This window comes from Dyella thiooxydans, assembly GCF_001641285.1.
Lineage (GTDB): Bacteria > Pseudomonadota > Gammaproteobacteria > Xanthomonadales > Rhodanobacteraceae > Dyella_A > Dyella_A thiooxydans.
This window is the reverse complement of the sequence record NZ_CP014841.1, coordinates 2877891-2932536: the sequence shown is the minus strand read 5'-3', so window position 1 is coordinate 2932536 and position 54646 is coordinate 2877891. Positions and strand designations below refer to the sequence as shown.

Here is a 54646-nt window from a genome sequence, read left to right as displayed (position 1 = left end):
CGCAGGCCGATGCCGATGCCGAGCACGAACAGGGCGAACAGGCCGGACCAGAGCAGTTCGCGACGGGCGTTGCCCAGCCACAGCGGGTGGGCGCGATTGAGTGGCACGGGCGGCTTCACAGCGGGGACGCTTCCATCGAACGGCAGGCAACCGGGCAAGCATAGCCGCCCGCCCGGGGATCGTGGCTGGCCATCAGGGTCGGGGGCGTTTGCGCAGGACGGCGTAGTACATGCCGTCAAGATCGCCGTCGCCGGGCAGGATCTGCCAGCCCACGGCGGCGCGCTGGCCCACGGGCAGCTCGAACGGCACCGCCTCGGCATCGGCCTGTGCGGCGAGCAGCTCGGCGACTACCGTCTCGTTTTCCGCGCGAAGCAGCGAACAGGTGGCGTAGACCAGCCGTCCGCCCGGTGTCAGCAGTGGCCACAGCGCGTGCAGGATGCGTCGCTGCTGCACGCCGAGTTCGGCGATGTCGCTCTCGCGCCGATGCAGGCGCACGTCCGGCCGCCGGCGCAGCACGCCCGAGGCGGAACACGGCGCGTCGATGAGGATGCGGTCGAACGGCCGGCCGTCCCACCATGCGGCGGGATCGCCGGCGTCGCCCACGATCAGCTTCGCCGACAGCTGCAGCCGCTCCAGGTTCTGCCGGATGCGGGTGGCGCGGTGCTCGTCCCTCTCCAGTGCCGTGAGCTCCACGTCCGCACGCTCGAGCAGGTGGCAGGCCTTGCCGCCCGGCGCGGCGCAGGCGTCGAGCACGCGCTGGCCGTCGCGGGCATCGACGAGGTCGGTGGCGACCTGGGCGGCGCCGTCCTGCACCGCGAACGCGCCTTCGGCAAAGCCCGGCAGGCGGGTCACGTCGGTGCTGTGCGGCAGCACGACGCCGTCGGCCAGCCAGGGGTGGGTCTCGGCCGCCTGCCCGACGCCGCGCAGCGCGGCGATCAATGCGTCGCGCTCGCCGTAGCGGCGGTTCGCGCGCAGCATCAGCGGCGGCTCGCGGTTGTCGGCGACCATCACCGCCTCGGCCTGCGCCGGCCAGTCGGTCGCCAGCGCGGCGGCGAGCCAGTCCGGATGGGCGTGACGGGTCGCCGGCTGCGCGTCCAGCCGGGCCAGGCGCGCGTCGCGCTCGCGCTGCCAGCGGCGAAGCACCGCGTTGACCAGTCCGGCCAGCGCCGGGCGTTTCAGAGCACGGGTTGCCTCGACCGTGGCGGCGACGGCGGCGTAGTCCTCCAGCTCCAGTACCTCCAGTTGCACCAGGCCCAGCACCAGCAGGGCGTGGATCGCCGGCTCCTTGCGCTTGAGCGGTTTGGCCAGCAACTCGCCCAGCGCCGCGTCGTAGCGAAGCCACCAGCGCGCACCTTCACTGAGCAGGGCCATCAGCAGCGCGCGGTCGCGCGGGTCGGGCAGGCGCGGTGCGCTGCGTTCCATCACCTCGCGCAGCGAGGCGCCGCGCAGGGCGATCTCGGCGAGGCCGCCGGCGGCCAGCGCGCGGGTGTCCGGCTTCATCGCGGCGTGCGCAGCTCGGCGCGGGCGTTGAGGTAGTCCGACGCGCTGATGCGCTTGCCGCCGGCGCGCTGGATCGCGGTAACCCGCAGGGCGCCACCGCCGCAGGCGATGTCGATGCCGTCGCGGCCGGCGGCGAGCACGGTGCCCGCCGCGGCGCTGGGCGCGGTGTCAATCGCGCGGGCGCCCCACACCCGCACCCGCTCGCCGGCGATCTCGCCCTCGGCGACCGGCCAGGGATCGAAGGCACGGACCTGCCGCTCCAGCTCGATCGCGGGCCGGGTGAAGTCCAGCAGTGCCTCGGCCTTGTCCAGCTTGTGCGCGTAGGTGACGCCGGCTTCCGGTTGCGGCGTGGCAGTCAGGGTTTCGCCGGCCATGACCCGGCGCAGTCCTTCGGCCAGTATGCCGGCGCCCAGGGCGGCAAGCCGGTCGTGCAGGCTGCCGCCGGTGTCGTCGCCACTGATCGGCGTGCGCCGCTCCAGCAGCACCGGGCCGGTATCCAGCCCGGCTTCCATCTGCATCAGGTCGACGCCGCTCTCGGCATCACCGGCGAGGATCGCGCGCTGGATCGGTGCCGCCCCGCGCCAGCGCGGCAGCAGGCTGGCGTGGACGTTCCAGCAGCCCAGGCGGGGGATCGCCAGCACCTTGCGCGGCAGGATCAGGCCGTAGGCGACCACCACCATCAGGTCCGGGGCGTAGGCGGCCAGCCGCTCGCGCGCGGAGGTGTCCCTCAACGACTCGGGCTGTTCGACGGGTATGCCGGCCTCCAGCGCGGCCTGTTTCACCGGGCTGGGAGTGAGCTTGCGCCCGCGACCAGCCGGTCGGTCCGGCTGGGTGTACGCGGCCACCACCTCGGCGCCGCTGGTGCGGCAGGCGGCGAGACAGGGAACGGAGAATTCGGGGGTGCCGGCGAAGACGATGCGCAGCGGGGCCGGTGCACTCAAGCGCTGGCCGCCTGCTTGCGCTGCTTCTCCATCCGCTTGAGCAGCATCGAGCGCTTCAGCGGCGAGAGGTAGTCGACGAAGACCTTGCCGGCCAGATGGTCCATCTCGTGCTGGATGCATACGGCCAGCGGACCCTCGATGTCCATCACCACTTCCTTGCCATCCGCGTCGTGCGCCTTGACCTTGACCTTCAGCGCACGGGTGACGTCGGCGAAGATGCCGGGGAACGACAGGCAGCCTTCCTGGTAGACCTGGGTGCCGGTCTTCTCCAGGATTTCCGGGTTGATCAGCGCCAGCGGCTGGTTGCGTTCCTCGCTCATGTCGGCGACCAGCACCTGCTGGCTCACCGCGACCTGGGTCGCGGCCAGGCCGACGCCGTTGGCGGCATACATGGTTTCGAACATGTCGGCGACGAACTGCTTCAGCTCGGCGTCGAAACGGGTTACCGGCTCGGCGCGCACGCGCAGGCGGGGATCGGGGAATTCAATGATGTTGAGAACGGACATAAGCTCACCTCGACGCCGGAAATGCGGGCAAAGTGGCGAAAACCCATGCCGGCCGCGATCTAGAATACGGTTTATTGTACGTCGGCAAGCCCGCGTAAGGCAGACAGTTTTGCCAACTGGCTCCAGTTGCGTGGCTTAACCGTTCGGTTACACTCGCGACTGCACCGGGGGAGGGGGATTCCCGCATATGATCAAGAAGTCCATCGGACTGCTGGCAGGCATGCTGGTGACGGTTGCCGTTTATGCCGCCGGAGCCCAGCTCCGGGCCAGTCATCCTGACACCTACACCGTGCACCGGGGCGACACCCTTTGGGGCATTTCCGCCAAGTTCCTGTCCAAGCCCTGGCTGTGGCCGGAGATCTGGCAGGCCAACCCGCAGGTGCACAACCCGCACCTGATCTATCCGGGTGATGTCCTCAACCTGTCCTTCATCAACGGCCCCTCGCTGAAGCTGGAGCCGGGCGTGCATGCGGGCGAGGAGCCGGTTCCGGCCATTCCGCTGTCCGACCTGAGCATGTTCCTCAAGGACATGCGGGTGGTGAATTCGGACGAGCTGAATTCCACCCCCTACGTGGTGGGCCTGGAAGAAGCGCGGCTGGCCGGTGCGCCGGGGCAGAACGTCTACGTGCGCAACCTGAATTCCCAGCCTGGGCAGCGCTGGGCCATCGTTCGACCGACGCATGTCTTCCGCGGCTACGGCAAGGGCGATGACCGTGATCTGGTCGCGCATCCGCTCGACGCGAATGTGGCCACGGTGCGTGGTCCCTGGTCCGAGGACTTCCGCAATGACGGCCACTATGGCCGCGGTGACGATCTGGGTATCGAAGTCACCGTGATCGGTACGGCCGAGACGCTGCGTACGGGCGACGTCTCCACCCTGCTGCTGCTCGACTCCACGCGGGAGGTCCGCAAGGGCGACCGCGTGATGCCGATCGACGATCAGCCTTACGACGCCTACTACTACCCGCATGCGCCCAAGAGCGTGCCGCAGAACGCCCGGGTGATCGACATCGCCGACGCGCTGGAAGCGGACGGCAAGCTGCAGGTGGTCGCGCTGTCGATCGGCAAGCAGGACGGTGTCGAGAACGGCCAGACCTACGCCGTTTGGCAACCCGGCGAGACCATCGCCGACGACGTCGCCGGCGACAGCTGGGATCGCGGCACCTCGCCGAAGGTGACCCTGCCGGAGGAGTTCGCCGGCCATGTCATGGTGTTCCGCACCTTCGACAAGGTCAGCTACGCGCTGATCATGGACAGCCTCAAGCCAGTCAAGAACCGCGACACGCTGCGCATGCCCGAGTAAGTCATCGACTGAACGGTCGGTGCAGGACCACACGACGGCGCGGCTTTGCCGCGCCGTCTGCTTTTGGTCTGCCGCTTAGACTTGCCGGATGGACGAGGATCAATTGCGCGCCTGGCTGTTGGCACTCAGGTGCCCGGGGCTGGGGCCCGGTGGATTGCGCACACGTCTGGCCGATGCCGGCGGAGATATCGCGAACGCGCTCGATCGGATCGTCCGGGGCTCCGTTCCGGCCGAGGCCGGGGCGCGGGACTGGCTGCGCCGTCCGGACCAGGCGCGACTGGATGAGGATCTGCTCTGGCTGGCGCATCCCGGTCGCCGGCTGCTCTGCTGTACCGATGCGGATTTCCCGCCGCCACTGGAGACCATCCCGCAGCCACCCGCGGCGCTGTTCGTGGCGGGCGACGCTTCCCTGCTGCTGTTGCCGCAGATCGCCATCGTCGGAGCGCGCCAGGCCAGCCCTGGTGGTCTGGCCAACGCGCGCGCCTTCGCTCGCGCGCTGGGGCAGGCCGGGTTGCTGGTGACCAGCGGCATGGCCGATGGCATCGACGGGGCTGCCCATGCCGCCGCGCTGGATGCCGGCCTGCCGACCGTGGCGGTGGTCGGCACCGGGGCCGACCGGGTCTATCCGCGCAAACACCATGCCCTCGCCCGCCGCATCGTCGAGCAGGGCGCGCTGGTCAGCGAATTTCCGCCCGGCACGCCGGCCCGGGCCGATCATTTTCCCCGCCGCAATCGCCTGATCGCAGGGTTGGCTCTGGGTACCCTGGTGGTCGAGGCGGGTCTGCGCTCGGGTTCGTTGATCACCGCGCGTCTGGCAGCCGAACAGGGGCGCGAGGTGTTCGCCCTGCCCGGATCGATCCACCACCCGCTGGCGCGTGGCAGCCACCAGCTGATCCGCGACGGTGCCCGCCTGGTGGAGGAGCCGGGCGAGGTGATCGAGGCACTGGGGCCGGCCGCACGGGCGCTTGGTGCCGATCTGGCTGCCCGGCTGGGCGGGGAGTCACCCGATGCGCCGATCGGCGAGACCCCGACCGAGGCGGTGGACGATACCCTGATGGCAGCCCTGGGTCACGACCCGGTCGCGCTGGACCAGCTGGTGGCGCGTCTGGGCACACCGGCCTCCGAGCTGTCGGCGCGTCTGCTGCTGCTGGAGCTGGAGGGGCGGATCGGCGCCCTGCCCGGCAATCGCTACCAGCGTCTGGCCCCCTGAATCCGGCGTCCTGCCTCACTTTCCGACAGTTCGGCTTGACAGTCGTCGCAGCCGCATGGCTCAACTAGATATATGTGTCCGTCGCACGGCGACGGTAATTCCCCTTTGGATATCCCTGCCACATGGCAAAAAACCTGCTTATCGTCGAGTCCCCTGCAAAGGCCAAGACGATCAACAAATACCTCGGCAAGGACTTCCAGGTCCTCGCCTCCTACGGCCATGTGCGCGATCTGAAGCCGAAGGAGGGGGCGGTCGATACCGAACACGACTTCGCGATGAAGTACGAGGTGATCGAGCGCAACGAAAAGCACGTCGACGCGATCGCCAAGGCGGCCAAGGCGGCCGATGACATCTACCTCGCGACCGACTTGGATCGCGAGGGCGAGGCGATCAGCTGGCACATCAGCGAGATCCTGAAGGAGCGTGGCCTGGTCGAGGGCAAGCGCATGCACCGGGTGGTGTTCTCCGAGATCACGCCGAAGGCGATCAAGGCCGCGGTGGCCGAGCCGCGGCAGCTGTCGCACGATATGGTCGACGCCCAGCAGGCGCGCCGCGCGCTGGACTACCTGGTCGGTTTCAACCTGTCGCCGGTGCTTTGGCGCAAGGTGCAGCGCGGCTTGTCCGCCGGCCGCGTGCAGAGCCCGGCACTGCGCATGATCGTCGAGCGGGAGGAGGAGATCGAAGCCTTCGTCGCCCGTGAGTACTGGACGGTCGAGGCCCAGCTGAAGCATCCCGACGCCGACTTCAGCGCCCGCCTGACCCAGCTCAACGGCAAGAAGTTCGAGCAGTTCGACCTCACCAACGAAGCCGACGCGATGGCCGCCCGCGCCGCGCTGAAGGAGGCCGCCCATGGCCGCCTGACGGTGAGCGAGGTCGGTTCGAAGGAGCGCAAGCGTCGCCCCGCTCCCCCGTTCACCACCTCCACGCTGCAGCAGGAGGCCGCGCGCAAGCTGGGCTTCTCCACCAGCCGCACGATGAAGGTGGCGCAGGGCCTGTACGAGGGCGTGTCGCTCGGCAGCGAGGGCAACGTCGGCCTGATCAGCTACATGCGTACCGACTCGGTCGCGCTGGCCGAGGACGCGGTGGTCGAGCTGCGCCAGCTGATCGCCCGCGATTTCGGGGCCAAGGCGCTGCCGGACCATCCCCAGGCGTACAAGTCCAAGGCCAAGAACGCGCAGGAGGCCCACGAGGCGATCCGCCCGACCTCGGCGATGCGCACGCCGCGCGAGGTGGCCTCGTTCCTCAACGACGAGCAGCGCAAGCTGTACGAGCTGATCTGGAAGCGTACCGTCGCCTGCCAGATGATCCACGCCACCCTCAACACGGTCTCGGTGGACTTCGCCCTGCCGGATGCTTCCGGCGGTCCGGCGGCGTTCCGCGCCACCGGTACCACGGTGATCGATCCGGGCTTCCTGGCCGTGTACGAGGAAGGTCGCGACCAGAAGAATGCCGAGGACGACGACGAAGGCCGCCGCCTGCCGCGGCTGGCCAAGGGCGAGCAGGTGGCCCTGGCCGACATCCTCGCCGACCAGCATTTCACCGAGCCGCCGCCGCGCTATTCGGAAGCGAGCCTGGTGAAGGCGCTGGAGGAATACGGCATCGGCCGCCCCTCGACTTATGCCAGCATCATCCAGGTGCTGCTCAACCGCGAGTACGTGCTGCTGGACAGCCGTCGCTTCAAGCCGACCGACGTCGGTCGCGCGGTGGGCAAGTTCCTGGTGCAGCATTTCACCCGCTACGTCGACTACGACTTCACCGCCAAGCTCGAGGACGAGCTCGATGCGGTGAGTCGCGGCGAGGAAGCCTGGGTGCCGCTGATGGAGCGGTTCTGGCAGCCGTTCAAGCAGCAGGTGGACGAAAAGACCGAGTCGGTCGACCGCAGCGAGGCGACCGGCGCGCGCGAGCTGGGTACCGACCCGAAGTCCGGCAAGCCGGTCTCGGTGCGGCTGGGTCGCTATGGGCCGTACGCGCAGATCGGCGACAAGGACACCGACGAGAAGCTGCAGTTCGCCAGCCTGCGTCCCGGCCAGAGCATGCACACCATCACCCTGGAGCAGGCGCTGGAGCTGTTCAAGCTGCCGCGCAAGCTGGGTCAGGCGGAGAACGGCGACGAGGTCAGCGTGGGCATCGGCCGCTTCGGGCCGTTCGTGAAGCAGGGCTCGACCTACGCCTCACTCAAGCCCGAGGACGACCCGTACACCATCGAGCTGCCGCGTGCGCTGCAGATCGTCGCCGAGAAGCTGGAGATGCTCGCCAACCGGGTCATCCAGGATTTCGGCAACGGCGTGCAGGTGCTCAACGGCCGCTACGGCGCCTACATCACCGATGGCGAGAAGAACGCCCGCATCCCCAAGGACACCGAGCCGAAGGACCTGACCGAGGCACAGTGCCTGGAGCTGCTGGCGGCTGCGCCGGTGAAGAAGGGTCGCTTCGCCAAGAAGACGGCGGCGAAGAAGACCGCCGAGAAGAAGGCGCCGGCCGCGAAGAAGGCCACGACCAAGAAAGCTCCCGCGAAGAAAGCCGCCGCCAAGAAGACCGCGGCGAAAAAGACCGCCACCAGGAAAGCGGCCGCGAAGAAGACCGCCGCCAAGTCGAGCGGGGACTGAGCGGCTTGCTGCACCGTTACGGAGCGAGCGAGATCGAGGGCGCCGCCGCGCTGCTGAAGGCCGGTGGCGTGCTGGCGTACCCCACCGAGGCGGTGTTCGGCCTCGGCTGCGATCCGCAGAACCTGGCGGCGTGCGAGCGCGTGTTTGCGCTCAAGCAGCGGCCGCCCGGGCAGGGCGTGTTGTTGATTGGCGCGGACCTCGCCCAGCTCGAGCCCTACCTTGCGCTCGACCAAGTGCCGGATGAGCGCCTGCAGGTCGCCCGGGCAAGTTGGCCGGGGCCGCATACCTGGGTGTTTCCGCGTTCAGCCGCCGTGCCGCCGTGGATATGCGGCGACCACGAAGGCATCGCCGTACGGGTCACGGCATACGAGCCTGCCGCGGCGCTGTGCCGGGCGTTCGGCGGGGCGCTGGTTTCCACCAGCGCCAACCCGCACGATCAGCCGCCCGCGCGGACGGCGCAGGAGGTCGTAGCCTATTTCGGGGACGGCCCGGACGGCCTGCTGCTGGCGCCCGTGGGCGGCGACGCAGCGCCCAGCAGCATCCGCGACGTGCTCAGCGGCGCTATCATCCGGGCCTAGGTTGCTCGCCGGGGCGCCCGCGGACCCGCTGTGCGGAGACCGGGGCGAGCGGGCAGCCAACGCGACGCATGGCATTCACGTCCGCTTCGGGCGTGGCCGGCATGCTGCGCCTTTTCGGGCCATAGGGGCCTTCATCGCTGGAGCTACCGGTTTTGTCCACCGTTTTCGATCTCAATCCGGAGGCATCGCCGCTGCGGCTTCCCCTGCTGGGCGGGAGCGGACCATGGCGTACGGTGGCCTGGCGGGACGGCGCGCCGGTGAACGCACGCCAGTTCCTGGCTGACGTCCGTCACGTCGCCAGCCAGCTGCCCGACGCGGCGGCCGCCGTGAACCTGTGCGAGGAGCGCTACGCTTTCCTGGTTGCGTTCTGCGCCGTCGTCCTGCGTGGTCAGGCCAACCTGCTGCCCTCCTCGCGCGCACCGCGGGCCATCGACGAGGTGATGGCCGATCATCCCGGTTGCTACGCACTGGGCGAACTGCCGCTCGAGCCGACACCGCCGAATTACCACCGCCTGCCCTTGCTCCCGGCACCGGTCGGCGCTGGGGAGGATGAGTGGCCGATGATCGACGCCGAGCAGGTGGTGGCGATCGGCTACACGTCCGGGTCCACCGGCCGCCCGGCCGCGCACGTGAAGACCTGGCGCAGCTTCCACGCCAGCAATGCAGGCAACCTGCGCATGCTGCGCGACCGCGTCGGCGAGCGGTTCAACGTAGTGGCGACCGTGCCGCCGCAACACATGTACGGCATGGAGACGACCGTACTGCTGCCCTTGCACGGCGATGTGGCGGTGTGCGGCAGCCGTCCCTTCTTTCCCGCTGACGTGGCCGTCGCGCTCGCCGCCGTGCCGGCGCCGCGGGTGCTGGTGATCACCCCCGTGCACCTGCGCGCACTGGTCGAGTCCGGCGTGGCGCTGCCGCCGCTGGCGGCGATGTTGTCGGCGACCGCGCCGATGCCGCCGGAGCTGGCTGCGCGGGCCGAGCAGCTCTACGGGGCGCCATTGCTGGAGGTATTCGGCTCGACCGAGACCTGTGTCTTCGCCACGCGTCAGCCCACTGCATCGGAGCTGTGGCGACTCTACGACGGCGTTTCCCTGCACCCGCAGCCCGATGGCACCCAGATCCAGGCGCCGCAGCTGGCCGCACCGGTGGTGTTGGCCGACCTGGTCACCCTGCACGAGGAGGGGCGGGCATTCCGGCTGTGCGGACGACATGCCGACCTGCTGGAGATCGCCGGCAAACGGGCTTCGCTGGGCGACCTCACCCGGCGCCTGCTGGCCATCCCCGGCGTGCGCGACGGCGTGGTGCTGCAGCTGGACGAGCCCGACGCCGGCGGCGTGCGCCGGATCGCCGCGCTTGCGGTCGCACCGGGACTGACCGAGGCGCGGATCCTCGATGCCCTGCGTGGGGCGATCGATCCGCTGTTCCTGCCGCGACCGCTGCGCCTGGTCGACGCCCTGCCCCGCAACGAGACCGGCAAGCTGCCGCGCGCAGCGCTGCTGGCTCTGCTCGCCGGCCGCGGCTGACCCCGCCGATCGGGCGGCAGCCAGACGCTACAATGTGCGTTCGCGCTGGCGGCGCCCCCAAGCATCTCGGAGTTCGGCATGAAGGTCCTGGTCATCGGCAACGGCGGTCGCGAGCACGCGCTGGCGTGGAAGCTCAAGCAGTCGCCGCGCGTCGACGAGGTGATCGTGGCGCCGGGCAACGCCGGTACCGCCCGCGAGCGCGGCGTGCGCAATGCCGATGTGGCGGTGACCGACATCGCCGGCCTGCTGGCGCTGGCCAAGGCGGAGAAGGTCGGGTTGACCGTGGTCGGTCCCGAGGTGCCGCTGGTCGCCGGCGTGGTCGACAAGTTCCGCGCCGCCGGCCTGCGCATCTTCGGGCCGCGTGCGATCGCCGCGCAGCTGGAGGGTTCCAAGGCCTTCGCCAAGGACTTCCTGCTCCGCCACAACATCCCGACCGCGCGCTACGCAGTGTTCACCGAGCTCAACCGCGCCCTGGCCTACGTGCGCGAGCACGGCGCGCCGATCGTGATCAAGGCCGATGGCCTGGCCGCCGGCAAGGGCGTGGTGGTCGCGCTGACCCTAGCCGACGCCGAACTGGCGCTGCACGACATGCTCGGCGCGCACGCCTTCGGCGATGCCTCGGCGCGGGTGGTGATCGAGGAATTCCTGGATGGCGAGGAAGCCAGCTACATCGTGATGAGCGATGGCAGCCACGCGCTGCCGATGGCCTCCAGCCAGGACCACAAGCGCCGCGACGACAACGACCTCGGCCCCAACACCGGCGGCATGGGCGCCTACTCGCCGGCACCGGTGGTCACCCCCGAAGTGGAGAAGCGCATCCTCGAGCAGGTGATCCAGCCGACCCTGCGCGGCATGGCCGCCGAGGGCGCGCCGTTCATCGGCTTCCTCTACGCCGGCCTGATGATCGACAAGGCGGGCAACCCCAAGGTGATCGAGTTCAACGTGCGATTCGGCGACCCCGAGACCCAGCCGATCATGATGCGGCTGAAGTCGGATCTGGTCGACCTGATCGACGCCGCGCTGGACGGCGAGCTGCACCACACCCGGGCGCAGTGGGACCCGCGGCCGTCGATCGGCGTGGTGATGGCGGCCGGCGGCTACCCGGGAAAGGTGCGCAGCGGCGATGCCATCGAGGGGCTGGATGCACCGCCGGTGGCCGACACCAAGGTGTTCCACGCCGGCACCCGGCTCGATGCCGACGGCCGCGTGGTCACCGCCGGTGGCCGTGTGCTGACCGTGTGCGCGCTGGGCAAGGACATCGCCGACGCCCGTGAGCGCGCCTATGCCGCCGTGGCCGGCATCCGCTGGGACGGCGCGTTCTGCCGCCGTGACATCGCCCATCGCGCCCTGCACCGGCACTGAGCGGCCGCCGGGAGTCCCGGCGCCTTTCACGCTAGGCTAGGCGCCGGCATTTCCCGGATGGAACCTGCATGAGCCAATTCGCCCTGCTCGGCCGCCGGCGCTTCGCGCCGTTCTTCTGGACCCAGGCGCTGGGTGCGTTCAACGACAACGCGTTCCGCAATGCGCTGCTGATGCTGGTGGCGTTCCAGATGGGGCTGGACGAGCACAAGGCCGCGATCTACACCAACTTCGCGCCGGCCCTGTTCATCCTGCCTTTCTTCCTGTTCTCCGCCTCGGCCGGCCAGCTGGCGGAGAAGTTCGAGAAGACCCGCATCATCCGCTGGGTCAAGCTGTTCGAGGTGGCGGCGATGACGGTGGCGGCGATCGGCTTCGTCACCCACCATGTCGCGCTGCTGCTGGTCGTGCTGTTCATGATGGGCATGCACTCGACCGTGTTCGGGCCGATCAAGTACGCGATCCTGCCGCAGGCGCTCAAGCCCGCCGAACTGGTCGGTGGCAACGGTCTGGTCGAGATGGGTACGCAGCTGGCGATGCTGATCGGCATGATCGCCGGCAACACGCTGATGCGTGTCGCCGGCATCGGGCCGTGGCTGGCCTCCGGTGCGACGATCGCGATCGCCCTGGTCGGTTACCTGGCGAGCCGCGCGATTCCGCCGGCACCGGCCACGGCGCCGGACCTGAAGTTCCAGTGGAATCCCTACGTGGAGACCGCGCGCGTACTGCGCATCACCCATGCCGATCGCGCCGTGTGGAACGCGGTGCTCGGCATCTCCTGGTTCTGGTTCTTCGGCACCGTGCTGATCGCGCAGCTGCCGATCTACACGCGCGAGACGCTGGGTGGCGACGAGACGGTCTACACCCTCGTGCTCACGCTCTTTTCGGTCGGCAGCGGTATCGGTGCGCTGCTGTGTGAGCGGATGTCCGGCAAGCGGGTGGAGATCGGCCTGGTACCGCTGGGCGCGTTTGGACTGACCGTGTTCGGCGTCGACCTGTACCTGGCGCGGCATGGCATCGCCACCGTGCAGGGGCAGAACTGGCTGGCCTTCCTGCGCAGTGCCGGCAGCGTGCGGCTGATACTCGACCTGACTCTGATCGGTGTGTTCGCCGGCCTCTACGTGGTGCCGCTGTTCGCCTTCGTGCAGGCGCGTGCGCCGCGCGAGAAGCTGTCGCGGATCATCTCCGGCAACAACATCATGAACGCGCTGCTGATCGTCTCGGCGGCGGGCTTCGGGCTGGGCCTCGGGGCATTGGGGCTCGACGCGGCGCAGATCTTCCTGGCCGCCGCGCTGCTCAACATCGCCGTGGCCGCCTACATCTTCACCCTGGTGCCCGAGTTCATCATGCGCTTCGTCACCTGGGTGCTGGTTAACACGCTGTACCGGGTGCGGGTGGACGGCATGCAGCACGTGCCGGAAGAAGGGCCGGCGCTGCTGGTGTGCAACCACGTCAGCTTCATGGACCCGCTGCTGCTGATGGCGAACGTGCGCCGGCCGGTGCGTTTCGTCATGTACTACCGGATCTTCCATGTGCCGCTGCTGCACTGGCTGTTCCGCACCGCCAAGGCGATCCCGATCGCCGGCCAGAAGGAGGATCCGGCGGTGCTGGAAGCGGCCTACGACGCGATCGATGCCGCCCTGGCGGATGGCGAAGTGGTATGCATCTTCCCCGAGGGCGGATTGACCCGCGACGGTGCGATCGCACCGTTCCGTCCCGGAGTGGAGAAGATCCTGGCGCGTCGCCCGGTGCCGGTGGTGCCGATGGCGCTGCGCGGCCTGTGGGGCAGTGTCTGGAGCCGGCGCGATTCGATGATGGGGCGTTCCCGCCTGCCACGCCGGTTCCGGGCGCGGGTCGAGCTGGTGGTCGATGTGTCCCGGGCCCCGGAGCATGTCGATGCCGCGGTGCTGGAGGAGCGTGTGCGGGAGCTGCGCGGGGAGATGGCCTGAGCGCGACGTCCGCTCAGGTGAGCCAGCCGCCCATCACCACCAGCGCAACCACACTCATCCAGGCGACCAGCGCCCGCAGGAACGCGCTGCGCATGCGCACCAGCTCGAGCAGCGGATCGCTGCGCTCTTCGGCGTAACCGTCGCCCGCCTCGATCTCCACGGCGATGTCGGCGCAGGCCGCGTCGGCCAGGAAGCGCGGCTCCTCGCGATACCAGTGGCCGGCTCCGGCCTGGGTCCGCCAGCGCTGCCAGGCGGCCATCACGGCGTCCCAGTGACCGACCACCGCCAGGGTGAACACCAGCAGCTGCGCCGGGATCCAGTCCAGCGCGTTGCCCAGGCGACGAGCGGACTCACGGCTGGTCTCGTCCAGCGGCATGGACTCGTCGCGGCCCAGGCGGCGGGCGAGGTAGTACAGCAGCGCGCCGGCCGGACCGAGCAGGAAGAACCACAGCAGCACGCCGAAGCGGCGCCGGAGTGCTGCGAAGGCGATGGCCTCGCCCAGGGCGTGTGCGGTCCAGGCAACGTGTTCTCCGTCTTCCGACAGCGCCTGGGCGGCGATCTCCCGGCCCGGCCGGTCCGGCGCTCCGAGGATCGCTTCCAGGTCACTCTCGAATGCGCGCGGCCCGAAACACAACAGCAGTACCGCCACCTCGAACGCCAACCGCGCCAGGTCGCCGAGCCAGGCATGCCGCAGCGCCACCGTCACGGCCAGCACGACGACCACCGGGACGCCGACCAGTACGGCGACCCGGCCGGGGCCGGTCAGATCGCGCAGCGCGAGGCTCCAGCGGCGCAGCACTCCGTCGGTATGCCAGCGCGCAAGGCTCGGCAGCAGATGCAGAAGGCCGAGGGCAAGCAGGGCGGCGAGCAGGCGGATGGCCATGCGATAACTCCAACAAGCGCAGGAGCCGCATTGTAAGCGAGCCGATCAGCGCCGGCGGGCGATCAGCGCGTCCAGGTCGAGACCGCCCCGTTCGCTCAGCCAGTGCGCGAGCAGGCGGTAGGACACCGAGAGCTTCGGCGGCGTGGCGAAGCTGCCGTCGGCCAGTCCCGCCGTGATCTGGGCGGGGGTGAACCAGCGGGCCTCCTCCAGCTCCCCGTCACGCAGCTGGATCGCGCGGCCTTGCGCGGTAGCGGTGAAGCCGACCATCAGCGACGCCGGCAGTGGCCACGGCTGCGAAGAGTGGTACTGGACCTGGTCGACGCGCACGCCGGCTTCCTCGGCGACTTCGCGCCGCACCGCGTCTTCCAGCGATTCGCCGGGCTCCACGAAGCCGGCCAGCGTCGAGTAGCGTCCTGGTGGCCAGTTCGCCTGGCGGCCCAGCAGACAGGCCCCGTCGTGTTCGACGATCACGATGACCGCGGCATCGGTGCGCGGGAAATGCAGCTTGCCGCAGCCCATGCACTGCGCGCGGTGACCGGAGGCCACCAGCTGCAGCGCGCCGCCGCAGGCGTGGCAATGACGCATTTCCCGCTGCCAGTGGGCCAGGCCCTTGGCGTACGCGAACAGGCCGGCCTCGTGGGCCGGAAGCCGCAGCCCCGCTTCGCGCAGCGGCAGCCTACGTGCGCCGAGTGCGCCGGCAACCGCGTCGCCTTGGTCACCCGCGTTGAGCAGGAAGAAGGCGTTCTGTTCGGTGACACCCAACAGGGTTACCGGGAGCTCCGGCAGCAGCGACTCGCGCTCGGCGGCATCCAGCCAGCGCAAGGCGTCTCCATCGGGGATCGCGAGGGCTTGTTGCTCGGCGTCCAGCACCAGGAACCGGGCCTGCTCGCTGTTCGCCCGCGCGGTCACCCATTCGACTTCGTCGCGGCGCTCCGCCGCGCGGTCAAGCACCAGGCTGAGTCCGCTGAAGGTGTTCATGCTTGCCAGGACGTGAAGATGCCCGGCCTCAGACCGAGAACGACGATCCGCATCCGCAGGTGGTCTTGGCATTGGGGTTGCGGATCACGAACTGCGAGCCGGAGAAACTCTCGGAGTAGTCGATCTCGGCGCCGGTGAGGTACTGCAGCGACAGCGGATCGACCAGCAGTATGACGCCCTCGCGTTCCAGTGCGAGATCGTCTTCGGCCTGCGCTTCGTCGAAGGTGAAGCCGTACTGGAAGCCCGAGCAGCCGCCGCCGCTGATGTAGACACGCAGTTTCAGGTCGGGATTGCCCTCTTCCCGGATCAGCTCCTGCACCTTGTGCGCGGCTGCTTCGGTGAAAACGAGCGGCGCCTGGGCGCTGCGATAGTCGGGGAAGGCGGCGATGGTTTCCATGACAGCTGCATATGAGGCGGCCGGAGCCAGACCTCAAGCATACCGCGTTCAGGCCTGCGCGGATTCCGCGTCGGCAGGTTCATCGGTGGCCGGGGCATCGCGTGGCGCCGCCAGCACCCGCGGCACGTCGGCGCCGACATGGACCATGCGCCCATTGACCTGCGCACCCGCCGCCATTTCCAGCAGCCGATAGTGCACGTCGCCTGTGATGCAGGTCTGCGCGGCCAGCTCGAGGCGCGCGTCGCTGAGCACATTGCCGTCGATACGGCCGTTGATCACGGCGTGCGGCACGCGAACCTCGCCGATCACCTGGCCGTGCTCGCTCACCGTCAGCACCGCGTCGTCGGTTTCGGCGACGATCGCTCCTTCGATGCAGCCGTCCAGATGCAGGGCGCCGGTAAAGTACAGATCACCACGAATAGTGGTTCCTCGCGCGACCAGGCTGGTCTCATGGCTGGGCGATTCGCGCCCGGCGCGTTTACGGTTGAGCATCGCTGTCCCCTCGGGTGCTGGTAATGGTGCCGTTCAGTGCGTCGCCCCATGCCACGGCCCGGTCAGCGGTCGCGCCCTGATCGGGAGCGGCATGGATACGCAGGCGAGTCGGCCGGAAGCCTGCCGGAAGTACGAACGTGGCGTGCAGTTGCTGGAAGTACCGGAACTTGAAGGGTAACCCGTCCTTCTGCGCGTTATCGCCAAGTGCATCCCAGCTCAACTGCTGGACCTGGTTGTCGCTCAACCCTTCCACGGTGATGGTGACCTTGCCGCCGATCTCGTCGCCGCGGCGCACGTTCTGGGTCAGGCTCAGCGTGACGTTCCACGCGTTCGACTGCGCCACCGGCTGCACCCGCACTTCCTGGATGCGCAGGCCCTGTCGCTGGCTGTCACCGCCGACCAGGCGGGAGTAGAACCCGAGGTCGGCGCGCAGTCCGCTGATCTGCTCCTCGCGCTCGGTCATCGAGCGCTGCAATGAGCGCATCGCCACATCAGCCACCTGCTGCGATCGCCGGAGGTCGGCCACCTGCTGCTTGAGCTTCTCGTTCTCCGCCTGCAGTTGCTTGACCACTGCGCGGTTGCCGTGCGGCAGCGGAAGCTGCACGGGCGACTGTCCAAGCCAGAATGCGAGAGCGCCCGCGAGCACGAGGCTGACCGGCCAGGCCACGAGCAGCCAGCGCCGGCGCGCCCGCTGCCGGGCGGCGTCGTGCGTCTGCACGACCAGTCGCGGTGGGGGTCGAGGCGGCATGCAGTCCCTCCCAGGCAAAGGGGAGGGTATAGCCGTCAGGCGCTCGAAGCGTCAAGGAAGCCGCGTCGAAGCTGCTTGCGCCGCCGCATCTGCAGGGCGCGCCGAGGTGGATGCTTCAGGCGGCGGCGCACCCTTTGCCCGGGCCGTGCGAGTCGCGAACCGGCGGTGCACCGATCTGCATGCTGAGCAGGCTCTCGACCAGCGGCGCGAACTGGCGCAGAGCGCGCTCGTATACGCCCCGCTTGAAGTTGACCACGTGGGCGGCGGGGTACCAGAAATCGACCCAGCGCCAGAGGTCGAACTCGGGTTTGTCGCAGGCATCGAGCTTGAGCGCATCTTCGCCGCCGACCAGTCGCAGCAGGAACCAGACCTGCTTCTGGCCGATACAGGTCGGTCGCTGGTGATGCCTCACGTAACGATGGGGGAGGCGGTAGCGCAGCCAGCCGCGGGTGGAGCCCACCACTTCGACGTGCTCGGGCGCCAGGCCGGTCTCCTCCTGCAACTCGCGGTACATCGCCTCGAGCGGGGTTTCGTCGCTGCGCATGCCGCCCTGTGGAAACTGCCAGCCGTCGCGGTTGACGCGGCGCGCCCAGAACAGCCGGCCATCGCCGTTCAACAGCACGATGCCCACGTTCGGACGATAGCCATCCACATCGATCATGTCGTCTCCTGAAAACGGCCATGAGCCACTGCGCAATGGCTGCAGGGGGTGGCGTTTCCGGGATTGATTCAACCACAGCGCAGAAACAGGCAGCAAGCCGAGACTTGAATGGTGGTCGTCTGGCCTTTAAACTGCCGCGCCCCGCTGAAGCGAACCGGCTCGGCGGAGGCGTCACCCGTGGCTATGTAGCTCAGCCGGTTAGAGCACAGCACTCATAATGCTGGGGTCGGTGGTTCGAGTCCACCCATAGCCACCACTTCTACCGCGCCGATCTTGCCGGCCTTCGGCAACGACTCCCACCCGGCGACGCATCATGCATATCTTCAAGGTTTTCCAGCTCGAGGCGGCGCATCGCCTGCCCAACGTGCCGCCCGGCCACAAGTGCTCGAGGCTGCATGGGCATTCGTTCCGCATCGAAATCCATGTCGAGGGCGAGCCCGATCCTCAGCTCGGCTGGGTCATGGACTTCGCCGACATCAAGGCGGCGTTCGCCCCGCTCTACGACCAGCTCGACCACCACTACCTCAACGACATCGAGGGTCTGGAGAATCCGACCAGCGAGATGCTGGCGCGCTGGATCTGGCAACGGCTCGGCCCTCGGCTGCCCGGGCTCGACCGGGTGGTGGTGCATGAGACGTGTACGTCCGGCGCGAGCTGCTCGTCGAGCAGTTTTTGATGCGTCGCGGCAGGTCGCGGAATTGCAACAAGATCCCGTTTTTCATGAAATTTTCATGAACGTATCGGGCTGAAGCAAAAAATATATTGCACTGCAACAAAAGGCTTGCTAAGGTAGCCCCACTACCAGCCACCCCACCGAGGGGAGATTGCCATGAATCAGCAGTTCACCAGCCAGGCGTTCAGCTACGCCAAGCAGTTCTCCGACAACGCGTTCAAGGTCCATGCCCTTGCGGTGAAGGGGATCGAGACGGTTGCCAGCCTCCAGTTCAAGACCTTCGAGAAGCAGGCGAAGATCTCCGCCGACTTCCTTGCCGAGGCGATGGAAGTGCGCGACGTCGACGGCTTCCGCTCGCTGTGGGAAAAGGGCGCCAGCCTGGGTCGCGACAACGCCGAGCGTGCGGTGTCGGTCGGACAGGAGATCTTCGCGGTGACGCAGAAGACCGCCGAGTCGATCGGTGCGGTGATGCAGGAACAGCAGCAGGCTGCCAACGAAGCGGTCGCCGCTCCGGTCGCCGCCGCCAAAAAGGCTGCTGCCAAGTAAGCCACCGGGGCGCCTGGCGTCCATGGTCAAAGGGTCGGACTTCGGTCCGGCCCTTTTTTGTTGTCCCCGGCTCGCAACACCGACCGCGACGCCGCCGCGGCACCTGCCAACGCCGGCGCAAGAGCTTGTCGCTCGATCCGGGCCACTGCTACAATCATACGGATAGGATCGTGGCTTCTCGCAGGATCAGTACCCTTTCTGGTATGGGCCGCGCGGGGAGTGCAGGTGCTCAACAGTCTAGACTCCGGTCGGCGTGTCGCTTCGCGAATTGTCGTGCTGCAGCTTGGCGTGGCAATGGCCGCGGGACTCGTCTTCCTGCTGCGGGGGCCTCGAGAGGCCTTGGCTGCGGCACTGGGAGCGGGAGTCGTGGCGCTGGGAACGGCGCTGCTGTCGATGCGCGCATTCGCGAAGCTTGGCCCGGGCGGTGCAACGCTGGGCAGGTTGCTGTCGGGAATGATCCTGAAGTGGATCGCGATCCTGGGAGGGCTGTTCGTGATCCTCATCCAATTCAAGTTGCCGCCGTTGGCCGCCATCGCGGGGCTGATGGTGGCTTATGCGGTCAATCTGCTGGCGTTCAGATTCAAGGGTTGAAACATGGCAAGCGAGCCGCACGGCGGTCTTACCGAATACATCCAGCATCACCTCACGTTTCTGCAGTCATCGCCGAACGGTGGCTTCTGGTCGTTGCACCTGGACTCCATCACCGTTTCGCTGGTCCTCGGCATCCTGGCCTGCGGCTGGTTCTGGATGAAGTCGCGCCGTGCCACCGCCGGCGTCCCCGGCAAGGGTCAGGCGTTCGTCGAGCTCGTGCTGGAGTTCGTCGATGGCCAGGTCAAGGATGTGTTCCACGGCGACCGCCGCTTCCTCGGTCCGCTGGCTTTGACCGTGTTCCTGTGGGTGTTCCTGATGAACGCCATGGATCTGCTGCCGGTCGATCTGCTCCCCTTCATCACCGAGAAGTTCGGTGTCGGCCACTTCCGCGCCGTGCCGACCGCTGACCTCAGCCTGACCTTCGCGATGTCGCTGACGGTGCTGGTACTGGTGATCTTCTACAGTTTCAAGGCCAAGGGCTTCGGCGGCTTCATGCACGAGCTGTTCACCGCGCCGTTCGGCAAGCATCCCTTGCTGTGGATCCCGAACTTCGCCCTGAACATGGTCGAGCTGCTGTCCAAGCCGGTCAGCCTGGCGATGCGACTGTTCGGCAACATGTACGCGGGCGAGCTGGTGTTCATGCTGATCGCCGGCCTGTTCAGCGCGGGCAGCTGGGTGCTGTTCGGCATGGGCGTCGTCGGCTACACGGTGTGGGGTCTGTTCCACATCCTGATCATCTCGATCCAGGCCTTCATCTTCATGGTGCTGACCGTCGTGTACATCTCGATGGCGCACGATCACCACTGATTTCGTTTGACCTTGCTCGCTCTTACGCCTTTCTTTTCTTGAGGAGACCACCGTGGAACATCTCGTTCAGTTTGCACAAATCCAGGGCTTCACCGCGATCGCGCTCGGCCTGATCATCGGTTTCGGCGCGCTGGGTGCCTGTATCGGTATCGGCATCATGGGCTCGAAGTTCCTCGAAGCCGCCGCCCGTCAGCCGGAGCTGGTGCCGCTGCTGCAGGGTCGCATGTTCCTGCTGGCCGGCCTGATCGACGCGGCGTTCCTGATCGGCGTGGCGCTGGCGATGTACTTCGCCGTGGCGAACCCGCTGCTGGGCGCGGTGCTCTCGGCTGCCGGCGCCGGCAAGTAAGTACGCCACTGCGACACCGCCCTGGGGCGGTGTCGCTCTCCTGCAGGGGCGCTTCGGCGCCCGTGCTTGTGAAACCGCACTAACAGGCAAGCAGCGATGGATATCAACGCCACTCTGATTGGCGAAATGCTCTCGTTCGCCATCTTGATCGCCTTCACGGTCAAGTTCATCTGGCCGAACCTCACCAAGGCGATCGAAGAGCGCCAGTTGAAGATTGCCGACGGCCTCAATGCCGCCGAGAAGGCGCGCGCCGAGCTCAAGGACGCCGACGCCAAGGTGGCCGACGAGATCCGCAAGGCGCGTCAGCAGGCCTCCGAGATCATCGACAAGGCGCAGCAGCAGGCCAACCAGATCCTGGACAAGGCCAAGGCCGACGCCGTCGCCGAGATCACCCGCCTGAAGGCGGCTGCGCAGGACGATATCGCCTCGATGGCGCAGCGTGCCCGCGAGGAGTTGCGTGAGCGCGTGGGCGCCCTCGCGGTCCAGGGCGCGAGCAAGATCGTGCAGCGCGAGATCGATCCGGCCGCGCACAAGACCCTGCTCGACCAGCTCGCGACCGAGATCTAAGCGATGGCCCAGGCAATCACTCTCGCCCGTCCCTACGCCCGCGCCGCCTTCGAGCTGGCACATGGCGCGGGTGCGCTGGGCACCTGGTCCGAGGCGCTGGCTTTCGCCGCCGCCGTCGCCCGGGATCCCCAGGTCGCCGGCTTCGGCAACGATCCGCGCGTGCAGCCGGCCCAGCTGGCGGCGCTGCACCTGCCGCAGGGCATGGCGTCCGACAGCCCGTTCGGGCAGTTCCTCGCCGAGATGGCCGAGCATCGCCGCATGGCGCTGCTGCCGGAAGTGGCCGAGCTGTTCGAGGACTACAAGCGCGAGGCCGAGTCGCAGTTGCTGGTGAAGGTGACCAGCGCGATGGCGCTGGACGCGGCCCAGGCCGAGCAGCTGAAGGCCTCGCTGAAGCGCCGCTTCAAGCGCGAGATCGAACTGGAGACCCAGGTCGATCCGTCGCTGCTGGGCGGCGTGGTGATCGATACCGGCAGCGAAGTGATTGACGGCTCCGCTCGCGGACGCCTCGAGAAGCTGGCCAGCGCGCTGGCTCACTGACCCCAGATTCAAAAAACCATCGGGTGCCGCTGACGCGGCGCGAACCCAAGGAAACGACCATGTCCAGCACCACCTTGAACCCGTCCGAGATCAGCGAGCTGATCAAGAACCGCATCGAGCAGTTCAAGCTCGGCGCGGAGGCCCGCAACGAGGGCACGATCATCAGCGTGTCCGACGGCATCGTGCGCATCCACGGCCTGGCCGACGTGATGCAGGGCGAAATGATCGAGCTGCCGGGCAATGCCTACGCCCTGGCCCTCAACCTTGAGCGCGACTCCGTCGGCGCCGTGGTGCTCGGTGAGTACCAGCACCTGAAGGAAGGCGACACCGCCCGCACCACCGGTCGCATCCTCGAGGTGCCGGTCGGTCCGGAGCTGCTGGGTCGCGTGGTGGACGCGCTGGGCAACCCGATCGACGGCAAGGGTCCGATCAACGCCAAGGTCAACGCGCCGATCGAGAAGGTCGCGCCGGGCGTGATCTGGCGCAAGTCGGTCGACCAGCCGGTGCAGACCGGCTACAAGTCGGTTGACTCGATGATCCCGATCGGCCGCGGCCAGCGCGAGCTGATCATCGGCGACCGTCAGACCGGCAAGACCGCGCTGGCGATCGACGCGATCATCAACCAGAAGGATTCGGGCATCTTCTCGATCTACGTCGCGATCGGCCAGAAGCGCTCGTCGATCGCCAACGTGGTGCGCAAGCTGGAAGAGAACGGTGCGCTGGCCAACACCATCGTGGTAGTTGCCTCCGCCTCCGAGTCGGCCGCGCTGCAGTACATCGCGCCGTACGCCGGTTGTGCCATGGGCGAGTACTTCCGCGACCGCGGCCAGGACGCGCTGATCGTGTACGACGATCTGTCCAAGCAGGCCGTGGCCTACCGCCAGATCTCGCTGCTGCTGAAGCGTCCGCCGGGCCGCGAAGCCTACCCGGGTGACGTGTTCTACCTGCACTCGCGTCTGCTCGAGCGCGCCGCGCGCGTCAACGAGGAGTACGTCGAGAAGTTCACCAACGGCGAAGTGAAGGGCAAGACCGGTTCGCTGACCGCGCTGCCGATCATCGAGACCCAGGCCGGCGACGTGTCCGCGTTCGTGCCGACCAACGTGATCTCGATCACCGACGGCCAGATCTTCCTTGAGACCGACCTGTTCAACGCCGGCATCCGCCCGGCCGTGAACGCCGGTATCTCGGTGTCGCGCGTGGGTGGTGCGGCGCAGACCAAGATCGTCAAGAAGCTCTCCGGTGGCGTGAAGCTGGCACTGGCGCAGTTCCGCGAGCTGGCGGCCTTCGCGCAGTTCGCCTCGGACCTCGATCCGGCCACCCGCGCCCAGCTGGACCGCGGCCAGCGCGTGACCGAGCTGATGAAGCAGGCGCAGTACGCGCCGCTGTCGATCGCCGAGCTGGCGCTGTCGGTGTACGCGGCCGAGAAGGGCTACCTCGACGACCTGCCGGTGAACAAGGTGCTGGCGTTCGAGAAGGGCCTGCACGCGTTCTTCCACCAGAACCACGGCGAGCTGATGAAGAAGATCGTCGCCACCGGTGACTGGAACGGCGAGATCGAGGCGACCTTCAAGTCCGCGATGGACGAGTACAAGAAGACCGGTAGCTGGTAATCCGCCCTCCGGCGCGCGCGGTGAAAGCCGCGCGCCCGCGACGGAACACACCCACCGATCACAGCGAGCGAACAGAGCATGGCTAGCGGCCGCGAAATCAAAACCAAGATCAAGAGCACGCAGAACATGCGCAAGGTGACGCGCGCGCTCGAAATGGTCTCGGCCTCGAAGATCCGCAAGGCGCAGGACCTGATGAAGGCCTCGCGTCCGTATGCGCGCCTGATGCGCAAGATGATCGCCCACGTGGCCCAGGCCAGCACGGACTTCAACCACCCGTTCCTGACCGAGCGCGAGAACGTGGCGCGCGTGGCCTACGTGGTGGTTTCGACCGACCGCGGCCTGTGCGGCGGCCTGAACTCCAACCTGTTCCGCCGCCTGTTGCCGGCGATCCAGGAGTGGCAGGCCAAGGGCGTCGCGGTGGATGTCGTTGCGATCGGCCAGAAGGCGGTGCAGTTCTTCCGTCGCATCAAGGGCGTCAACCTGATCGGCAGCGTGACCCACCTGGGCGAGAAGCCGAAGCTGGAGAGCCTGGTCGGCGTGATCAAGGTGGCGATGGACGCCTACACCGAAGGCAAGCTGGACCGCCTGTTCCTGGCCTATAACGACTTCGTCAACACGATGACGCAGAAGCCGACCGTGGACGCGCTGCTGCCACTGCCGCTGGTCGCCACCGAGATGGAAGGCTCGGCCGGCATCGCGCTGTCGCAGACCCACGACTGGGACTACATCTACGAGCCCGACGCGGCCACTGTGCTGGAGCACGTGCTGGGTCGCTACATCGAGTCGGTGGTGTACCAGTCCACGCTGGAGAACCTGGCCAGCGAGCATGCCGCGCGCATGGTGGCGATGAAGAGCGCGTCGGACAACGCGAACAAGGTCATCGGCGATCTGACGCTGGTCTACAACAAGGCCCGCCAGGCTGCGATCACCCAGGAAATCTCGGAGATCGTCGGCGGCGCCGCGGCAGTCTGATCAACGACAAGCATTCACGGCGACGCCCAGCGGCGCCCACACAGACACTTAAGAGATCCATCCGGAGCATTCCATGAGCCAGGGCAAAGTTGTTCAGATCATCGGCGCGGTCATCGACGTGGAGTTTCCGCGCGATCAGGTGCCGCAGGTGTACGACGCACTGAAGATCGACGGCACCGAGATCACGCTGGAAGTGCAGCAGGTGCTGGGTGACGGCATCGTGCGCACCATCGCGCTCGGCTCGACCGACGGCCTGAAGCGTGGCCTGCAGGCCCGCAACACCGGCGAAGGCATCAAGGTGCCGGTCGGCAAGGCGACCCTCGGCCGCATCATGGACGTGCTCGGCAACCCGATCGACGAAGCCGGCCCGATCGGCGAGCAGGACCGCTGGGTGATCCACCGTGAGGCGCCGAGCTACGCCGACCAGGCGGCCGCGACCGACCTGCTGGAAACCGGCATCAAGGTGATCGACCTGGTCTGCCCGTTCGCCAAGGGCGGCAAGGTCGGCCTGTTCGGCGGCGCCGGCGTGGGCAAGACCGTGAACATGATGGAGCTGATCAACAACATCGCGAAGGCGCACTCGGGTCTGTCCGTGTTCGCCGGCGTGGGTGAGCGTACCCGCGAGGGCAACGACTTCTACCACGAGATGAAGGACTCCAACGTTCTGGACAAGGTCGCGATGGTGTACGGCCAGATGAACGAGCCGCCGGGCAACCGTCTGCGCGTGGCGCTGACCGGCCTGACCATGGCCGAGTACTTCCGCGAAGAGAAGGACGCGTCCGGCAAGGGCAAGGACGTGCTGCTGTTCGTCGACAACATCTACCGCTACACCCTGGCCGGTACCGAGGTGTCCGCGCTGCTCGGCCGCATGCCGTCGGCGGTGGGCTACCAGCCGACCCTGGCCGAGGAAATGGGCGTGCTGCAGGAGCGCATCACCTCGACCAAGACCGGCTCGATCACCTCGATCCAGGCCGTGTACGTGCCCGCGGACGATCTGACCGACCCGTCGCCGGCGACCACCTTCGCCCATCTGGACGCGACCGTGGTGCTGAGCCGCAACATCGCCTCGCTGGGTATCTACCCGGCGGTGGATCCGCTGGACTCGACCAGCCGCCAGCTCGATCCGAACGTGATCGGCGCCGAGCACTACGACGTCGCCCGTCGCGTGCAGGGCACCCTGCAGCGCTACAAGGAGCTGAAGGACATCATCGCGATCCTCGGCATGGACGAGCTCTCCGAAGAAGACAAGCAGGCCGTGTCGCGTGCCCGCAAGATCGAGCGCTTCTTCTCGCAGCCGTTCCACGTGGCCGAAGTGTTCACCGGCTCGCCGGGCAAGTACGTGCCGCTGAAGGAAACCATCCGCGGCTTCAAGATGATCGTGGACGGCGACGTCGACCACCTGCCGGAGCAGGCGTTCTACATGGTCGGCGGCATCGACGAGGCAATCAAGAAGGCTGAGGAGATGGGCGCCAAGAAGGCCGCCTGATCCACCGGGGCGGGTGATCCAGTCCGCCCCCAGCCCCACGCATCCGGAAACCTCCCATGAGCCACACCATCCGCGTCGACGTCGTCAGTGCCGAAGCCGAGATCTACTCGGGCGAGGCGACGATGGTCGTTGCCACCGGCGAGCTGGGCGAGCTGGGCATCACCCCGCGCCACGCCCCGCTGATCACCCGCCTCAAGCCCGGCAAGGTCGTCGTGACCGAGGCCAGCGGCGAGAAGGTGGACATCTCCATCACCGGCGGCGGCATCCTCGAAGTGCAGCCGCAGGTGGTGACCGTGCTGGCCGACAGCGCGATCCGTTCGGCCGACATCGACGAGCAGGCTGCGCTGGAAGCGAAGCGGCGCGCCGAGGAAGCCCTGGCCAACCGCACCGACGCGATGGAAATCGCCGAGGCGCAGGCCAAGCTGGCCGCGGCGATCACCCAGCTGCAGGCGCTCGAGCGCCTGCGCCGCACGCTCAAGCACTGATCCACGCCTCCCCGGAGGCCGCTGATCCACAACGCCGGCCTCGCGCCGGCGTTTTCGCATCCGCGTGTCGCCAGCGGGTCGGATCGGGCACAAGCGGCTGATATTCTTGCGGCCTTGCCCACGTACCAGGTGATCCATGGAAGCCACCGCCCTGCATGTCATCGTCCTCGCCGCCGGCGAAGGCAAGCGCATGAAGTCCAAGCGCGCCAAGGTCCTGATGCCGGTCGCCGGCCGGCCGCTGCTCGGCCACGTGCTGGCCACCGCGCGGGCGCTGGGCCCGACCGCGATCCACGTGGTCTACGGCCACGGCGGCGAGCAGGTGCGCGAAGCGTTCGCCGCCGATGCGGACCTGGGCTGGGTGCTGCAGGCCGAGCGGCTGGGTACCGGCCATGCCGTGGCGCAAGCACTGGTGCAGGTGCCGGACGATGCCCGGGTGCTGGTGCTGTACGGCGATGTGCCGTTGACCCGTGCCGACACCCTGCGCCCGCTGGTGACGGCCGAGGGCCTCGCCCTGCTCACCACCCGCCTGGCCGACCCATTCGGATACGGCCGCGTGCTTTGCGACGAGGCTGCGCGCGTGATCGCGGTGGTCGAGGAGAAGGACGCGAGCCCCGAAGAGCGCGCGGTGAACCTGGTGAATACCGGTATCGTGGCCGCCGATGCGTCGTCGCTGCGGGGCTGGATCGGCCGGCTCGGGCGCGACAACGCGCAGGGCGAGTATTACCTCACCGATATCTTCGCGATGGCGGCAGCGGAGCATCGCCCGGCGCGGTCGGTGGAGTGCGCGGACCCGGTGGAAGCGGCCGGTGCCAACAACCCGTTGCAGCTGGCCGAGCTGGAAGCCCAGTACCGCCGTCGCCGCGCCGGGGAGCTGATGCTCGCGGGTGTGCGTCTGGCCGATCCGCTTCGCATCGACGTGCGCGGGACCGTGGAGGCCGGCAGCGACGTGGAGATCGATGTCGACGTGATCCTCGAAGGTGAGGTGGTGCTCGGCGACGATGTCCGCATCGGCCCGTTCTCCCGCGTGCACAACACGCGTCTGGCGAGCGGTACCGTGGTGCTGGCCCACTGCGACCTTGATGGCCTGGTGACGCATGGCCCCTGCACGATCGGCCCGTTCGCCCGCCTGCGTCCGGGTGCGGAGCTGGCGCCCGGCGTGCACGTGGGCAACTTCGTCGAGATCAAGAAGGCGACGCTGGGCATCGGCAGCAAGGCGAACCACCTGAGCTACATCGGCGACGCCGAGATCGGTGCGGGCGTGAACATCGGCGCCGGCACCATCACCTGCAACTACGACGGCGTGAACAAGCACCTGACCCGCATCGGAGACGGCGCTTTCATCGGCTCGAACAGTGCGTTGGTGGCGCCGGTCAGCGTGGGTGCCAACGCCACCATCGGCGCCGGTTCGGTGATCACCAAGGATGCGCCGGCGGATGAGCTCACGGTGGCGCGCGGCCGCCAGCTCACCTTGTCCGGCTGGCAGCGCCCGACCCGGCAGACGAAGTGACGCCGGCGCGGGAGCCGCGTGACGCTCAGGCGTAGCGCCAGCCGTCCACCTCGACCAGCAGTTCGCGCCGGCACACCTCCCCGTGCAGCAGCAGTGCCGGCACAGCGGGCAAGTGCTGGCGGAAGAAGTCCCGCACGGCCCGGGCGTCGCCCGGACGCCGGACGTAGGCCTTCAACGGCGAGTGGGTATCGAAGCCCGCCGGCATGCCGGCGGCGGCCAGCAGTGCTTCGAGGTTGGCGAGCGTTTCCGCCAATTGCGCGGGCAGATCCCCTTGGTGTGCCGAGGCATGCCCGATCACCGCGGCGGTGCCGGAGATCGCCAGGGCATCGCCGGCCGGCAGCCGTACCGCCCGCGCGAAGCTGGGAGGGGTCGGCCCGTACTGGCGTGGGTAACGCCAGGCGCTCACCTGGCGGGGATTCTCCACCCGGGCGCCGGGTTGCGAGCTGGCCAGCAGGTAGACCTGCAGGCGCCCGTTGCAGCCCGGGCTGCCGATAGCCGTCGCCGCGGGAAAGCCACCGACGAACGCCGCGCCCATCCCTCGTGCGCGACCGCTGCAGAAGCGCTTGTAACGTTCGCCGTCGCCATCGCCCTGGTTGATGTCGGGCAGGTAGTTCCAGACCCGCAGCACCTGTGATTCGTCCTGCCCGACGAGGAATTGCGCCAGCTGCCGATACGCTTCCGCTGCGCACGTCTCGATGCCGCCGCTCGCCGACTCATCAAGGCTCACCGAGGCGAACAGCCAGCCACCGCCGCGCGACCAGCGGATATCGCCGGTCTGGCCGCAGCCCACCGGCCCGTCCACCTCCCAGCACTCCAGCGGAGCGGGAGCATCGAACGGTTCGAGCGGCAGCCGCAGCCAGCGCGGATCGTCGGTCTCCTCCCGGCCGGCGCCAAAGCCGATGACCGCGAGCATGCCGGGTTCGGCCAGCGCCTGCGCGGCGTCCACGTTGCGGTACGACACCCGTGGCGCGCGGCAGACCATCGCTCGCGCGACTGCGCCTTCACATCCCTGAACCATGCGATCTACCGGGAACGACGAGGGCCCCATGGTACACTCCCGACCCGCTGCCACCGGGGGGAGGCGCGGCTTTTTGGGTACGGATCCGAGCATGGCAGAGCAGACCGCCGCACAACACGAACTGGCCACCCTGGTGGTCGAGAGCCTGAATCTCGAAACCGTCACCCCCGAGCAGATCGATCCCGACGCGCCGTTGTTCGGTGGCGAGCTCGGGCTCGATTCGATCGATGCGCTGGAGATTTCCCTGGCGGTGTCCAAGCGCTACGGATTCCAGCTGCGCTCGGACAATCCGGACAACCGGCAGATTTTTTCCAGCCTGCGGACGCTGTCGGACTACATCGAACAGCAACGCGCCCACTGAGCGGCTGCCGAGGCGCCGCAGCCGCCCGCGCGCGATCGCGCTCCGGCCAATGAGCGAGGCCAGCATGTCCGCAGTTCCGGCCCGAGGGGGAAAGCTCATGTTCCGACGCTCCCGGACGCGGCGGTCCGGCGATGTGATGCGTCCCCCTGCCCACACGTCGACGGTGGCTCGATGATCCGGATCGAGGGCGTGGCATGGCCGCCCAGCCAACACACCCCGGGCCACCTGCCAGGTGGCACCCTGCGCGGGGTGGAAGCCCCGCCGGCATGCAGCCTGTCGCCGCTCGAACGCTGCGTGGGCGGGCGCGCATGAGCACGTTCGCCCTCCCGTTTCGGGTGCCGATCGAGCATCCGTCCCTTCCCGGCCACTTCCCGGGCGCGCCGCTGGTGCCCGGGGTCGTCATGCTCGAGGCGGTCGCCAGTGCGCTGCGGGCATGGCGTGGCGAGCGGCTGGCGCGAATCGCCGAGGCCAAGTTCGCCGCTCCACTGCTGCCGGGCGAGGACGCCGAGGTAAGACTCAGCGAATCGGCTGGCCGCCTGCGCTTCGAGATCCGTCGCGGCGACGAGCTGCTGGCGCGCGGCGTGATCGAGGGGGCCGCGGCGTGAGCGGGCACTGGCAGAGCCGTCCGGAGGGGGGCGGGCATTTCGCGCTTTGGCTGATCCGCAGCATCGCGCTGGTCTGCGGGCGAACGCTCGCGCGTTTGTCGCTGTATCCGATCACTGCCTATTTCTACCTGCGTCGCGCACCCGAGCGACAGGCGTCGAAGCAGTACCTCGCGCGGGTCCTCGGCCGACCGCCGACCCGGCGCGAAGTGTTCGACCACCTGTGGTGCTTCGCTGCGATCACCCTGGACCGCGTCTACCTGCTGGCGCGCGGCGACGACGATTTCGTGGTCGAGACCGACGGGCTCGACCTGCTGGATGCACACATCGCCAAGCGGCAGGGTGTGTTGCTGATCGGTTCGCACCTGGGCAGTTTCGAGGCGCTGCGTGCGCTGAGCACGCGCCGGCCGGAAGTCTCTCTGCGCGTCGTGCTGGACAAGCAGAAGACCCCGGCGATGACCGCCCTGCTCGAGGCGCTGGCTCCGGAGATCGGTGCCGGGGTGATCGACGCTTCGCGGGACGGCACCTCGATCACCCTGGCGATGGCGGAGGCCTGCCAGGCCGGCTCGCTGGTCGCACTGCTGGCCGATCGTGGGCGCGAGCACGAGGCCCTGCACCACGTGCCGTTCCTCGGACGGCCGGCACCGTTTCCGGTGGGGCCGTGGCTGCTCGCGCATGCGTTGCAGGTGCCGGTGATGTTGTGCTTCGGCCTGTACCTGGGTGGCAACCGCTATCGGCTGATATTCGAGCCGGTGGCCGAGCGCGTGTCGATTCCGCGCGCCGAGCGGGCCGCGGCACTGGACGCGCTCATCGCGCATTACGCCCTGCGGCTGGAACATTACGCGCGAATCGCGCCGACCAACTGGTTCAACTTCTATGACTTCTGGCAGCAAGATCTGCGCGCTCCCGCTGGCGCGGGGCCTGCCGACGCGGGCCGCCGCGTCGACGCCTGACGCGAGTGCGGCCGGTGCTGCCTTCGCCAGCCGTGCCGCGCCGGCGCGTGACCCTTCATGTCTGCCTCCCCATGCTGACGGCGCCCCATGTCCATCGAGACTGATCTCGCTTCGTTGATCCCGCATGCCGGCCGCATGTGTCTGCTCGATGCGGTGCTGGCCTGGGATGCGACGACGCTCCACGCGCGCAGCAGCAGTCACGCGCTGCCGGACCATCCGCTGCGCACCGCGGCCGGGCTGCATGCGGTGCACCTGGCCGAATACGGGGCACAGGCGATGGCGGTACACGGCGCATTGCGCGATCGCGCACAAGGCATCACCGGCGTGAAGCCGGGTCGGCTGGTCAGCCTGCGCGACGTATTGCTCGCGGTGGAGTTCGTCGATCCGCTCGCCGGCAGCGTGGACGTGCATGCCGAGTGCCTGTACGCCGATGATGTCGGCGCCCAGTATGCGTTCCGGGTCGAGCAGGGTGGCCGGTTGCTGGCCAGCGGGCGCGCCGCCGTGATCCATCCGTCACAGCCGACGGCCGGCTGAATCCTTCGCGCGGCTGCTCAGGCCGCCGTGAACAGCACGGGACGATGGTCGGCCGTGGCCAGGTCGTCCATGCCCTCGCGCAACGTGTCGCCGGCGGAATTCGCGGCGCGCTCGACGATGGTGGTCGCCAGCGCCCTCAGCAGGGCGACGTTGTCGCGCAGGCGCGCGCGTACGCCACGGTCGTCCAGGACGTCGTGCAGGGTCGCGTTCATCGCGGCGAACCAGGGCAGTTCGCGCTGGTCGAGCATCGCGCGCGGATTGCGTCCGCGAGAGCACGCGTGCCAGCGACCGAAGAACGCCTGCATCCGCTCGTTCAGGGCGCGGGTCTGCTCCAGCTCCGGGCCCAGCTCGGCGAACAGCGCCGCGTCGGTCAGCCTCCGCTGGAATACCAGCTGGCACAGCACGCCCCAGTAATAGGCATAGTCCCAGATCACCTTGATCGGCAGCACCTCGGCGTCGCCGAGCAGCGGGTATTGCCCCCGGTAAAGCGCCAGGGTCGAGTCGTAGAAGGACTGGAACAGCCGCTCGTACAGCCGCACGCGCGGTGCCAGCAGCTCGCCCGCGCGGTCCTGCCGCACCAGTTCGGTGATGTAGGTGTTGGCGATGGCGATGAAGTCGGTGCCGGGCGAATAGAACGGATCGAGGAACGCGCCGGCCTCGCCGGTGAGCGCCCAGCGGTCGGTGCTGAACATGCGCGCACAGCCGTAGGAGTAGTCGCGGAAGAAGGCGAAGTCCATCAGCCTGTCCTGTCGCGCAGCCACTTCCCGTGCCAGCGCGGGCTGGTGCCTGGCCAGCCAGTCCAGCGCGCGCGGAAAGCGGTTGATCGATTCGACCGGATGCATCGCGGCATCGACCACGATGCCGACCGAGTGCGCACCGCAGGCCAGCGGAATCAGCCAGCACCAGTAGCCCGGTCCGCACAGGTGATTGGTCGATCGCCAGCGCTCGCGCGGGGTGCAGCGGGCGCTCCATTCGGCGTCATCGCTCCATTGGTCGATGGCGATGCGGTCGTCGAGGCGGAACCACGCGGCATGGGCGTGGTGGCCGTTGTCGCGGGTCAGGTCGAGCTGGCGGCGCAGCAGGCCGGCACGGCCAGAAGCATCGAGCAGCCAGCGTGCCTGCACCCACGGTTCGCCGTCACCGGTGCAGTGCACGCGGTGTGGCGCATCGCCCTGACCAAGTTCGATCGATCGCACGCCGACGCCGTCGCGAAACGCGATGCCGCGGCGGCGCGCCTCCTCGCCGAGCAGGTTCTCGAAGATGCCGCGATCGATCTGGTAGCTCGGCGTGGGCAGCACCTCGCGCACGCCCAGTTCGGTAACGGCGTCCAGATCGTCCCGTCCATGCGAGAAAAAGAAGCGGAAGCCGAACTTGCGCAGGTGGGACCGCTCGAGATGGTCGCGCAGACCCAGTGTCTCGGCGAGATAGTGGGCGCCGATCTCCACGGTCGATTCACCGACCTTGTATGCTGCGGCGGGCACCGGATGCCCGCGGCGCTCGAGTACGACCACGTCCAGGTCGGGGCAGGCGTCCCGCAGCTGCAGTGCCAGGCACAGCCCGGCCAGCCCCCCACCCAGAATCACCACGTCGTGCGTCGTGCCGTCCATGCCCGTTCCATCCGTTGCGATGTCCCGATTGTGCACGGCGTGCGCAGACCACGGGTTCAGTGCGTGTAAACCTACAGGTCGTCGAGCACCCGCGGTGGGCGTTCGCGCGAGCAGCGGTAGCTCGCCACGATGTGGCCATAGTGGATCACCCGCCCGATGGTGTAGGCAGTGATGCGGGTGACGTCGCGCACCGGCTTGAAGTGACTGCGCCGGAAGCCGCCCTGGTAGCGCGAGGCGATCGGCACCGATACGACGCCCAGTCCCCGTTCGCGGCAGGCCGCGATCAGCAGCGCGGCTTCGAGCACGAAGTGCTCGGCGGGCACTCCGGCCAGTGTCAGTGCCTCAGGCGGATACCAGCGTTGGCCGCTCTGGGTATCGGCGATCGGCTGCGCGCACGCCCATGAGATACCCCAGTCGGCTACCGCGTTGGCGCGGCGTCGGCCCCTCGGTTGCTGCGCGCGGTCCAGCAGGCGTGCGCCGATCACGATGTGGCGCGGAAATCGCTCGGCCGCCGCGAGCATCCGTGGGATGTCGGCGGCCAGGTGCTGGCCGTCGCCATCCATGCTCAGCACTGCTTCGTACTCCTGGCGCATGGCTTCGCGGAAGCCACTGCGCAGCGCCTCGCCCTTGCCCCGGCGCTCGTCATGCCGGATCAGCGTGACCGGCAGGTGGCCGACAATCTCGGGTGTGCGGTCGTCCGAACCGTCGTCGATCACGATCACCGGCGCACCAAGTGCCAGCACCGAGCGCACCACCGCCTCGATCGCCCTCTCCTCGTTGAGGCAGGGGATCAGCACGCACCAGCGCGGCAGGTTCAAGCGGGGTACTCCAGGTCCATTCGCAGTCCCAGCTCGGCGGCGGCCGCTGCCATCGCCACCGGCTCGCGGCGCACCAGCGGTACCAGCAGGCGCAGGGCCTCGGCGGCGGGGTTGCCGGCCAGCCAGTCGGGCAACGGCTCCGGCCACAAAGGTGGAGTCGAAGGATCGGGCGTCAGCGTCAACCCGAGTGTCGCCAGGGCCTGCGAACCGGGCGGCGGGGCCAGCACCAGCGCCGCGCCGAAGGCCAGGGTGTAACCGGTCACTTCGCCCAGTGGGCCGCTCGAAGCCACGTCGCTGCACACCAGCAGCACCGGCCGGCGCTCGGCGGCGACCAGGCTGGCCGCTTCCAGCAGGCCGGCTCCAAAGCTCTGCCGATGCGCGCAGACCGCGTTGGAGGCGGCGTGGCAACCGGTGGCGATGGTCCAGTACCCGACGGGCGCGTTGTGCACGGAATTGTGGAATTTCGTCGGCGACAGCTCGGCCGGCGTGCTCGCCAGCGTGGCGCACAGGTAGTCGGTGATGCCCTGATCGCCGTGGCTCGAAGTAAATACGCAGGCCAGTTCGGCGGCGTCCCGGCCGCTCATCGCCAGCGCCTGTCCGGCGACCTCGGTGGCCAGCAGGACGCTTTCCGGAGCGCGCCGCCGCTCGTTGGCCGGCAGCACGGCCGCGGGCGGCCGGGCGCCGGACGAGGGTGCCGCGGATCCAGCGAGCCATCGGCGCAGATCGTCGAGGCCGGTCGCCTGCGGCGCCCACAGGCCGATCCCCTCGATCGCGACGTGCAGGGTGCTCATGCCGTTGCTTCGCTCCGTGCGAACACCAGGCAGGCATTGTTGCCGCCGAACCCGAACGAGTTGCTCATCACGACCCGCAGCTCGCGTTGCTCGGTCAGCCAGGCGAACGACGGGCCGCAGGCCGGATCGGGCGTGCGGGTGCCGAAATTGCCGGGTACGACGCCGTCGCGCAGGGCCAGCAGGGCGATCACGGCCTCGAGGATACCGGCCGCCCCCAGGGTGTGCCCGGTCAGCCCCTTGGTCGAGCTGGCGCGGGTGCGCGGGGCGAACGTACGGCCGACCAGCGCCGCTTCGACCTCGTCGTTCTTAAGGCTGGCGGTGCCGTGCAGGTTGATGTAGTCGACCTGGCCCGCGGCGAGTCCGGCGCGGGCCAGTGCATCGCGAAGCGCCAGCTCGGCGCCGAGGCCCTCCGGGTGCGGCGTGGACATATGGTGGGCATCGGTGGCCTCGCCGTATCCGAGCAGACGGGGCGCGGTCGGTGCGGCGTCTGCACGCTCCAGCAGCGCGAATCCTGCTGCCTCGCCAATGGAGATGCCGCGGCGTGCGGCATCGAACGGCCGGCATGGTTCAGGCGACACCAGCTCCAACGCGTTGAAACCGAACAGCACGCTGTCGCACAGCGTGTCCACGCCGCCGACCACGGCCGCATCGACGAGCCCCAGCCGGATCAGGCGCTCGGCACTGGCGAACACCTTGGCGCTGGACGAGCAGGCGGTGGACACGGTGAGGCAGGGGCCACGCAAGCCGAGCGCGTCGGCCACGAAGGCGACCAGCGAGTGCGGCGCGTGGATGTCGGGGCGACGCAGATCGGCCGGCAGCCGGCCATCGGCGTCAAGTCGGCGATAGCCTTCCTCGGTGGCGCCGATGCTGGACGTGGAGGTGCCGAGTATCAACGCGACGCGGTGGGCGCCGTAGCGCTCGCAGGCGGATCCGACGCGTTGAACGAAGTCGTCCTGGCGCAACCCGAGCCAGGCCAGTCGGTTGTTGCGACACTCCCACCCGACCAGATGCGCGGGTAGCGGCATGTCCTCCACGCCTTCGACCCGGCCGATCCAGCAGGGCAGGGGGGCGCTGGAGATGTCGTTCGGACGCAACCCGCCTGCGCCGAGCGCCAGCGCACGGGCATGTGCGGTAAGACCGTGGCCGAGGGCCGAGGCGGCGGTGTAGGCCGAGACGGCAAGGGGGGCGATCCGGTCGGGCATCCCGGAAGCCTAGCGGCGCCCTCGGGACTTGCCTAGCCGCGCGGAAGGGGCTGCCGGATTGCCCGGGCAGGCCGGACCGCGCACACTTCGGCGCTCCCGGTCCCGGATTGCCTGCGTGCCTCCAGTGCCCTCCCTGATCCGTTCGCGCCGTTATCTGTCCGATCGCGACGTCTGGCACGCCGCCGTCGTCAGTGTGGTCGCACTGCTGCTCAGCGGCGGGCTGGTCTTCGTCGGTTACCTGGCCCACGTCTGGTGTGTCGCCAGGCGCAGCCCGCGCCAGGCCTCACGGCCGATGGTGGTGCTGGTGTTCGGTCAGCGACTGGATCAGGGCGAGCCAGGCGAGGACTTCCGTCAGCGTTTGGCGGCTGCGCTGGAGCTGGCGCGCTCGGCGCGCGCCGAACGCCTGCTGCTGCTTGGCGGGTTCAGCGGCGGCCCGGTGAGCGAGGCGGATGCCGGCCATCGCTGGCTGCTTCTTCACGGGCTGCCACCGGACATACCGGTGCAACTGGAGCACGACTCGACCGACTCGCTGGAAAACCTTCGTCATGCGCGGCTGTTGCTGAGTGCGGGTGACCCTGCGCGCCCGTTGCCGCCGGTGGCCTTGCTGACCAGTCGATACCACCTGGCGCGTTGCCGGTGGCTGGCGCATCGGCTCGGTTTCGATGGCCAGCCGGTGGCCGCCGAGCCCCGGCTGCGACTCACGCCCCGACTGCTGCGCCTGCTGGTGCTGGAGTCGGCCTACCTGATGTGGATCGATCTGGGCATGCGCTGGGCCGGTCTGGTGGGACACGGGCGGATGGCCGCACGCATCGGTTGATCCGGGCAGGCTTGCTAAGCTTCGTTGCTTTGCCGGCAAAGGTGACCCAGCGATGAGCGAACAGGCCGAACGCGCCGAAGCTTTCCTGCGCGAACTGCAGGACCGGATCTGCGCCGCGGTGGAGACTGCCGACGGCGGTGCACGTTTTGTCGAGGACGCCTGGACCCGCGAGGGCGGTGGCGGCGGGCGCACCCGCGTGCTGCGCGACGGCGCGGTATTCGAGCAGGCCGGGGTGAACTTCTCCCGCGTGCATGGCGACCGCCTGCCGCCCAGCGCCACCGCGCACCGGCCCGAACTGGCCGGTGGCAGCTTCGTCGCCGCCGGCGTATCGCTGGTGCTGCACCCGAAGAATCCGTATGTGCCGACCACCCACGCCAACGTGCGCTACTTCGAGGCCAGCAAACCTGGCGTGGAGCCGGTGTGGTGGTTCGGCGGCGGCTTCGACCTGACCCCGTTCTACCCGTTCGACGAGGACGTGGCGCACTGGCACACCGTGGCGCGCGACCTGTGTACGCCGTTCGGCGGGGACGTCTATCCCCGCTACAAGCGCTGGTGCGACGAGTACTTCTTCCTCAAACACCGCGGCGAGACACGCGGCGTCGGCGGGCTGTTCTACGACGATCTGAACGAGGGCGGTTTCGAGCACTGCTTCGACTTCACCCGGGCGGTCGGCCAGGGTTTCCTCGACGCCTACCTGCCGATCGTGGCGCGGCGTCGCCACACGCCCTACGGCGAGCGCGAGCGGCAGTTCCAGCTGTACCGGCGCGGACGCTACGTGGAATTCAACCTGGTCTACGACCGCGGCACCCTGTTCGGGCTGCAGTCGGGCGGGCGCACCGAGTCGATCCTGATGAGCCTGCCGCCGCAGGTGCGCTTCGAGTACGCCTACCAGCCCGAGGCGGGCAGCGCCGAGGCGCGGCTGGCGGACTACCTGAAGCCGCGCGACTGGCTGTAGGAGCGCACCCTGTGCGCGAATGCTCCTGATCACGTGACGAAGAGCGTCGCGCACGGGGTGCGCTCCTACGGGTGGCTACGGCGTGTCGCCGTGGAACGTGACCGGCGTGGCGCCCTTCACCGGGCCGATCTGCGCGCTGTCGCTGACCTGCAGCACGACGTCGCGCCGGAATTCCAGGGTGCCCTGCACCACCGCGTGCGGGCCGATCACGACGTGGGGCGGGCGATGGTTGTTCCAGTGGAACCAGCCGCCGGGCTTGTCGACCAGGATGCCGCCCTCGACGCGCGAATCGGCACCGACGGTGATGTCGCCGCTGACCGTGCCCAGGCCGCCGGCGACGTGGGCGTCGTCCAGCGAGATCGCACCGTTGACGTTGGACACCCGTCCGCCGACGTCGGCGTCCTTGGCCAGCCGGATGGCACCGTTGACCGCCTCGACCTTGCCGCTGACGCGTGCGCCCGCGCCAAGTGTGACGGCACCGTTGACCGTGCCGACCTCGCTGGCCTGCGCTTTGTCGCCAAGCTCCACCGAGCCATTGACCGTGCTGGCCTTGCGCACGGAGGCGCCGTCCTCAACGTGCACCGAGCCGTTGACGGTGCTTGCGTCACCGACCTGCTGGCCGGCCTCCACGTGGACGCTGCCATTGACCTTGTCGATGCTGTCCTGGGCGCTCGCGGCCAGTGGCACGGCGAGGGCAAAAGCGAGGGCGAGTGCAGTGCGGCGCATGGGGTTCTCCTTGGCTGGAAGGGCGGGCGGCACGTGGCGTGCGCTGCCGTGGGTCGATCCCCGTTTCTGATGCCTGCGGCGCCCGGTCGGTTTACGTGACCTTCGGCATGGGCCGGATTTGACGGGTGCGGCCGGGCGCTTCACCATTTCGGTTTTCCGCCGACCGCCAATCCACCATGCACAAGCTCGTCCTGATCCGTCACGGCCAGTCCCAGTGGAACCTCGACAACCGCTTCAGCGGCTGGGCCGATGTCGACCTGACCGCCCAGGGCGTGGCCGAGGCGCGCGAAGCCGGCGCGCTTCTAAAAGAGGCCGGTTACCGCTTCGACGTGGCGCACACCTCGGTGCTCAAGCGTGCCGTGCGCACCCTGTGGGGTGTGCAGGAGTCGCTGGACCAGATGTGGATCCCGGTGGTCACCGACTGGCGCCTCAACGAGCGCCACTACGGCGCGCTGACCGGCCTGAACAAGGCCGAGACCGCCGCGAAGTACGGCGAGGACCAGGTGAAGATCTGGCGGCGCAGCTACGACATGCCGCCGCCGGCGCTGGAGCGCGCCGACAACGAGGCGCTCTCCGACCCGCGCTATGCCGGGCTCGATCCGAAGCTGATTCCCGACACCGAATGCCTGAAGGACACCGTCGCCCGCGTGCTGCCGTACTGGCATGAAGTGCTGGCGCCGGCGATCCGCAGCGGCCAGCGCGTGCTGGTGGTGGCGCATGGCAACTCCATGCGGGCCCTGGTGAAGTATCTCGATGGCATCTCCGACGACGAGATCGTCGAGGTCAACATTCCGAACGGGATTCCGCTGGTCTACGAGTTCGACGACGAACTGCGCCCCGTCCGCCACGAATATCTGGGTGACGCGGACGCGATCGCCGCCAAGATGGCCGCCGTGGCCAACCAGGGCAAGGCGAAGTAGGGGCTTGGCGAGTGACGGATGTCACCCGCATCGGCTGCCAGTCGCCTGTCGCGGCGGGGGATGCGGTTCGCTAGTCTTGCCCCGTTACCGACACGGATGCCCGACATGACGCCGAACCTCGCTCCCGTTGCCATCATGGTCCCCGTACTGGGGTTCGCCGTCTGGCGCCGCGTTCGCAGCCAGTTCGGGCGTCAGCCGATCCGGCGGGGACGGATGATCGCGCGTATCGCCGTGTTTGCGGCGATCGGGGTGCTGGTGGGGCTCGGCGGACTGCTCAACCCGCGGCTGCTGGAAGGTCTGGCCGCAGGCGCGGTACTGGGCGCCATGCTGGGCATGCTGGGACTTCGCCTGACGCGTTTCGAGCGCAGCCCCGACGGCAGCGACGGCTACATTCCCAATCCGTGGATCGGTGGCCTGCTCACCGCGTTGCTGGTTGCCCGGCTGGCCTGGCGTTTCCTGGTGGTGATGCCGCAGATGGAGCATCTGCAGGCAGGTGCGGGGGCGCCGCCGCCGATCGGCAACAGCCCGCTGACCCTGCTGATGTTCGGTCTGCTGATCGGCTACTACATCACCTACTTCAGCGGCCTGCTGGTGCACCACCGTCGCTTCGAACAGGCCCAGGCGGCCGCCCGGGCTCCGTAGACGGTCCCTACAGCGCGTCGTTGTCCAGTTCGCCGGTACGGATGCGGATCACCTGGTCCAGCGGGCTGACGAAGATCTTGCCGTCGCCGATCTTGCCGGTACGCGCTGCGTTCTGGATCGCCTCGACCACGCGCTCGAGCTGCTCGTCGGCGACTGCCACCTCCAGCTTGATCTTGGGCAGGAAGTCGACCACGTACTCGGCCCCCCGGTAGAGCTCCGTGTGGCCCTTCTGCCGGCCGAATCCCTTTACCTCGGTCACCGTGATGCCGTGGACTCCTGCGTCGGCGAGTGCCTCGCGCACATCGTCGAGCTTGAAGGGCTTGATGACTGCGGAAACCAGCTTCATGAATGCTCCTGGATCTGAAGGCGCAGGCGACCTCGCCGCGCGGACCGGCATTTTGCGCTCTCCTTGGCACGGTGTCGCCCTCGATCGGACTGTGTAGGAAAATGCCTACAAACTCCGACGGAGCCCACCGATGGCACCCCCAAAGCACGTTTACATAGACTTCATTTCGACGAGTTCGAGGCGCCATCCATGATGGACAGGCAGGACATTGATCAACTTGCCCTGCGACTTGTTTCGTTGGTACCGCCAGGATTGGCGCAAGCGCATCAGGATCTGCGAACCAACTTCGGCGATGTCCTGGCGCACGGATTGCGCCGCCTTGATCTGGTCACCCGCGAAGAGTTCGATGTCCAGAGTCAGCTGCTGGCACGTGCCCGTGCCAAGGTTGAAGAGCTGGAGAGGCGCGTCGCCGATCTGGAGACGATAGCCGCTTCGCGCGGTTCCTGAAGCAGGAACGTCTCCCGGGAGCCGCCCCCGACCTGTCACCCTCACCCCGAGAACGGTCGGGGGCGGTTATTTACGCCCCAAAGGTCGGAGTGGTTTGCATGCGCACTTTTGGCGTCCTCCCTTCCTCTTCCTGCGCGTGCCCATGAGCCTGGCCGTCACCCTCAGCCGTGCCCAGGAAGGGGTGGCTGCGCCGCAGGTGATGGTCGAGGTGCATCTCTCCGGTGGCCTGCCGGGCACCAATATCGTTGGCCTCCCCGAAGCGGCCGTGCGAGAGGCGCGGGACCGTGTGCGGGTAGCCATCCAGAACACCGCATTCAGCTATCCGGACCGCAAGGTCACCGTCAACCTGGCGCCTGCCGAGCTGCCCAAGGACGGAGGCCGTTTCGACCTGGCGATCGCACTGGGCATTCTCGCCGCCGGCGGGCAGGTGCCGCGCGACAAGCTGGACGACTGCGAATTCCTCGGGGAGTTGGCGCTTTCGGGAGCGATTCGCGGGGTCTCGGGCGTGGTGCCCGCTCTGCTGCGGGCCCGCGCTCGCGGCCGGCGCATGGTGGTTCCCAGGGCCAATGCCGCCGAGGCAGCGCTTGTGCCGGATGTCGATGTGCTGGTGGCCGACAGCCTGGCCGAAGTCTGCGGCTGGCTGCATGACGCTTCGTCGCTGGCCCCGCCGCAGGCGGAGATGACCGACGATACCGGCCAGCCCGGCCGCGGCCCGGACATGAGTGACGTGCGCGGCCAGTTGCAGGCGCGCCGGGCCCTGGAGATCGCCGCCGTCGGCGGTCACCACCTGTTGCTGGTCGGGCCGCCCGGGACCGGCAAGACCATGCTGGCCGAGCGGCTGCCGGGCATCCTGCCGCCGCTGACCGAGGTCGAGGCGCTGGAAACCTGCGCCGTGCTCTCGGTAACCGGCCAGCCGGTGGATCCGTCGCAGTGGCGACGGCGGCCGTTCCGTGCGCCGCACCACACGGCCTCGGCGGTGGCACTGGTCGGCGGCGGCTCCTACCCGAGACCGGGCGAGATCTCGCTGGCCCACCATGGCGTCCTGTTTCTCGACGAGTTGCCGGAATTCAACCGGCACGTGCTCGATGTCCTGCGTGAGCCACTCGAGTCGGGCCAGATCATGATTTCCCGCGCTGCCCGGCAATCGAGCTTTCCGGCCCAGTTCCAGCTCGTGGCAGCGATGAATCCCTGCCCGTGCGGGTATGCGGGTGATCCGCGCCAGCGCTGCCACTGCACGCCGGACCAGATCCAGCGCTACCGCGGGAAAATCTCCGGGCCGCTGCTGGACCGCATCGATCTCAGCGTGGAGGTTCCGCGCGTGCCGCTGGCCGAATTGGGTGCACCGCCGGGCGAACACGACGAGGACTCGGCGACCGTCCGCCAGCGGGTGATTCGCGCCCGCGATCATGCCCTTCAGCGGGCCGGGCGTCCCAATGCCGATATCAGCACCCGCGAGCTCGAGCGCGATTGCGCGCTCGGGTCGGCCGAGCGGCGTTGGTTCGAGTCGGCGCTGGAGCGCCTGGGACTCTCGGCCCGGGCCTATCACCGCACCCTGCGGGTGGCGCGCACCATCGCGGACCTCGATGGCGGTGCCGGACTGCTGGACCGTGCCCACCTGGCCGAAGCCCTGCAATACCGGCGTTTCTAGGGGCCGTTCTCAATTCTTGAACTCGGGAGTATTGACTTCCCGTCGTGGCTGGCTATTATCTGCACCCGTCGGTTCGCAAATGTCCCGACCCCGCGCCCCGGCATCGGCCTCCCCCCCTCCCTCCGATGCCGGGGCCACTCTTCTTCCCCCTTCCCTGTTTCCGCGCTGGACGTCGCGCGGACTGCCGTGCTCCGATAGGGCGCCGGACGCGTACAGGAAGCAGGCATGACGATGGAACCCGGCCTCCTGCTGACCACCCTGCTCGGGGTCGGCTTTGCGGCCCAGTGGCTGGCTTGGAGGGTTCGACTGCCCGCCATCGTGTTCCTGCTGCTGGCCGGCATCGTGTTCGGACCGGTATTGCAGCTGGTGCATCCGGACCGCCTGCTCGGCCCCCTGCTGTTTCCGGTCGTGTCACTCGCAGTCGCGCTGATCCTGTTCGAGGGCAGCCTGAGCCTGCGTTTCGCCGAGTTGCGTGGGATCGGTGGCGCGGTGCGTGGACTGGTCAGCTACGGGGCCATCGCCGCCCTGCTGATGCTGGCGGCGGCAGCGCATCTGCTGGCAGGGTTGAGCTGGGATATTGCCCTGCTGTTTGGCGCATTGACCTGCGTGACCGGACCGACGGTGATCGCGCCGATGCTGCGCACGCTGCGCCCCAATGCCCGCATCGCCAGCACGCTGCGCTGGGAGGGCATCGTGATCGATCCGCTGGGTGCGCTGTTCGCGGTGCTGATCTACGAGGCGATCGTCTCGCGCGAGCAGGGCCACACCATCGGTGTGTTCCTGGGCACCATCGGCAGCGGCGTGGTCGCCGGTGCGGCGGCGGCGCTTGTGCTGGGCCAGCTCCTGCGCCGCCAGATGATCCCCGAATACCTGCAGAACTTCGGCACGCTGGCAGCCGTGCTGCTGACTTTCAGCCTGTCCAACGCCCTTGCGCATGAGTCGGGCCTGCTGGCGGTCACCATCATGGGGGTCGCGCTGGGCAACATGCGCAATCTGCACGTCGACGACATCCTCGACTTCAAGGAACACCTGACCACGCTGCTGGTGTCCAGCCTGTTCATCCTGCTGGCTGCTCGCCTGCCGTGGCCATTGCCGTCCGGCACGCTGATGGCGGGTATCGGCATCCTGCTGGTGTCGCAGGTGCTGATCCGTCCGCTGTCCGTGGTGATCGCGACGGCCGGTAGTTCGCTGGCCTGGCGGGAGCGTGCGCTGATCGCCTGGGTCGCGCCGCGCGGCATCGTTGCGGCGGCGGTCTCGGCGCTGTTCGCCCTCCGGTTGGATGCACTGGGCATGCACGGAGCGGACGTACTGGTGCCGCTGGTGTTCATCCTGATCATCGGCACCGTGGTACTCCAAGGTGCGACGGCGCGGCCGCTGGCGCGTTGGCTCGGCGTGGCTGAGCCCGAGCCGCGCGGCGTGCTGGTGTTCGGCGCCGACGAGGTACCGCGTGCAGTGGCCAAGGCCCTGCACGATGGAGGGATCCGCGTTGTGCTCGCCGATGACGACTGGGAGGGCATCCGCCGGGCGCGAATGGACGGTCTGGCCACGTTCTTCGGCAATCCGGCGTCCTCCCATGCCGACCGCCACCTCGATCTCACCGGCATCGGCCGACTGCTGGCGATGTCCACCCACCGCGAGCGCAACTCGCTCGCATGCCTGCACTACCGCGAGGAATTCGGCCGCGACCGGGTCTACCGGCTGCGCAACCTTGGCCCGGAGGAAACCACCGACCGTGCTGCGCTGGCCGACAGTCTGCTGGCGCCGCCGCTGTTCGAGGAGGCCATGACCCACGGCCGCTTCGCCGGGCTGCTGGCACAGGGCTGGCGGGTCAAGTCGACCCGGCTCACCGCCACCTTCGACTGGCCCCACTTCATCGAGCAGTACGGGTCGGCATCCATCCTGCTGTTCGGCATCGAGGAGAAGGGGGCGTTGCGGGTGGTCTCGACCAAGCGCCAGCTGGAGCCCCGGCCGGGCTGGACGGTGATTGCCCTGGTTCCGCCGGCCGCCGCCGCAGAAGCGTGAAAAAGAGCGCGGGCCGGCGGCCCGCGCTCTTTCAAAGCTCTCTGCCATCACGCCGCGTGGGTGAACTGTGCCTCCTCGGTCGAACCGGTCAGCGCGGTGGTCGAGGACTGGCCCTGCTGGATCGCCTGGGTCACCTGGTCGAAGTAGCCGGTGCCGACCTCGCGCTGGTGCTTCACCGCGGTGAAGCCACGCTCGGCGGCGGCGAATTCCTTCTCCTGCAGCTCGACGAAGGCGCTCATCTGGCGGCGGGCGTAGCCGTGGGCGAGATCGAACATGCCGTAGTTGAGGCTGTGGAAGCCGGCTAGCGTGATGAACTGGAACTTGTAGCCCATCGCGCCGAGTTCCTTCTGGAACTTCGCGATGGTCGCGTCGTCCAGGTTCTTCTTCCAGTTGAAGCTGGGCGAGCAGTTGTAGGCCAGCAGCTTGCCGGGGAATTTCGCGTGGATCGCCTCGGCGAACCTGCGCGCGTCATCCAGGTTCGGCTTGCTGGTCTCGCACCAGATCAGGTCGGCGTAGGGCGCGTAGGCGAGGCCACGGCTGATCGCCTGGTCCAGGCCCGGCTTGACCCGGAAGAAGCCTTCGACGGTGCGCTCGCCGGTGATGAACGGCCGGTCGTTCGGATCGATGTCGGAGGTGAGCAGGTCGGCGGCATCGGCGTCGGTGCGGGCGACGATCAGCGTCGGCACGCCCATCACGTCGGCGGCCAGGCGCGCGGCGTTGAGCTTGTCGACCGCCTCGCGGGTGGGCACCAGCACCTTGCCACCCATGTGGCCGCACTTCTTCACCGAAGCGAGCTGGTCCTCGAAGTGCACGCCCGCCGCGCCGGCCTCGATCATCGCCTTCATCAGCTCGAAGGCATTCAGCACGCCGCCAAAGCCGGCCTCGGCGTCAGCCACGATCGGCACCATCCAGTCGGTGCCGTCGTTGCCTTCGGCGTGATGCAGCTGGTCGGCGCGCAACAGGGTGTTGTTGATCCGCTTGACCACCTGCGGCACCGAGTTGGCCGGGTACAGCGACTGGTCCGGATACATTTCGCCGGCAAGGTTGGCGTCGGCGGCAACCTGCCAGCCGGACAGGTAGATCGCCTGCAGGCCAGCCTTGACCTGCTGCATCGCCTGGTTGCCGGTGAGCGCGCCCAGCGCGTTGACGAAATCCTCGCTGTGCAGCGACTTCCACAGGCGCTCGGCGCCACGCTTGGCCAGCGTGTGCTCGATACCGACCGTGCCGCGCAGGCGGGCCACGTCCTCGGCGCTGTAGTTGCGCTGGATGCCGCTCCAGCGGGGGTTGTTGCTCCAGTCGAGCTTGATCTGATCGGCGGTGGGCAGGGTGTTCTTCATGATGGACTCCGGGTAGCTGATACGTGCGTTGGTGCGTCGATCAGAGCTGTTCGTACGCGGGCAGGGTCAGGAAGTCGGCGAGCTGGTCGTCATGGGTCAGTGCCGACAGCAGGGCGGCGGCGGCATCGGCCTTCGCGGCACCCGGGTCGCTGCTTCCGCGCAGCCGGTGCGCGTGCTTGGCCAGCACCTGGTCGAACAGGGCGAAGTCGATCGGCGCGTGATCGGTGAACTCGACCCCGCCGTGGTGCAGCCACTGCCACAGCTGCGCGCGGGCGATCTCGGCGGTGGCGGCGTCCTCCATCAGGTGGTGGATCGGCACGCAGCCCAGGCCATCGAGCCAGGCCGCGGTGTAGCGCAGGGCCACCTCGACGTTGTTGTCGAAACCCTCGCGGCTGATCGAGCCGGCACAGGGTGCGAGCAACTGTTCGCGGCTGACGCAGACGTCCTCGCGCAGCCGGTCGAGCTGGTTCGGCGTGGGCATGTGCTCGTCGAAGATCGCCTTCGCCACCGGCACCAGCGCCGGGTGCGCGACCCAGGTGCCGTCGTGACCGGCGGTCACCTCGCGCAGCTTGTCGGCGCGCACCTTGGCCATCGCCGCCTCGTTGGCGGCTTCGTCGCCCTTGATCGGGATCTGCGCGGCCATGCCGCCCATCGCGAAGGCGCCACGGCGATGGCAGGTCTGGATCAGCAGCTCGGAGTAGGCCTTCAGGAACGGCACCGTCATCTGCACCTGGCCGCGCTCGGGCAGCAGGCGGTCGCGGTGCCCGCGCAGGGTCTTCAGGTAGGAGAAGATGTAGTCCCAGCGGCCGCAGTTCAGGCCGACCACGCGATGGCGCAGCGCATGCAGGATCTCGTGCATCTGGAACACCGCCGGCAGCGTCTCGATCAGCACCGTGGCCTTCATGCAGCCGGCCGGCAGGTCGAGCTCGGCCTCGGCCAGCGCCATCACCTCGTCCCACAGCGCGGCTTCCTCCATCGCCTCGAGCTTGGGCAGGTAGAAGTACGGACCACGCTGCATCGCGTGCAGCAGGTGGGCGTTGTGGTAGGCGAACAGGCCGAAGTCGACCAGGGCTCCGGCCATGGTCTGACCGTCGACGGTGACGTGTCGCTCGGGCAGGTGCCAGCCGCGCGGACGGACCACCAGCACGGCGGTCTGCTCGGCCAGCCGGTAGCGCTTGCCCTCGGGCGAGGTGTGCTCGATGGTGCCAGCCACCGCATCGCGCAGGTTGATCTGGCCATCGAGCTGGTTGCGGAAGCTCGGCGCCGAGGAATCCTCGAAGTCGGCCATGAATACCTTCGCGCCGGAGTTCAGCGCGTTGATGATCATCTTGCGTTCGACCGGCCCGGTGATCTCGACCCGACGGTCCAGCAGCGCTTCGGGAATCGGCGCCACGCGCCAGTCGCCCTCGCGGATGGCGCGTGTGTCGCTGCGGAAGTTCGGCAGGCAGCCGGCGTCATAGCGGGCCTGGCGCTCATGCCGCGCCTTCAGCAATTGCTGTCGGCGGGCCTCCGCCGCATGGTGCAGCCGGGCGAGGAAAGCCAGCGCGTCCGGCGTGAGGATGTCCTCATAGCCGGTGGTGTCGGCGTGGATCTGCGCCTGGATCGGCTGCAGGCGTTCCTGGGGTACGGCCATGGGATTGCGCTCCGCCTTGGGTGGGGCGTCAAACTAGGCCTCGATCGATAGCTTTGACAAAGCAAATGTTTCAATTTTTGTCTTTGACAAAATTGATGACATATGCAAATTACTGATTCCATGAGAAGAAAATCACCCGAATCGACTCCGCCGGCAACCAAAAAACGTGCTGCAAGTGCAAAAAACCGCTCCGGGCGTTTGAGCGGCGATGCCGACGCGGCCAGCCGCTTCTACTACAAGGGCAACCGCCACAAGCAGCTGCGCGCCTTCGTGGCGACGGTGAAGCTGGGCACCCTGACCCGCGCCGCCGAGGCGCTTTACCTGTCTCAGCCGTCGGTGAGCCTGCAGCTGCAGGCGCTGGAGCGGGAGCTGGGCGTGACCCTGATGGAACGCAGCCGTCGCCGCATCAACCTCACCGATGCCGGCGAAGCGCTTTACGAGCTGGCCCGGCCGCTGGTGGAGGGCTGGGAAAACCTCGACCGCGATTTCCAGGCCAAGGTGAAGGGCCTGCAGGCCGGCAAGCTGGTAATCGCCGCGGGCACCTCGACCATCCAGTACCTGCTGCCTGACCTGGTCCGCCGCTACCGCGAGCGGTTCCCCGCCGTGCAGCTGCAGCTGGCCAATGTCACCGGCAAGGATGGCATGGCGATGCTGCGCGAGGACAAGGCCGACTTCGCCGTCGGCTCGATGCTCGACGTACCCAACGACATTGCCTGGGCGCCGGTCTACCACTACGACCCGATGTTGATCACGCCGCTGGACCACCCGCTGGCGTCCAAGGCGGAGGTTACCGTGGAGGATCTGTCGCCCTACGGCCTGATCCTGCCGCCGCAGCGCCTGTCCACCTACCGGCTGGTCGACCTGGTGTTCCAGCAGCGGCAGGTGCCGTACCACGTGGCGATCGAGGTGGGCGGTTGGGACGTCATCAAGGAGTACGTGGCGATGGGCATGGGCATCTCCATCGTCACCGGCATCTGCATCACCGAGGCCGACCGCCAGCGGCTGGCGGTGCGCAACATGAAGCAGTTCTTCCCGCAGCGCGCCTACGGCGTGGTGATGCGCAAGGGCAAGTTCCTGGGCGCCGAGGCTCGCGCCTTCATCGACCTGATCCGCCCGGGCCTGCTGACTTACCGCGACTACGACGAGTCGGGGCATTCCGAGCGCTAGCTGGCTGGCGACTCAACCCCGCCGCTGCAGCGCCAGGCGCAGCCCGAACCCGAGCAGCACGCCGCCGCACACGCGGTCCATCCACGTGCCGATACGCGGCCTCTGCAGCAGCAGGCGGTGTATGCGGCTGCCCATCATGGCCAGCACCAGTGTCCACGTGAGGCCGGTAGCGATGAAGCTCAGTCCCAGCAGCAACAGGCCCAGCTGCGGACGAGTGGCATGCGGGGCGATGAACTGTGGCAGGAAGGCCAGGTAGAACAACGCCACCTTGGGGTTCAGCACGTTGGTGAGCATGCCTTGCCGGAAGGCCGCGACGAAGCCACGGCCGCGCGTTTCGGTGGGCGAGCGCACCGTTTGCCGCGCGAGCAGCATGCGCAGGCCGATCCACACCAGGTAGGCGGCGCCCAGATACTTCAGGGCCGAGAACGCCACCGCCGAAGTCATCAGGATCGCCGACAGCCCCAGCACGGCGGCCAGCGTGTGGACCACGCAGCCGGCGTTGATGCCCAGTGCGGCGCCCAGGCCGACCGCGTGCCCTTCGCGCCCGCTGCGCGCGAGGATGTAGAAGGTGTCCAGTCCCGGCGTGAGGTTCAGCGCGATGCACGCGAGCAGGAAAGCGCTGTAATGCTGGATGTCGGCCACGGGCTCAGTCCACGTCGTGATGTTTTCCGCGGTAACCCTTGAACAGCGCGCGGATGCGGATCATCGCGTCCTCGTCGCGCTCGTCCGCACCGAGCGTCACCGGCGCGCCCAGGGTGAAGGTGCGACTGGGATAGTCGATGAACACCGGCAGGATCGGCACGTCGGCCGCGCGGGCGATGCGCAGGAAGCCGCTTTTCCACTGCGCGACCTTCTTGCGCGTGCCCTCGGGGGTGATGCCCAGCCACATGCGCTCGAGCCGGGCGAAGCGCTGCGCCATCTGGCCGACCACGTCGGTCGCCGAACCGCGGTCGATCGGGATCAGGCCGAGCGGGCGCAGGATGATGCCCAGCGGACTGTCCAGCACCTCGCGCTTGATCATGATCGAGATGTCGATACCCAGCCCGACCTTCATCAGCAGACCCCACACGCCGTCCCAGTTGGTCGAGTGCGGGGCACCGATCACGATCGCCTTCGGGATGTCCGGAAACTCGCCGCGCAGGCGCCAGCCGGAGAGACGCAACAGGCCGCGGCAGAGCCAGGGCCAGAAACGATTGCGTATGCGCGGGACATGGGGCGGCAACGACGGAACGACCGGGCTCACTCGAAACTCCCCGGCTTGCCGCGTCCCTGCTTGATCCGGCTGCGCTGCGCCTTGCCGGCGAGCCGCCGTTCCTTGGAGGCACGTGAGGGCTTGGTCGCCAGCCGCTTCTTTGGTGCGGCCAGGCAGCCGCGGATGATCTCGGCCAGCCGTTCGCGGGCATCGTCGCGGTTGCGCGCCTGGTCGCGGAAGCGCCGGGCCTGGATCACCAGGACGCCGTCGTCGGTGAGACGGCGGTCGCGCCGGGCGAGCAGGCGTTCGCGTACCGCCTCCGGCAGCGAAGGCGAGCGGGCGACGTCGAAGCGCAGCTCCACTGCGCTCTCGGTGCGGTTGACGTGCTGCCCGCCGGGGCCATCGGCGCGCAGGAAGCGCTCGACGAGCTCCGACTCGGGCAGGGAGAGGGTTCTGCTGATGCTCAACATGGCGCGCAGTGTAGGCGACCGGAGGGCGCGGGCGTAGCCGCGCTGCCGCATGGCCGTCGCATCGCGTCGACGAGGAATCAGGCCCCTTCGATCGACCAGCCGAAGCGGTCCAGCAGCGCGGTCCAGGCCGCATCCAGCGGCGCCTCGATCACCAGCGGCGTGCCCTCGAGCGGATGCCGCAGCGTGATGCGGCGTGCGTGCAGCAGCATGCGATGGCAGCCGAAGTACTGCTTGTACAGCCGGTTGTGGTCGCTGCGCCCGTGCTGGCAGTCGCCGATGATCGGGTGGTGGATGTGCGCCATGTGCTTGCGGATCTGCCGGAAGCGGCCGGTCTCCGGCGCGCAGGCGACCAGCGCGTAGCGCTGCTGCGGATAGCGGCCCAGCGGGATCGGCACCTCGACCGTGGCCAGCCGCCGGTAGCGGGTGCGCGCCTCGCGGCGCGGCCCGGTGTCGCGCGAGCCGGGCAACGGGTAGTCGACCAGCCCCTCGGCGGGCTCGGGCCAGCCGCGCACCACGGCCAGATAGTCCTTGTGCACGTCACGGCCCATGAACTGCTCGCCGAGTGCGGCGGCCACCTCGCTGGATCGCGCGACCAGCAGCACGCCGCTGGTCGCGCGGTCGAGCCGGTGCGCCAGGTACACGGTGTCGCCGACCTGGGCGCGCAGCTCGTCGATCAGGAAGCTCTCGGCGTTGCCCACCATCTTCGAGCGGTGCACGGCCAGGCCCGCGGGCTTGTTCACCGCGATCAGGGCGTCGTCCTGGTGGAGTATCTCGATCATGCAATTCGCGTGTTGCGGTAGGAGCCCGCTGGCGGGCGGTGCTCTCGTCTTCGATGTGCATCAAAAGCAAAAGAGCATCGCTCGCGAGCGGGCTCCTGCGCGAAGGTCAGCGGCGGCGGGGCCAGGTGATGGCGAAGGCAATCAAACCGGCAACGCCCGCGGCCAGCGGCGGCCACATGCCATGCTGCGGCGCCAGCGTCCACACCAGGGTCGCCACGATCAGCAGGCTACCGCCGAGCAACGCGCCGCCCAACAGGCGCTGCTGGCGCCGGGCCACTTCTGCCTGCTGCAGCAGGGCGAGCGGATCACTGACGCTGCGCATCTCGCCGCGCGCCGCCTGCCTGAGCGCGTCGCGCACCAGCTCGGGCAGCTGCGGTGCCGCGTGGATCCATTCCGGCAGCCGTCTGCGCGCGTCCTTCAGCGTGCGGCGCAGGCTGTAGCGCTCGCGCAGGATGCGCTCGAGCACCGGATGCGCCACCGCCCAGATGTCGATGTCCGGGTCGAGCCGGCGACCCACACCCTCGATGTTGAGCAGGGTCTTCTGCAGCAGGATCAGCTGCGGCTGCAGGGTCAGCTGGAACTTCTGCGCGGTGCGGAACAGCTTCACCACCAGCTCGGCCAGCGAGATCTGGGCCAGCGGCCGGGTGAAGTACGGCTCGCACACCGTGCGCACCGCCGCGGTCAGCTCGTCGACACGGACCGAGGACGGCATCCAGCCGGCGTCGACGTGCAGCTGGGCGATGCGCTGGTAGTCGCGCTCGAACAGCGCGATGAAGTTCTGCGCCAGCCAGTACTGGTCGGCCTCCGGCAGCGAACCCATGATGCCGAAGTCCAGCGCGATGAAGCGCGGCTCGTCCTTGCGGGCGAGATCCACCCAGACGTTGCCAGGATGCGCGTCGGCATGGAAGAAGTTGTCGCGGAAGACCTGCTCGTAGAACACCCGCACGCCCTTGGCGGCGAGCGCCCGGCGGTCGATGCCGGCCGCGTCGATCGCGTCCACGTCGTCGCAGCTCACCCCGTACACGCGCTCCAGCGTGATCACCCGCTCGGTGGTGAAGTCCCACTCCACCGCCGGCACGTAGAGATCCACGCCGCTTTCGAAGTTGCGTCGCAGCAGGCTGGCGCTGGCGCCTTCGCGCTGCAGGTCCAGCTCGTTCTCCAGCATCTTCTCGACTTCGGCCACCACCTCCAGCGGGCGGATCTTGTCGGCGGCCGGATGCCAGCGGTCGGCCAGCTCGCCCAGCGAGCGGAGCAGGGCCACGTCGTTGGCAATGCGCTGCTCGATGCCCGGCCTGAGCACCTTCACCACGACCTCGCGGCCATCGTGCAGCGTGGCCGCGTGTACCTGGGCGATCGAAGCAGAGGCGAGCGCTGTCTCGTCGAAACGGGCGAACAGCGTGGTGACCGGCTGCCTGAGTTCACGCTCGACGATCGCACGCGCCTCGCTGCCGGGGAACGGCGGCACCTGGTCCTGCAGCAGGGCCAGCTCGTCGGCGATGTCGGCCGGCACCAGGTCGCGCCGGGTGGACAGCACCTGCCCGGCCTTGACGAAGATCGGCCCCAGCTCGGTCAGCGCGCCGCGCAGGCGTTCGCCACGCGACAGCGAGGCGACATCCGGGCGCGGCTTGCCGAAGAACGGCCGCACCAGCTTGAGCGGACGGAACAGGTGGGCGGTCTCGACGATCTCGTCCAGGCGCCAGGCGAGCAGCACGGAAGCGACCCGCATCAGGCGCGGCACCACGGTCAGCGACCTCATGCGCCGCGCCCCAGTCGCTGCTGCAGGCGGGCCAGCCGCGATTCCAGTCGTTCGGTGCGCTCGCGCAGCGTGTCCACGTCGTCGAGGAATCGGTCCACCTCGCCCGGCCCCATCACCAGGTTCGCCTCGTCGCGGACCCAGTCGGCGCCGTCCTCGGTGAGGTGGCTGGCGGTCTCCCTGGCGTGCGACAGGCCCTGGCGCACGGCCCGCGCGATCGGCACGCCGAGCACGTCGCCGAAGGTGCGCGCGAAGGCTTCCTCGAAATCCGGCGCGAACGCGCTGGCCAGTTTCTCCAGTCGTCGGGCCAGGTCGGCGTCGCCGGCGATCTCCACCTTGCCCGGTGCCACGCCATCGTCGCCCCGGCGCAGCAGCATGCCGAGCAGGCTGCCCGGCGTCGCTGCCACGCGCAGCTGGCTGTCCTCGGCCGGCGGCCCCACGCGCAGCTGGCCCTGCTCGACGGTCACCGCGAGTGCGAGCTCGGGGCCGCGCAGATGCAGTTGCACGCTGCGACCGTCCAGCGCGGCGAGCTTCTGCTGCGTGTCGGGGTCGAGCGAGAGCGTGTGGTTGAGCGCGGTTTCCAGCGCGCGCCCGGCGAGCTTGCGCAACGGCTGCGGCAGCCAGGCATTGGGAGTGGAGGCGGTCATCCGGCGATTGTAGCGGTCGCGACCCGAGCCCCGGCAGCCACGCGCGACAAAGCTTCCGCCGCCGAAACGGTAGGAGCCCGCTCGCGGGCGATGCCTTTGGCTTCGATGGGCATCAGGAGCAGGAGCATCGCCCGCGAGCGGGCTCCTACCCTTGGAGTGTGGATTTCGGGCGAGGCCTGCCGCGCTGAGGCTGCATGCGACGCGGCCCCATGCGGGCCGCGGGTCTACGGCAGCACCGCGGCGCCCTCGAAGCCGAACTGCCGCCAGGCCTCGAACACCGCCACCGCCACGCTGTTGGAAAGATTGAGACTGCGGCTGTCCGGCCGCATCGGCAGCCGCAGGCGCTGCGGCGCGGGAATCGCGTCGAGCACCGCATCCGGCAGGCCGGCCGTCTCGCAGCCGAACAGCAGGGCGTCGCCGCGTTCGAAGCGGGCCTCCACGTGGGCGACCCGGCCACGCGTGGAGAAGGCGAACACGCGGGGCCGGCCGATGGCGTCGAGGCAGGCGTCGAGGTCGTCGTGCACCGCCACGCTGGCGTACTCGTGATAATCCAGACCGGCGCGGCGCAGGCGGGTGTCGTCGAGCTCGAAGCCGAGCGGGCGCACCAGGTGCAGCGCGGCGCCGGTATTGGCGCACAGGCGGATCACGTTGCCGGTGTTGGGCGGAATTTCGGGGCGGAACAGGATGACGTGCAGCATCCGGCGATTATCGCCGGCAGAACCGGCCGCGGGGTGATTCCCCGCGATCGGGTCAGCTGGCCTGGCGCGGGCAGACCACGCCGTCCGGCGGCAGCGCACACTGGCTCGCCGGCACGACCAGGGCGGTGCCCACGGTCGGGGCGACGGCTGCGTCGTTGGCCAGGCGGACGGCCGCGGGGGCCTTGAGCAGCATGGCGCCGACGATCAGGCCACACACGGTGAGGCAGGCAACGAACAGGCCGCGGAGCAGAAGCGATTCGAGTTTCATGGGGTGTCTCCTTGCATGACAGGGGTTGGGTGTCCGTGCCCCTACCGTGGCAAGGGGCGTGCCATCCCGGCAGTCGCGGATAACCCATTGATGCGTTGACATTTGTCACGGTTGCATCGAATCCGCATCGCTGTCCGCGGACACCGCCCGTCCGGCAGCGGACAACGCGGCGGACACGGGCACCCCCCTGCCATTCGTCATTTGCGACCCGGTTGCCTCGCAATTACCTTCGATCGCTCGCCTGCGCCAAGGAGCCGATGCCGTGACGAAGACCCCGCTTGCCCTGCTGATCGCCGGATTGCTGAGCCTCGGCGCCGGCGCCCTCCCGCTTCGTGTAGCAGCCGATGGCGTCGCGGTGGCATCCGCCGCTGCTCAGATCCCGCAGCTCGCCTACCAGCGCTTCACCCTGCCCAATGGCCTGACCGTGGTGGTCCACGAAGACCACAAGGCGCCGGTGGTGGCGGTGAGCATCTGGTACCACGTCGGCTCGTCCTACGAGCCGAAGGGCAAGACCGGCTTCGCCCATCTGTTCGAG

Annotated in this window: 59 protein-coding genes and 1 tRNA gene (2 of these 60 only partly in view); 33 read left to right on the top strand and 27 right to left on the bottom strand. The window is 68.5% G+C overall.

What is annotated here, in order from left to right; genetic code table 11:
- The 4 genes from ATSB10_RS13350 to def form a co-directional block, all read right to left on the bottom strand.
- A protein-coding gene (locus ATSB10_RS13350) for an ArnT family glycosyltransferase (RefSeq protein WP_063673267.1) crosses the window boundary here: on the bottom strand, nucleotides 1–119 show its beginning. The gene continues 1606 nt to the left of window position 1, outside the view; 119 of the gene's 1725 nt are visible here — the first part of the coding sequence; the start codon lies at nucleotides 117–119; the stop codon falls past the left edge of the window.
- A gap of 73 nt (nucleotides 120–192) precedes the next feature.
- Nucleotides 193–1500, bottom strand: coding sequence for a 16S rRNA (cytosine(967)-C(5))-methyltransferase RsmB (rsmB, locus tag ATSB10_RS13345; protein WP_063673266.1), 1308 nt, complete (start codon nucleotides 1498–1500; stop codon nucleotides 193–195).
- Nucleotides 1497–2441 carry a methionyl-tRNA formyltransferase gene (fmt, locus tag ATSB10_RS13340; RefSeq protein WP_157469238.1) on the bottom strand — a complete coding sequence of 315 codons (945 nt, stop codon included), beginning with the start codon at nucleotides 2439–2441 and terminating at the stop codon, nucleotides 1497–1499. The genes rsmB and fmt overlap by 4 nt, the downstream gene beginning before the upstream one ends.
- A complete protein-coding gene (def, locus tag ATSB10_RS13335) occupies nucleotides 2438–2947 on the bottom strand; it encodes a peptide deformylase (RefSeq protein ID WP_063673265.1) in 510 nt (169 codons plus the stop codon). The genes fmt and def overlap by 4 nt, the downstream gene beginning before the upstream one ends.
- Before the next feature lie 187 nt (nucleotides 2948–3134).
- Here def and ATSB10_RS13330 point away from each other — a divergent pair, with 187 nt between their 5' ends.
- From ATSB10_RS13330 to ATSB10_RS13300, 7 genes are all read left to right on the top strand, one after another.
- Nucleotides 3135–4250, top strand: coding sequence for a LysM peptidoglycan-binding domain-containing protein (locus tag ATSB10_RS13330; RefSeq protein ID WP_063673264.1), 1116 nt, complete (start codon nucleotides 3135–3137; stop codon nucleotides 4248–4250).
- 88 nt (nucleotides 4251–4338) lie between these two features.
- The gene (dprA, locus tag ATSB10_RS13325; protein WP_063673263.1) at nucleotides 4339–5460 is read left to right on the top strand and encodes a DNA-processing protein DprA; all 1122 of its coding nucleotides are present in this window, start codon (nucleotides 4339–4341) and stop codon (nucleotides 5458–5460) included.
- 122 nt (nucleotides 5461–5582) lie between these two features.
- Nucleotides 5583–8066 carry a DNA topoisomerase I gene (locus ATSB10_RS13320; protein ID WP_063673262.1) on the top strand — a complete coding sequence of 828 codons (2484 nt, stop codon included), beginning with the start codon at nucleotides 5583–5585 and terminating at the stop codon, nucleotides 8064–8066.
- 5 nt (nucleotides 8067–8071) lie between these two features.
- Nucleotides 8072–8644, top strand: a complete 573-nt coding sequence (gene tsaC / locus ATSB10_RS13315) for an L-threonylcarbamoyladenylate synthase type 1 TsaC (RefSeq protein ID WP_063673261.1) — start codon at nucleotides 8072–8074, stop codon at nucleotides 8642–8644.
- Nucleotides 8645–8796: 152 nt separating this feature from the next.
- Nucleotides 8797–10167 (top strand): AMP-binding protein, encoded by a 1371-nt coding sequence (locus ATSB10_RS13310; protein ID WP_063673260.1) that lies wholly within the window; start codon nucleotides 8797–8799, stop codon nucleotides 10165–10167.
- Between the two features lie 78 nt (nucleotides 10168–10245).
- Entirely contained in the window at nucleotides 10246–11529 is a 1284-nt protein-coding gene (purD, locus tag ATSB10_RS13305; protein WP_063673259.1) for a phosphoribosylamine--glycine ligase, read from the top strand.
- Between the two features lie 68 nt (nucleotides 11530–11597).
- Entirely contained in the window at nucleotides 11598–13472 is a 1875-nt protein-coding gene (locus ATSB10_RS13300) for an MFS transporter (protein ID WP_063673258.1), read from the top strand.
- Between the two features lie 13 nt (nucleotides 13473–13485).
- On the opposite strand, the gene ATSB10_RS13295 is transcribed toward ATSB10_RS13300, so the two are convergent.
- From ATSB10_RS13295 to ATSB10_RS13270, 6 genes are all read right to left on the bottom strand, one after another.
- Nucleotides 13486–14355: a CobD/CbiB family protein gene (locus ATSB10_RS13295; RefSeq protein ID WP_063673257.1), complete on the bottom strand. Its 870-nt coding sequence runs from the start codon at nucleotides 14353–14355 to the stop codon at nucleotides 13486–13488.
- 45 nt (nucleotides 14356–14400) lie between these two features.
- Entirely contained in the window at nucleotides 14401–15333 is a 933-nt protein-coding gene (nudC, locus tag ATSB10_RS13290) for an NAD(+) diphosphatase (RefSeq protein WP_063673256.1), read from the bottom strand.
- 28 nt (nucleotides 15334–15361) lie between these two features.
- On the bottom strand, nucleotides 15362–15730 hold the full coding sequence (gene erpA, locus ATSB10_RS13285; RefSeq protein WP_063673255.1) for an iron-sulfur cluster insertion protein ErpA: 369 nt from the start codon (nucleotides 15728–15730) through the stop codon (nucleotides 15362–15364).
- Between the two features lie 48 nt (nucleotides 15731–15778).
- Nucleotides 15779–16222 carry a bactofilin family protein gene (locus ATSB10_RS13280; protein ID WP_063673254.1) on the bottom strand — a complete coding sequence of 148 codons (444 nt, stop codon included), beginning with the start codon at nucleotides 16220–16222 and terminating at the stop codon, nucleotides 15779–15781.
- Nucleotides 16209–16940 (bottom strand): DUF6776 family protein, encoded by a 732-nt coding sequence (locus ATSB10_RS13275; RefSeq protein ID WP_335645869.1) that lies wholly within the window; start codon nucleotides 16938–16940, stop codon nucleotides 16209–16211. The genes ATSB10_RS13280 and ATSB10_RS13275 overlap by 14 nt, the downstream gene beginning before the upstream one ends.
- Nucleotides 16941–17085: 145 nt before the next feature.
- Complete coding sequence (locus ATSB10_RS13270; protein WP_063673252.1) at nucleotides 17086–17631, bottom strand: RNA pyrophosphohydrolase; 546 nt, start codon at nucleotides 17629–17631, stop codon at nucleotides 17086–17088.
- A gap of 179 nt (nucleotides 17632–17810) precedes the next feature.
- Here ATSB10_RS13270 and ATSB10_RS13265 point away from each other — a divergent pair.
- The 13 genes from ATSB10_RS13265 to glmU all read left to right on the top strand — a co-directional run bounded on the left by ATSB10_RS13265 (nucleotide 17811) and on the right by glmU (nucleotide 27758).
- Nucleotides 17811–17887, top strand: a tRNA-Met gene (locus ATSB10_RS13265).
- A gap of 57 nt (nucleotides 17888–17944) precedes the next feature.
- Nucleotides 17945–18307 (top strand): 6-carboxytetrahydropterin synthase QueD, encoded by a 363-nt coding sequence (gene queD / locus ATSB10_RS13260; RefSeq protein WP_063673251.1) that lies wholly within the window; start codon nucleotides 17945–17947, stop codon nucleotides 18305–18307.
- Between the two features lie 153 nt (nucleotides 18308–18460).
- A complete protein-coding gene (locus ATSB10_RS13255; protein WP_063673250.1) occupies nucleotides 18461–18850 on the top strand; it encodes a phasin family protein in 390 nt (129 codons plus the stop codon).
- Between the two features lie 366 nt (nucleotides 18851–19216).
- Nucleotides 19217–19441: a hypothetical protein gene (locus ATSB10_RS19735; RefSeq protein ID WP_236886424.1), complete on the top strand. Its 225-nt coding sequence runs from the start codon at nucleotides 19217–19219 to the stop codon at nucleotides 19439–19441.
- Between the two features lie 3 nt (nucleotides 19442–19444).
- Nucleotides 19445–20248, top strand: coding sequence for a F0F1 ATP synthase subunit A (atpB, locus tag ATSB10_RS13245; protein ID WP_063673249.1), 804 nt, complete (start codon nucleotides 19445–19447; stop codon nucleotides 20246–20248).
- 52 nt (nucleotides 20249–20300) lie between these two features.
- Nucleotides 20301–20594, top strand: a complete 294-nt coding sequence (gene atpE / locus ATSB10_RS13240; RefSeq protein WP_063673248.1) for a F0F1 ATP synthase subunit C — start codon at nucleotides 20301–20303, stop codon at nucleotides 20592–20594.
- 96 nt (nucleotides 20595–20690) lie between these two features.
- Nucleotides 20691–21161, top strand: a complete 471-nt coding sequence (locus ATSB10_RS13235) for a F0F1 ATP synthase subunit B (RefSeq protein WP_063673247.1) — start codon at nucleotides 20691–20693, stop codon at nucleotides 21159–21161.
- A gap of 3 nt (nucleotides 21162–21164) precedes the next feature.
- Nucleotides 21165–21698 (top strand): F0F1 ATP synthase subunit delta, encoded by a 534-nt coding sequence (locus ATSB10_RS13230; RefSeq protein ID WP_063673246.1) that lies wholly within the window; start codon nucleotides 21165–21167, stop codon nucleotides 21696–21698.
- Between the two features lie 59 nt (nucleotides 21699–21757).
- The gene (gene atpA, locus ATSB10_RS13225) at nucleotides 21758–23308 is read left to right on the top strand and encodes a F0F1 ATP synthase subunit alpha (RefSeq protein ID WP_063673245.1); all 1551 of its coding nucleotides are present in this window, start codon (nucleotides 21758–21760) and stop codon (nucleotides 23306–23308) included.
- A gap of 78 nt (nucleotides 23309–23386) precedes the next feature.
- On the top strand, nucleotides 23387–24280 hold the full coding sequence (atpG, locus tag ATSB10_RS13220; RefSeq protein WP_063673244.1) for a F0F1 ATP synthase subunit gamma: 894 nt from the start codon (nucleotides 23387–23389) through the stop codon (nucleotides 24278–24280).
- A 73-nt stretch (nucleotides 24281–24353) separates the two neighbouring features.
- Nucleotides 24354–25766: a F0F1 ATP synthase subunit beta gene (atpD, locus tag ATSB10_RS13215; protein ID WP_063673243.1), complete on the top strand. Its 1413-nt coding sequence runs from the start codon at nucleotides 24354–24356 to the stop codon at nucleotides 25764–25766.
- A 56-nt stretch (nucleotides 25767–25822) separates the two neighbouring features.
- Nucleotides 25823–26251, top strand: coding sequence for a F0F1 ATP synthase subunit epsilon (locus tag ATSB10_RS13210; RefSeq protein ID WP_063673242.1), 429 nt, complete (start codon nucleotides 25823–25825; stop codon nucleotides 26249–26251).
- Nucleotides 26252–26387: 136 nt separating this feature from the next.
- On the top strand, nucleotides 26388–27758 hold the full coding sequence (gene glmU, locus ATSB10_RS13205; RefSeq protein WP_063673241.1) for a bifunctional UDP-N-acetylglucosamine diphosphorylase/glucosamine-1-phosphate N-acetyltransferase GlmU: 1371 nt from the start codon (nucleotides 26388–26390) through the stop codon (nucleotides 27756–27758).
- 25 nt (nucleotides 27759–27783) lie between these two features.
- On the opposite strand, the gene ATSB10_RS13200 is transcribed toward glmU, so the two are convergent.
- A complete protein-coding gene (locus ATSB10_RS13200) occupies nucleotides 27784–28776 on the bottom strand; it encodes a chorismate transformation FkbO/Hyg5 family protein (protein WP_063673240.1) in 993 nt (330 codons plus the stop codon).
- Between the two features lie 91 nt (nucleotides 28777–28867).
- Between ATSB10_RS13200 and ATSB10_RS13195 the strand changes: the two genes are divergently transcribed.
- From ATSB10_RS13195 to ATSB10_RS13180, 4 genes are all read left to right on the top strand, one after another.
- On the top strand, nucleotides 28868–29137 hold the full coding sequence (locus tag ATSB10_RS13195) for a phosphopantetheine-binding protein (protein ID WP_017461914.1): 270 nt from the start codon (nucleotides 28868–28870) through the stop codon (nucleotides 29135–29137).
- A 308-nt stretch (nucleotides 29138–29445) separates the two neighbouring features.
- Complete coding sequence (locus ATSB10_RS13190; RefSeq protein ID WP_063673239.1) at nucleotides 29446–29742, top strand: ApeI family dehydratase; 297 nt, start codon at nucleotides 29446–29448, stop codon at nucleotides 29740–29742.
- The gene (locus tag ATSB10_RS13185) at nucleotides 29739–30692 is read left to right on the top strand and encodes a lysophospholipid acyltransferase family protein (protein WP_063673238.1); all 954 of its coding nucleotides are present in this window, start codon (nucleotides 29739–29741) and stop codon (nucleotides 30690–30692) included. The genes ATSB10_RS13190 and ATSB10_RS13185 overlap by 4 nt, the downstream gene beginning before the upstream one ends.
- Before the next feature lie 87 nt (nucleotides 30693–30779).
- Nucleotides 30780–31226 carry a hotdog family protein gene (locus ATSB10_RS13180; protein ID WP_063673237.1) on the top strand — a complete coding sequence of 149 codons (447 nt, stop codon included), beginning with the start codon at nucleotides 30780–30782 and terminating at the stop codon, nucleotides 31224–31226.
- Between the two features lie 17 nt (nucleotides 31227–31243).
- Here the strand turns inward: ATSB10_RS13180 and ATSB10_RS13175 are convergent, their stop codons facing one another.
- The 4 genes from ATSB10_RS13175 to ATSB10_RS13160 all read right to left on the bottom strand — a co-directional run bounded on the left by ATSB10_RS13175 (nucleotide 31244) and on the right by ATSB10_RS13160 (nucleotide 35644).
- Nucleotides 31244–32833 (bottom strand): NAD(P)/FAD-dependent oxidoreductase, encoded by a 1590-nt coding sequence (locus ATSB10_RS13175; RefSeq protein WP_063673236.1) that lies wholly within the window; start codon nucleotides 32831–32833, stop codon nucleotides 31244–31246.
- A gap of 71 nt (nucleotides 32834–32904) precedes the next feature.
- Nucleotides 32905–33651, bottom strand: coding sequence for a glycosyltransferase family 2 protein (locus tag ATSB10_RS13170; protein ID WP_063673235.1), 747 nt, complete (start codon nucleotides 33649–33651; stop codon nucleotides 32905–32907).
- Nucleotides 33648–34442: a beta-ketoacyl synthase chain length factor gene (locus tag ATSB10_RS13165; RefSeq protein WP_063673234.1), complete on the bottom strand. Its 795-nt coding sequence runs from the start codon at nucleotides 34440–34442 to the stop codon at nucleotides 33648–33650. The genes ATSB10_RS13170 and ATSB10_RS13165 overlap by 4 nt, the downstream gene beginning before the upstream one ends.
- Nucleotides 34439–35644, bottom strand: a complete 1206-nt coding sequence (locus ATSB10_RS13160; protein ID WP_205631052.1) for a beta-ketoacyl-[acyl-carrier-protein] synthase family protein — start codon at nucleotides 35642–35644, stop codon at nucleotides 34439–34441. Before ATSB10_RS13160 ends, ATSB10_RS13165 begins: the two co-directional genes overlap by 4 nt.
- A gap of 115 nt (nucleotides 35645–35759) precedes the next feature.
- Here ATSB10_RS13160 and ATSB10_RS13155 point away from each other — a divergent pair, with 115 nt between their 5' ends.
- On the top strand, nucleotides 35760–36461 hold the full coding sequence (locus ATSB10_RS13155) for a YdcF family protein (protein ID WP_063673233.1): 702 nt from the start codon (nucleotides 35760–35762) through the stop codon (nucleotides 36459–36461).
- A 52-nt stretch (nucleotides 36462–36513) separates the two neighbouring features.
- Complete coding sequence (hemF, locus tag ATSB10_RS13150) at nucleotides 36514–37416, top strand: oxygen-dependent coproporphyrinogen oxidase (protein ID WP_063673232.1); 903 nt, start codon at nucleotides 36514–36516, stop codon at nucleotides 37414–37416.
- Nucleotides 37417–37491: 75 nt separating this feature from the next.
- Here hemF and ATSB10_RS13145 read toward each other — a convergent pair whose 3' ends face one another.
- Entirely contained in the window at nucleotides 37492–38142 is a 651-nt protein-coding gene (locus ATSB10_RS13145) for a DUF4097 family beta strand repeat-containing protein (RefSeq protein WP_063673231.1), read from the bottom strand.
- Nucleotides 38143–38318: 176 nt separating this feature from the next.
- Between ATSB10_RS13145 and gpmA the strand changes: the two genes are divergently transcribed.
- Nucleotides 38319–39062, top strand: a complete 744-nt coding sequence (gpmA, locus tag ATSB10_RS13140) for a 2,3-diphosphoglycerate-dependent phosphoglycerate mutase (protein ID WP_063673230.1) — start codon at nucleotides 38319–38321, stop codon at nucleotides 39060–39062.
- A gap of 105 nt (nucleotides 39063–39167) precedes the next feature.
- Nucleotides 39168–39704 (top strand): CcdC protein domain-containing protein, encoded by a 537-nt coding sequence (locus tag ATSB10_RS13135; RefSeq protein WP_063673229.1) that lies wholly within the window; start codon nucleotides 39168–39170, stop codon nucleotides 39702–39704.
- A gap of 7 nt (nucleotides 39705–39711) precedes the next feature.
- Here the strand turns inward: ATSB10_RS13135 and glnK are convergent, their stop codons facing one another.
- Entirely contained in the window at nucleotides 39712–40050 is a 339-nt protein-coding gene (gene glnK / locus ATSB10_RS13130) for a P-II family nitrogen regulator (RefSeq protein WP_063673228.1), read from the bottom strand.
- Between the two features lie 189 nt (nucleotides 40051–40239).
- On the opposite strand from glnK, the gene ATSB10_RS19005 reads away from it, so the two are divergent.
- The 3 genes from ATSB10_RS19005 (at nucleotide 40240) to ATSB10_RS13115 (ending at nucleotide 44167) form a co-directional block, all read left to right on the top strand.
- Nucleotides 40240–40497, top strand: coding sequence for an accessory factor UbiK family protein (locus ATSB10_RS19005; RefSeq protein WP_083966216.1), 258 nt, complete (start codon nucleotides 40240–40242; stop codon nucleotides 40495–40497).
- 142 nt (nucleotides 40498–40639) lie between these two features.
- Entirely contained in the window at nucleotides 40640–42145 is a 1506-nt protein-coding gene (locus ATSB10_RS13120) for a YifB family Mg chelatase-like AAA ATPase (protein WP_083966215.1), read from the top strand.
- Between the two features lie 225 nt (nucleotides 42146–42370).
- Complete coding sequence (locus ATSB10_RS13115) at nucleotides 42371–44167, top strand: cation:proton antiporter (protein WP_063673226.1); 1797 nt, start codon at nucleotides 42371–42373, stop codon at nucleotides 44165–44167.
- 47 nt (nucleotides 44168–44214) lie between these two features.
- On the opposite strand, the gene aceA is transcribed toward ATSB10_RS13115, so the two are convergent.
- Both aceA and aceB read right to left on the bottom strand, forming a co-directional pair.
- Nucleotides 44215–45504, bottom strand: coding sequence for an isocitrate lyase (gene aceA, locus ATSB10_RS13110; RefSeq protein ID WP_063673225.1), 1290 nt, complete (start codon nucleotides 45502–45504; stop codon nucleotides 44215–44217).
- A gap of 40 nt (nucleotides 45505–45544) precedes the next feature.
- Nucleotides 45545–47137, bottom strand: a complete 1593-nt coding sequence (gene aceB, locus ATSB10_RS13105) for a malate synthase A (RefSeq protein WP_063673224.1) — start codon at nucleotides 47135–47137, stop codon at nucleotides 45545–45547.
- 198 nt (nucleotides 47138–47335) lie between these two features.
- Here aceB and ATSB10_RS13100 point away from each other — a divergent pair, with 198 nt between their 5' ends.
- Nucleotides 47336–48304 carry a LysR family transcriptional regulator gene (locus ATSB10_RS13100; protein ID WP_063673223.1) on the top strand — a complete coding sequence of 323 codons (969 nt, stop codon included), beginning with the start codon at nucleotides 47336–47338 and terminating at the stop codon, nucleotides 48302–48304.
- Nucleotides 48305–48316: 12 nt separating this feature from the next.
- Here ATSB10_RS13100 and ATSB10_RS13095 read toward each other — a convergent pair whose 3' ends face one another.
- The 8 genes from ATSB10_RS13095 to ATSB10_RS13060 form a co-directional block, all read right to left on the bottom strand.
- Nucleotides 48317–48946, bottom strand: a complete 630-nt coding sequence (locus ATSB10_RS13095; RefSeq protein WP_063673222.1) for a LysE family translocator — start codon at nucleotides 48944–48946, stop codon at nucleotides 48317–48319.
- A gap of 4 nt (nucleotides 48947–48950) precedes the next feature.
- Complete coding sequence (locus tag ATSB10_RS13090) at nucleotides 48951–49547, bottom strand: 1-acyl-sn-glycerol-3-phosphate acyltransferase (protein WP_063673221.1); 597 nt, start codon at nucleotides 49545–49547, stop codon at nucleotides 48951–48953.
- Complete coding sequence (arfB, locus tag ATSB10_RS13085) at nucleotides 49544–49966, bottom strand: alternative ribosome rescue aminoacyl-tRNA hydrolase ArfB (protein ID WP_063674491.1); 423 nt, start codon at nucleotides 49964–49966, stop codon at nucleotides 49544–49546. The genes ATSB10_RS13090 and arfB overlap by 4 nt, the downstream gene beginning before the upstream one ends.
- A 77-nt stretch (nucleotides 49967–50043) precedes the next feature.
- The gene (locus ATSB10_RS13080) at nucleotides 50044–50745 is read right to left on the bottom strand and encodes a pseudouridine synthase (RefSeq protein ID WP_063673220.1); all 702 of its coding nucleotides are present in this window, start codon (nucleotides 50743–50745) and stop codon (nucleotides 50044–50046) included.
- A gap of 106 nt (nucleotides 50746–50851) precedes the next feature.
- Nucleotides 50852–52501: a ubiquinone biosynthesis regulatory protein kinase UbiB gene (gene ubiB / locus ATSB10_RS13075; protein WP_063673219.1), complete on the bottom strand. Its 1650-nt coding sequence runs from the start codon at nucleotides 52499–52501 to the stop codon at nucleotides 50852–50854.
- Nucleotides 52498–53145, bottom strand: a complete 648-nt coding sequence (locus ATSB10_RS13070; RefSeq protein ID WP_063673218.1) for a ubiquinone biosynthesis accessory factor UbiJ — start codon at nucleotides 53143–53145, stop codon at nucleotides 52498–52500. The genes ubiB and ATSB10_RS13070 overlap by 4 nt, the downstream gene beginning before the upstream one ends.
- Nucleotides 53146–53369: 224 nt before the next feature.
- Nucleotides 53370–53843, bottom strand: coding sequence for a tRNA (cytidine(34)-2'-O)-methyltransferase (locus ATSB10_RS13065; protein ID WP_063673217.1), 474 nt, complete (start codon nucleotides 53841–53843; stop codon nucleotides 53370–53372).
- A 52-nt stretch (nucleotides 53844–53895) separates the two neighbouring features.
- The gene (locus ATSB10_RS13060; RefSeq protein ID WP_063673216.1) at nucleotides 53896–54111 is read right to left on the bottom strand and encodes a hypothetical protein; all 216 of its coding nucleotides are present in this window, start codon (nucleotides 54109–54111) and stop codon (nucleotides 53896–53898) included.
- A 262-nt stretch (nucleotides 54112–54373) separates the two neighbouring features.
- On the opposite strand from ATSB10_RS13060, the gene ATSB10_RS13055 reads away from it, so the two are divergent.
- Nucleotides 54374–54646, top strand: partial view of a M16 family metallopeptidase gene (locus ATSB10_RS13055; protein WP_063673215.1) — the beginning only. Its footprint extends 2589 nt past the window's final position; the window shows 273 of its 2862 coding nt (coding positions 1–273); its start codon is at nucleotides 54374–54376; the stop codon falls past the right edge of the window.

Coding starts and splice junctions, on each gene's coding strand:
- rsmB (WP_063673266.1), bottom strand. CDS start 1,500: ATGAAGCCGGACACCCGCGCGCTGGCCGCCGGCGGCCTCGCCGAGATC.
- def (WP_063673265.1), bottom strand. CDS start 2,947: ATGTCCGTTCTCAACATCATTGAATTCCCCGATCCCCGCCTGCGCGTG.
- ATSB10_RS13330 (WP_063673264.1), top strand. CDS start 3,135: ATGATCAAGAAGTCCATCGGACTGCTGGCAGGCATGCTGGTGACGGTT.
- dprA (WP_063673263.1), top strand. CDS start 4,339: ATGGACGAGGATCAATTGCGCGCCTGGCTGTTGGCACTCAGGTGCCCG.
- ATSB10_RS13320 (WP_063673262.1), top strand. CDS start 5,583: ATGGCAAAAAACCTGCTTATCGTCGAGTCCCCTGCAAAGGCCAAGACG.
- purD (WP_063673259.1), top strand. CDS start 10,246: ATGAAGGTCCTGGTCATCGGCAACGGCGGTCGCGAGCACGCGCTGGCG.
- ATSB10_RS13300 (WP_063673258.1), top strand. CDS start 11,598: ATGAGCCAATTCGCCCTGCTCGGCCGCCGGCGCTTCGCGCCGTTCTTC.
- ATSB10_RS13295 (WP_063673257.1), bottom strand. CDS start 14,355: ATGGCCATCCGCCTGCTCGCCGCCCTGCTTGCCCTCGGCCTTCTGCAT.
- nudC (WP_063673256.1), bottom strand. CDS start 15,333: ATGAACACCTTCAGCGGACTCAGCCTGGTGCTTGACCGCGCGGCGGAG.
- erpA (WP_063673255.1), bottom strand. CDS start 15,730: ATGGAAACCATCGCCGCCTTCCCCGACTATCGCAGCGCCCAGGCGCCG.
- ATSB10_RS13280 (WP_063673254.1), bottom strand. CDS start 16,222: ATGCTCAACCGTAAACGCGCCGGGCGCGAATCGCCCAGCCATGAGACC.
- ATSB10_RS13270 (WP_063673252.1), bottom strand. CDS start 17,631: ATGATCGATGTGGATGGCTATCGTCCGAACGTGGGCATCGTGCTGTTG.
- queD (WP_063673251.1), top strand. CDS start 17,945: ATGCATATCTTCAAGGTTTTCCAGCTCGAGGCGGCGCATCGCCTGCCC.
- ATSB10_RS13255 (WP_063673250.1), top strand. CDS start 18,461: ATGAATCAGCAGTTCACCAGCCAGGCGTTCAGCTACGCCAAGCAGTTC.
- atpB (WP_063673249.1), top strand. CDS start 19,445: ATGGCAAGCGAGCCGCACGGCGGTCTTACCGAATACATCCAGCATCAC.
- ATSB10_RS13235 (WP_063673247.1), top strand. CDS start 20,691: ATGGATATCAACGCCACTCTGATTGGCGAAATGCTCTCGTTCGCCATC.
- ATSB10_RS13230 (WP_063673246.1), top strand. CDS start 21,165: ATGGCCCAGGCAATCACTCTCGCCCGTCCCTACGCCCGCGCCGCCTTC.
- atpA (WP_063673245.1), top strand. CDS start 21,758: ATGTCCAGCACCACCTTGAACCCGTCCGAGATCAGCGAGCTGATCAAG.
- atpG (WP_063673244.1), top strand. CDS start 23,387: ATGGCTAGCGGCCGCGAAATCAAAACCAAGATCAAGAGCACGCAGAAC.
- atpD (WP_063673243.1), top strand. CDS start 24,354: ATGAGCCAGGGCAAAGTTGTTCAGATCATCGGCGCGGTCATCGACGTG.
- ATSB10_RS13210 (WP_063673242.1), top strand. CDS start 25,823: ATGAGCCACACCATCCGCGTCGACGTCGTCAGTGCCGAAGCCGAGATC.
- glmU (WP_063673241.1), top strand. CDS start 26,388: ATGGAAGCCACCGCCCTGCATGTCATCGTCCTCGCCGCCGGCGAAGGC.
- ATSB10_RS13200 (WP_063673240.1), bottom strand. CDS start 28,776: ATGGTTCAGGGATGTGAAGGCGCAGTCGCGCGAGCGATGGTCTGCCGC.
- ATSB10_RS13195 (WP_017461914.1), top strand. CDS start 28,868: ATGGCAGAGCAGACCGCCGCACAACACGAACTGGCCACCCTGGTGGTC.
- ATSB10_RS13190 (WP_063673239.1), top strand. CDS start 29,446: ATGAGCACGTTCGCCCTCCCGTTTCGGGTGCCGATCGAGCATCCGTCC.
- ATSB10_RS13180 (WP_063673237.1), top strand. CDS start 30,780: ATGTCCATCGAGACTGATCTCGCTTCGTTGATCCCGCATGCCGGCCGC.
- ATSB10_RS13175 (WP_063673236.1), bottom strand. CDS start 32,833: ATGGACGGCACGACGCACGACGTGGTGATTCTGGGTGGGGGGCTGGCC.
- ATSB10_RS13165 (WP_063673234.1), bottom strand. CDS start 34,442: ATGAGCACCCTGCACGTCGCGATCGAGGGGATCGGCCTGTGGGCGCCG.
- ATSB10_RS13160 (WP_205631052.1), bottom strand. CDS start 35,644: ATGCCCGACCGGATCGCCCCCCTTGCCGTCTCGGCCTACACCGCCGCC.
- hemF (WP_063673232.1), top strand. CDS start 36,514: ATGAGCGAACAGGCCGAACGCGCCGAAGCTTTCCTGCGCGAACTGCAG.
- ATSB10_RS13145 (WP_063673231.1), bottom strand. CDS start 38,142: ATGCGCCGCACTGCACTCGCCCTCGCTTTTGCCCTCGCCGTGCCACTG.
- gpmA (WP_063673230.1), top strand. CDS start 38,319: ATGCACAAGCTCGTCCTGATCCGTCACGGCCAGTCCCAGTGGAACCTC.
- ATSB10_RS13135 (WP_063673229.1), top strand. CDS start 39,168: ATGACGCCGAACCTCGCTCCCGTTGCCATCATGGTCCCCGTACTGGGG.
- glnK (WP_063673228.1), bottom strand. CDS start 40,050: ATGAAGCTGGTTTCCGCAGTCATCAAGCCCTTCAAGCTCGACGATGTG.
- ATSB10_RS19005 (WP_083966216.1), top strand. CDS start 40,240: ATGATGGACAGGCAGGACATTGATCAACTTGCCCTGCGACTTGTTTCG.
- ATSB10_RS13120 (WP_083966215.1), top strand. CDS start 40,640: ATGAGCCTGGCCGTCACCCTCAGCCGTGCCCAGGAAGGGGTGGCTGCG.
- ATSB10_RS13115 (WP_063673226.1), top strand. CDS start 42,371: ATGACGATGGAACCCGGCCTCCTGCTGACCACCCTGCTCGGGGTCGGC.
- aceA (WP_063673225.1), bottom strand. CDS start 45,504: ATGAAGAACACCCTGCCCACCGCCGATCAGATCAAGCTCGACTGGAGC.
- aceB (WP_063673224.1), bottom strand. CDS start 47,137: ATGGCCGTACCCCAGGAACGCCTGCAGCCGATCCAGGCGCAGATCCAC.
- arfB (WP_063674491.1), bottom strand. CDS start 49,966: ATGTTGAGCATCAGCAGAACCCTCTCCCTGCCCGAGTCGGAGCTCGTC.
- ATSB10_RS13080 (WP_063673220.1), bottom strand. CDS start 50,745: ATGATCGAGATACTCCACCAGGACGACGCCCTGATCGCGGTGAACAAG.
- ubiB (WP_063673219.1), bottom strand. CDS start 52,501: ATGAGGTCGCTGACCGTGGTGCCGCGCCTGATGCGGGTCGCTTCCGTG.
- ATSB10_RS13070 (WP_063673218.1), bottom strand. CDS start 53,145: ATGACCGCCTCCACTCCCAATGCCTGGCTGCCGCAGCCGTTGCGCAAG.
- ATSB10_RS13065 (WP_063673217.1), bottom strand. CDS start 53,843: ATGCTGCACGTCATCCTGTTCCGCCCCGAAATTCCGCCCAACACCGGC.
- ATSB10_RS13060 (WP_063673216.1), bottom strand. CDS start 54,111: ATGAAACTCGAATCGCTTCTGCTCCGCGGCCTGTTCGTTGCCTGCCTC.